This is a genomic window from Acinetobacter beijerinckii CIP 110307, from assembly GCF_000369005.1.
Classification (GTDB): Bacteria; Pseudomonadota; Gammaproteobacteria; order Pseudomonadales; family Moraxellaceae; genus Acinetobacter; species Acinetobacter beijerinckii.
Genome location: NZ_KB849764.1, coordinates 57,672 through 115,342 on the forward strand (window position 1 = coordinate 57,672; position 57,671 = coordinate 115,342).

The following is a 57,671-nucleotide window of genomic DNA, read 5'->3' on the forward strand; positions in this document are numbered from 1 at the left end:
TCCCATCATAGGAGGTTAAAATCATTAATGGTTAATATAACTTAACTTTGAAAGCTTGAAATACAAAAACTTATATTGCAGAACAAATTTATTTTGCAAAAAAGCAAGCGCTTCCATGTTTTTGCTCAAATTGTTTGACCCATGTCTCATGTTCATTTAGCTCATGCTCTGAAGGGCGAATCACGGGTAAATCCACTTGGACACGTTGACGAGTCATTTTATTTTGATTTTGCTCCGATTGGGAGTGTGAATCCATATCAAAAGAGACTTGCCCACCTGTCATTGCAAGATAAACATCTGCCAAAATTTCAGCATCAAGTAAGGCACCATGAAAAGTACGATCTCTTGCTGGAATTTCATAGCGACGCACTAAAGCATCAAGTGAGTTTTTTTGACCTGGATGTTTATTTTTAGCAAGTGCTAAAGTATCGGTCACTTCACATACATCTGAAAGAGCAGTTAATCCGACACGTTTGAACTCCATATTTAAGAAGTTCATATCAAATGTTGCATTATGCGCAATAATTTCAGCGCCTTTTAAATAGTCAAAAAGTACATCGGCAATTTCTGCATATTTCGGTTTGTCTTTGAGAAAGTCATCACTGATACCGTGGACATTCTCAGAATCACCTACAGGTTTTTCAGGATTAATATAAATATGAATAGAACTACCAGTAAGCTTTCGATTGATCATTTCAATCGCACCGACTTCAATAATACGATCACCATCTTGGAAGTAAAAACCAGTGGTTTCAGTATCTAGAATAAGCTGACGAGGACCTTGAAGTTTGACTTTTGCTTCAGTGATGACAATGTGTGGATGTTGAGTCATTTGATTGCTTTCCAATGTCTCAATTGGTGACTCAATGAGCTGTAGATCTGCTTCAAGTTCTATTTCTTCTTCAATCATTTCATCTACATCATCATGAATATCTAAGCCAAAAGGATCGTTCAAGAGCCAATCAGCTTCAGGCTTTTTTGTGTCAGCGTTAGCCTGTGTCGAAGATTTTAATTGTTGAGCAGTCTGTTCGACACCGAGGTTGGCTAATTGATCAGCCATTTCATTTCCAGCGTGACCAGCATGACCTTTGATCCAGTTCCATTCAATTTTACGATTTGCACAGACTGCATCTAATTTTTGCCATAGATCAGGGTTTTTGACATCTTTCCAGTTTTTCTTTTTCCAACCATGAATCCATTCTGTAATCCCTTGTTTTACATAATTGGAATCAGTCCAAACAATCAGATGTGCATCAATAGGACAGAATGAAACACCTTCAATCGCTGCTTGAAGCTCCATTCGATTGTTGGTTGTATCTGGTTCACCGCCACAAAGCTTATGTTCACCTTGTTCGGTAATGATATATGCTCCCCAACCACCTAAACCTGGATTGCCTTTACATGCGCCATCGACATAAAGTGTGATTGTTTGAGACATAATTGAACCTAAAAATGAAGAATCTGAGTAGTAAAAAAAGATGAGATTTTGAGTGTATGACTTTAAAAGTTTATCACCCTCATCTGATAAGTTGTATTCTAAATCTAAATTTGACTGCTAAACCGTTACAAAACTCATATTTTTTAATTTCTTGTAACATTTCCATGCAAATCACGTTAAATTATTGCCTTGTCTAAGTGACATGCTTTACTACAATGGCAAATCGAAGAAATAAACTAGCGCGAGTTGACTGGAAGATTTTATGTATAAATCGAGCACATTGATGTGGCAAACATCTGCAACATCATTATTCAAAATTACTGTACTTACTTCTGCTCTAGCTGCGTTGGGAATTACAACAGGCTGTTCGTCAACTCCGCAATCAAGCAAAGCTTCTACTTCAAAGCAAGTGGGTTCTGGATATTTAGATGCTGGAAGTTTAGATTCACTTGAAGATTTACTTTCCGCTACCGATATGCGAGCTGTGGAAGGTGATCGTTTATTAGTACTCAAACATGGTGATGTGTGGAAGCGTATGACCGTGGGTTTCAAGATGGATTTGAACCATTGGGACTCTCGTATTGAAGCGCAACGTGGTTGGTTTATTTCTCGGCAACCTTATCTAGATCGATTAAGTGCGCGCGCCAGCCGTTATTTATACCACACTGTAAAAGAAGCAGAACGTCGTGGGATGCCAACCGAATTGGCATTATTACCTGTAATTGAAAGCTCGTATGACCCTGCTGCAACAAGTAGTGCAGCCGCTGCGGGTTTATGGCAATTCATCCCAAGTACAGGACGTATTTATGGATTACAGCAAACGGGCTTGTATGATGGCCGTCGTGATGTGGTTGAGTCTACTCGTGCTGCTTATGAATTCTTAGGTAGTTTATATAACCAATTCGGTTCTTGGGAGTTGGCTTTAGCAGCTTATAACGCTGGCCCCGGTCGTATCCAACAAGCAATTAACCGTAACCGAGCTGCTGGTTTACCAACAGATTATTGGTCACTCAAGTTGCCTCAAGAAACGATGAATTACGTGCCACGATTTTTAGCTGTTGCACAGATTATTAAAAATCCAAGTCATTATGGGGTTGCATTACCGCCAATTGCGAACCGTCCGCATTTCCGTGAAGTTGCTTTGTCAGCACCTTTAGATTTAAATCAGATTGCTTCAATTACTGGTTTGAGTCGTGCTGAACTGTATGCATTGAACCCAGCTCATCGTGGTGAGAGTGTCGATCCTTCAAGCCCGATGCGTATTTTGATCCCAGCAGATTTGAGTCCTTCGATTGATGCAAAACTACGTGGCGGTAAGGCAAGTTCAGGTGGTTTCTGGGCAAGTAATAATACTCCACCAGCGATGAATAATACGTTGAATACCTCAACAACAATTCGTACCAATACAGGTCAATCCATCACGCCATCAGTAAAAACACCACCGCCTTTAACGGCGAATAATACGACTCGTCCATCGGCAACAACTTCGGTTACAGGTGTAAAATTAAATACTCCTCGAGGTTCTGATGCACTTGCTTCATTTGCTGCCGCTGCTGATGTACCAAGCGCACCACGTATTCCAGTTGCCATTACGCCAGCAGCAAATATTAAACCTGTAAAAATAGAGCCGCCTATTTCACTGAAAGAACGTGAGCAAATTGTTGCTGCTGTCAAACAAGATGGTGAAAAGAAAACAGTTGCTCAAGTTTTAGAACCTCAAGCAACACAGGCTGAAAAAGATCAAGTGGTTGCTGAGATCAAAGCGATTGCACCTAAAGGTACTGAAATTGTTGATCCATTCGATGGCAAAATTAAATTAACAGCAATTCAAACCAGTCAGTCTGTAGCCGATGAAAAAGGGCAAGAAGTTACGCGAGGGTTCGCTTATCCAAAAAATTTAGTTGAAGATACAGCTACGGCGAATAGTGAAGATGCTAAACGAAACCAAGGCAAACCATATATTAAAACGGATACAGATGTGGTTGTCGTTGCGCCTAAAGGTAAGCGTAGTACCTATGTTGTACAACCAGGAGATACATTAGCTGTTATTGCGCAAAAAAATAATGTGAGCTGGCGAGATATTGCTCAATGGAATCAAATTGATCCAAACGGAACTTTATTCGTTGGTACAAGTTTGTACCTCTATGATGCTAAACCTCAAGCTGAAGCGCCTAAAGCGGCAGAAAAGAAACCTGAAAGTTATGTGGTGCAATCAGGCGATAGTCTTACGAATTTGGCAGGTCGTTTTGATTTAAGTATTAAACAATTAGCAGATTTTAATAATTTGTCTGTAACTGACGGTCTATTTGTTGGGCAAAAACTTACACTGATTGAGCCAAAAAATACAACCCGTGCGACACGCACAACAGATGCTAAAACGACGACATCTCAGAAAGTAGCGACCAAATCTTATAGCGTTAAACGTGGCGAATATCTGAAATTAATTGCAGATCGTTATGCTTTATCGAATCAGGAACTTGCTGATTTAACGACAGGTTTAACTGCCAGTAGTAGTTTGTTTGTTGGGCAAAAAATTAATGTTCCTTTAAACGAAATTTCTGAGACTGAAAGTGTTGCTGAAACTAAAACATCAGTGAAATATGACAATGTATCAGCCTCGATAGGGGTTAAGACTGAGAATTATACAGTTCAGCGTGGGGATACCTTATCAAGTATTGCGACCAAATCTAAGCTAACTCTGAATGAGTTAGCTGAGTTGAACAATATTAAATCGAATAGCGGTGTTCGTTTAGGTCAAACCTTAAAAATTCCGGCAGGTTCTACAGTTCCAGAGCAGTATGTGGTTCAGTCTGGTGATAGCTTGAATGCAATTGCGAATAAATATGATTTAAGCGTGAATTATATTGCTGATTTGAATGGTCTACAGCGTACTGCTGGAGTACGTGTCGGTCAGCGCTTGAAACTCACGGGTGATGTAGAGAGTAAAACCAATCAAAGTACGAATACCAAATCAAAAGATAAAGATGAAACCGCGCCTGATGTATATACTGTTAAATCTGGAGATACTTTAAGTAATATTGCTAGTCGTTATTATTTACAATTGGATTATGTCACTGCTTTAAATGGTTTATCTCGTAATAGTAGTGTTCGAGTGGGGCAAAAGCTGAAACTGACGGGTGATGTTCCCAAAGCTGATACTGAAAAAGTTGAAACTCGTAAGAGTAGCTCTAAATCATCAAATCGAAATACAGAGCAATATACAGTTAAAGCTGGTGAGTCTTTAAATAGTATTGCAAATCGCTTCTCAATTTCTGGGCGTGAGTTAGCGGAATTAAATGATCTAAAAGCAAATGCAAGTTTACAACGCGGTCAAACGATTGCAGTACCGAAAGTGGTCACTGAATATAAAGTTAAGCGTGGTGATACTTTAATTGGTTTGGCAAGTAAATATGGTTTGGAAACAAGCGCGCTTGCCGAAATGAATGATTTGACCCCAAGTACGCAATTACGAATTGGTGATGTGATTAAAGTTCCAAACTTGTAATTGCCGATGAGCTTCGTAATTTCATTAAAAAGGCTTAGTCTATTTTATGGATTAAGCCTTTTTGCACATTCTGCATATGCTGTGATGCAAACTACACCTTATTTAGCGATGCATGTACAACCGAAGTATGCCAAGTTAAATGCAATGCCATATGCGAATCCAAATGCCCCAAAGGGTGGAATACTCAGTCAATCCAGTTTAGGTACTTTTGATAATTTAAACAGTATGAATGGAAAAGGGAGTTCGACTGAGGGTGTAAATTATCTATTTGATAGCCTAATGGATCGCTCCTTGAATGAACCAAGAGTGATGTATCCTTTGTTAGCTGAAAAGGTAAGTTATGATCCTAAACAACTGAAAGATGTAACCTTTCATTTAAATCCTAAAGCACGTTTTAATAATGGTCATCCTGTAACTGCCGAAGATGTAAAATTTACTTTTGATACTTATCAAACCAAAGCTAATTTAGGTTTTCAGATGTATTTGTCTGATTTAGCGAAAACTGAGGTGTTATCTAAACATCAGATCAAATTTATTTTTAAATCTAAAAATAATGTTGAAATGCCGTTGATTGTGGCAAGCCTTCCGATTTATTCAAAACTAGATTGGAAGAATAAAGATTTTACCCGCGTCACGCTTCAACCGATTGTTGGTTCTGGACCTTATATTGTTGATCGAGTCGATGCAGGGCGCAGTATTACTTATAAACGTAACCCAAATTATTGGGCAAAAGATTTGCCAGTCAATAAGGGGCGCTATAATTTTGATCAACTCAAATACATATATTATCGAAATTTAGATGTCAGTTTTGAAGGCTTTAAATCTCGACAATTTAATTTGTATGAAGAGAAAAATATTCGTAATTGGGTCACGGCATACAATTTCCCTGCAATACGAGCTGGGCAGATCAAAAAATACAAAGCTCATTTAGGAACACCACTCGACATTCAAAGTTTGGTATTCAATATTCGCCGTTCGCCATTAAATGATATTCATCTACGCAAAGCACTAACATATGCCTATGATTTTGAATGGCAAAATAAGGCTTTATTCTTTAATCAGAATCGGCGACTTCAAAGTTATTTTGACAATACTGATTTAGCTGCAAAAGGTCGTCCAAGCGCCTCAGAACTTAAAGTTTTACAACCCTTTTTAGCACAACTCAGTCCGATTATGCGTCAAGGTGTTTTGGCAGATTGGCTTTATCCTATTTCTGATGCAACAGGTTTTAATCGACAAAATTTATTGATTGCACAGAAAATTTTAAAAGATTCAGGTTATATCATTCGTCATAATCAATTGTACGACCGTCAAGGTAGAGCCGTGCAGCTTGAATTATTAATGCAGCAAGAGAATCCTCAAAGGGAATTGATGCCATTTGTACGTAATCTAAATCGATTGGGGATACGCGTTAATATTCGACAAGTTGATGTGCCACAATATATGGAACGAATTCGCCATCAAGATTTTGATATGATGGTACTGAAATTGCCGCAGACTTTAACACCTGGTCAAGAGCAAGCTCAGTTTTGGGGAAGTACTGCCGCAAATGAATCGGGAAATTATAATTATTCTGGTATTCAGAACCCTGCAATTGACCAGATGATTGCGAAAATTGTGGCAGCAAAAACACGGGAAGAAGTGATTTTGTATACGCGTGTACTCGATCGTTTGTTGCGTGCGGGCTATTATCAAATTCTGACTTATGGAAAACCTGAACGATGGTTTGCATATTGGGACATTTATCAGCAACCTGAAATTAAACCGAAACTTTCGGTCGGTTGGGAATATTGGTGGGTCGATTCGACGAAAGCTAAGAAACTCGATCAATCTATGACAAAGCACTCATCAAAATAATCAAGGATCTTTTTCATGGTTCACTATATTCTGAAAAGAATGTTACTGATGATCCCTACATTATTTTTCATTCTATTGATTAATTTTATTATTGTGCAAATTGCGCCCGGTGGACCTGTCGAGCAGGCAATTCAACAAATTCAAAATGCGCAAGGTTTAGGTGTGGGGAATAATGCGCAATCAAGTTTGAGTCGCTTGGCTCAATATCAGGGTGCACGGGGATTAAGCCCTGAGATGATTGAAAAAATTAAAGCTCAATATGGTTTTGATCGCCCTGCATATGAGCGTTTTTGGATGATGCTTAAAGGCTATTTAACCCTTGATTTTGGCACCAGTTTTTTTAAAGATAAACCTGTAACACAACTCGTATATGAAAAATTACCCGTAACGCTGTCTTTGGGAATATGGAGTACATTTCTCATTTATTTGATTGCGATCCCATTGGGAATTAAAAAAGCCAAAAACAATGGTTTGCTGTTTGATCAATCTACTTCGTTATTACTAGCGGTGAGTTATTCGATTCCATCTTTTATTTTCGCTATTTTACTGATTGTTTTTTTTGCAGGTGGAACGTATTTGCAATGGTTTCCCTTACAGGGTTTGGTATCTGAAAATTTTGAGCAATTGAGTTTATTGGGAAAAATAAAAGACTATCTGTGGCATATGTCTTTGCCAATCTTAAGTATGGTGTTGGGAAGTTTTGCTGCGCTTACTTATCTGACTAAATATTCTTTTGTTGAAGAGTTAAATAAAGCTTATGTATTGACAGCGCGATCAAAAGGGCTGAGTGAAAATCAGGTTTTGTATAGACATGTATTTCGTAACGCAATCTTAACGGTCGTAGCGGTTTTACCGGAAGCATTGGTTGCCATTTTCTTTGTGGGTAATCTTTTTATTGAAATTATTTTTAATCTGGATGGCATCGGTTTACTAGGCTTTGAAGCGATCACGCAACGTGACTATCCCGTGATTTTTGGAACATTATTTTTATTCACTTTGTTCGGATTGATCTTACGCCTGATTGGTGATTTGCTCTATCACATGATTGATCCACGTATTGATTTTGAATCAAGAGGTGGAAAATGATGTCACCTTTGATGCGTGCACGATTTTATCGTTTTAAGCAAAATAAACTAGGATTTCGTTGCTTTATTCTATTTTTGCTTATTTTTACCTTATCAATGTTGGCTGAGTTGATTGCCAATGATAAGCCTCTATTGGTTCGTTATCAGCAATCTTTTTATTTTCCGATAATTCAGGATTATCCAGAGACTACTTTTGGCGGTACTTTTGAAACGGCCACAGATTATCAAGATCCTGTTGTGAAACAATTGATTCAAAAACACGGATGGATGATTTCGCCAATCGTTCCTTTTTCCTATGAATCACCCAATTTATCGCTCAGTGTACCTGTTCCATCACCACCGAGCGCACAAAATTGGTTGGGGACAGATGATCAAGGTCGAGATGTATTTGCTCGTATTCTTTATGGTCTACGTATTTCTTTATTGTTTGGTTTTATTTTAACTTTCTTCTCGGCGGTGATCGGTATCATTGTTGGAGCGATACAGGGCTACTATGGCGGTTGGATAGACCTTATCGGGCAGCGTATTTTAGAAGTATGGGGTGGTTTGCCCATGCTGTTTATAATGATGATATTGGTCAGTATGTTTAGTCCAAGCATGTATTGGTTATTGCTGATTATGTTGTTATTTGGCTGGACTGAATTAGTTGGGGTGGTGCGAGCAGAGTTTTTACGTGCTCGAAATTTTGACTATGTACGCGCTGCAAAGGCTTTGGGTGTACGTGATTATAAAATCATGTTCAAACATATTTTACCAAATGCGATGAGTTCTAGCCTTTCACAAATCCCCTTTATGCTGACCGCAAATATTATTGCATTAACTGCTTTGGATTTTTTAGGTTATGGGTTGCCACCTGATGCTGCATCTTTAGGTGAATTATTATTACAAGGTAAAAATAACCTTGATGCGCCGTGGTTGGTATTGTCAGGTTTCTTTAGTTTGACGATTGTTTTGTCTTTATTGATTTATATTGGGGAGGCTGCACGTGAAGCATTTGACCCAAGAAGATAATCAACCTCTACTGAGTGTGCAGCAATTTAATATTCGTCAGCAAACAGGACAATATTTAGTTGAGAATTTGAACTTTGATTTATACCCACAGCAAACCCTTGCGATTGTCGGCGAAAGTGGTTCAGGTAAGACCATAACCGTTTTAGGATTACTTGGCTTACTTCCAGAAACGCTCGTGATCAATGGTGTTGTTGGATTTAAAAATCATAATTTAGTCCAATTGAGTCAGAAGCAGTTACAACATATTCGTGGCAAAAAAATTGCCATGATTTTTCAGGAGCCGATGACAGCTTTAAACCCATTACATTCGGTTGAGCGATTGGTTGGTGAGAGTCTTGTCTTACAAGGATATTCAAAACTAGAACTTAAAGAAAAAATCATAACCTTATTACATGATGTGGGTTTGTCAGAGGCTACTCAAATTCTTAAGCGTTATTCTCATGAGCTTTCAGGAGGGCAAAGACAACGGGTGATGATCGCAATGGCATTGGCTTTGGAACCCGATATTTTGATTGCAGATGAGCCAACTACAGCGCTTGATGTGTTGTTGCAAACCCAAATATTGCAACTATTAAAAAAATTACAGCGTCAACGAAATATGGCAATGATTTTCATCAGTCATGATCTTAATTTAGTTAAACATTATGCAAATCACGTCTTAGTGCTGAACCAAGGAAAAGTAGAAGAGCAGGGAACAATTTCAGAAATTTTTATCGCCCCAAAAACTGTTTATACACGCAATTTGCTCAATCATGATTTTGGTAAAGCTTTAGTGATAGAAACGAAGCAAACATTATTGGAACTCACAAATCTCACAGTGAAATATCCCATCAAACAGGGTTTATTTAATCGAATCAAAACTTATAAAGTTGCAGCTGAGTCGATCAATTTTGAGTTATTTGAAGGAGAAGCGATCGGAATTGTTGGAGAAAGTGGTTCTGGAAAATCTTCATTGGCTTTAGCAATTGCGCGATTGATTGCTAGTGAAGGTGTGATTGAATTGCAGTCACAAGATTTGAATCAACTTAATCAGAAACAACTTCGACAATTACGCTGTGATTTTCAAATTATTTTCCAAGATCCATTTAGTAGTTTAAATCCTAGAATGTCGGTTGCACAGCTCATTGCAGAGGGTCTAGAGCTTAAGTCTATTTCAAAACATCAAGCTCATGCAGAAATTGAAGAAGTATTAATAAAAGTTGAATTATCTATAGAGGATAAGCATAAATATCCACATCAGCTTTCTGGTGGACAACGACAAAGAGTGGCATTGGCAAGAGCCTTAGTTTTGAAACCGAAGTTACTGATTTTGGATGAACCTACTTCTGCTTTGGATCGAACCACCCAAAGGGCAATGATTGAATTATTACGTCGTATACAGCAGCAAGATGGTATGAGTTATATTTTTATTAGTCATGACTTACAAGTCATTAAGGCCCTATGCCAGAAAGTTTTAGTGATGCATCAAGCGAAAGCCTTGGAATATCAGGCGACTGAACTGTTATTTAATCAACCACAAGCGGAGTACACTCGTCAGCTTATTGCTGCAAGTGAATATTAGCATTGTAATTAAAATGACATATGATATTGTCAATTTATCGGATGATCTCTTGACTTCAACAATAAACAGATTAAATTAGAGTAAATGCTCTAATTTTGGCAGAGGATGACCATGAGTCAGATTGCAGACAGTATCAAAATTCGTAATACCACATTTAAAAATCGCATTATCAAAGGTGCAATGAGTGAGGCACTTGCCAACCACGATGGGCAGCCAAATGAATTGCATATTGGTTTATATGAAGCATGGGCAAAAGGCGGTTTAGGTTGTGCGATTACAGGCAACGTTATGGTCAATATTGCTGCTAAAAATGAACCAGGTGTTGTTGCGATTGAAACTGAACGTGATTTGAAAAAATTACAGCAATGGGCTGAAGTAGGTAAAAAACATGGCATGGTGCAATTGATTCAATTGTCTCATCCAGGTCGTCAGTGTCCTAAAGGCTTAAATAAAGAAACCGTTGCACCATCAGCAGTTCCTTTTAGCCCTATGCTTGCAGCAATGTTTGGTACACCACGTGAACTTAAACATGAAGAAATCCTAGATATTATTCAGCGTTTTGCTACGGCAGCAGCAGTATGTGAAAAAGCTGGATTTGAAGGTGTACAACTTCACGGTGCGCATGGTTATTTGATTAGTCAATTTTTGTCGCCATTAACCAATAAGCGTACCGATGAATGGGGTGGATCGATTGAGAACCGCATGCGTTTCTTAGTCGATATTTATAAAGCTGTTCGTGCGGCAACCTCTGAAAATTTCATTATTTCGGTGAAATTAAACTCCGCAGATTTCCAACGTGGTGGAATCACTGAAGAAGATGTGATTACCGTCTTTAAAGCAATTGATGAAGCAGGTATCGATATTATCGAGATCTCAGGTGGAACATATGAAGCACCAGCGATGGCCGGTGCAAAAGCAGAGTCTCGTAAAGCAAGTACTATTGCACGTGAAGCATATTTCTTAGAATTTGCTGAAAAAATTCGTCAGCACGTTGCTTGTAAATTAATGGTAACAGGCGGCTTCCGTACGGTTGCAGGTATGAATGCTGCACTTGAAAGTGGTGCATGTGATTTCATCGGTATTGCACGTCCATTGGCAGTTGAAACGGATTTAACAGATCGTTTAATTGCTGGGAATGATGTTCGTTATGCAGTGAATCAAATTAAAACAGGAATTCCATTTGTCGATAAAATGGCAATTATGGAAATTATTTGGTATGCAGCTCAATTTAAAGCCATTGGACAAGGTAAAAAACCAAATCCTAAATTATCGCCTTTGATCGTATTTTTGAACTACGCAAAAGGGAATATTAAGGCAGTCGTAAAAGGGCGTGTGAATTCACGCAAATCGGCTTAATTTTTATATCTCTGTTTAAAAGGGCTCTTTATAGAGCCCTTTAATTTTTCAGTTAAGCACGCTTTTTTATTTCAATAATTGCTGGCAATGGGTTTTCTGTACCCATCATATAAGGATAGTCAGCAAGAGAAAGCATTTCTAAATCTTCCTCACTATTTCCATAAGCATAGATATATTGATAATCATCTAGATTATATTGCTGTTGAATACGTATTTTTTTTTGTTCACAACTACAATCTTCGGAAATGTAATTTCCAGTGAGTAAGCCTGATTTAATTTCGGTCTGAGTACAAATCAATTCAATATTGAGAAAATTACAAATTGGTTTTAAATAGAGATCAACTGATGCGGATACCAAAACGACTTGATCACCTTTTTGTTGATGTAGTTGTAATTGTTTGAATAATTTGGGATCTAAATTCTTCACTATTTTCTGTGCATATTCTTCAGCTAATTTGTCTACAAAATCAGCTGAAATATTTTTAAACATGCTCTGAAAAAGTCGAGGTCTCATCGAATGTGCAGGATAAAGACTTAAATAATAGGCTTGTATCCATGGAAGAATTTGCAAGCCTTTGCGCACAATATGGCGTTTAGATAGAGTATAAAAAATGAAACCTGTAAAACTATCTTTTGGATAAAGTGTTCCATCAAAGTCAAATAAAGCAAGATTTATAGTTTTATTCTTTTCGCTTTTTGCATGCATGTTTCATATCTTCCATTTACTCGGCTTGCAAACCAATTGGTATTGTAGTCACGACTTAATTTAGGTCCTGAAATGACGACCTGAGGCATAACTGCATAAATTGGCTCTTTGTTAGTTTTGCTTTGGTAAAGTTTTTGTACTGCAATATAGGTCTGAGTATTTTCAAAACTTTGCTCTTTTTCTTTTTTTAGATCAGAGCGAATTTGGCGAGGTGTAACCAAAATATTATTATTTGCGAAGACCGTAATGAGTACTTTCTCTGTCTGGCTTTGAGTCGGTTTAATGTCTCCATTTTTACTATAAAGTAATAAATCCCCATCCAAACTAATCTCAGTTTCAGTTAAAGCATTCAACATCGTTTGAAAAGCTGCATTACGACTCGAGTACATGCCAGAGTTATAATCCGCAAAACGATAGATTGCTTTATCGTAATCAGCAGGATATTCCATTAGGCGATGAATACCATAGTATAAACCACCATACTGGGTATAAAGATCATTACGCAATTCAGCAATATTTCCACTTTGACGTTTATGCTCTTTTGCATAATTAATATGAACTTGCATTGATCCCAATGTGGTAATTGGGTTCATTTTTTCGCCAATATCTTGTCCAACTAATTTTGCTGCACCTGTTAAAGCACTTACATGATAATGCTTTGACATATAGTCAAAAATTTCTCGATATAATAAATCTAATTCTCGCTCAGTTTTGACTCTGCGCATTTGACTCATATAGTTGTCTTCTGGTGAAGGCTGATTTTTGAGTACATCCTCAAAATAACCAGCAACTGTACCGCCAATGGTTTCACCCAACTTCGCTTCAAATTTTTCTTTTAGGCGGGTATTAATCTCTTCAACTGCTTTTGCCCCAAGACCTGGTACGGTTGGATCTGCGACAAAGTTCGATTCCTGATCGACAACAGCCACAATACTGCACACATTTTGTTTGGTTTTCGGAATGTTTAATTCTTGCATAATATCAAAAATATCTTGTGCCCAAGATTGACGGTCATTTACCCGAGTAGGAATGACCTTTTTAATTTGCTCAGATTCCATTTCGGCTTCTTTATTATTTGACCACCAAGCGTTGTCTCCACAAGCAGTCAAAGCTAGACATGTAGCCAAGATACTGATTGATTTTAAAAAATTAGGATTTGTAGAAGCTTTATTCATAGTGAGGACAACACCACATAAAAAGATGAGTCAAATGGGCGAATGAAGTATACTATGTTGCTCAGAATTTGTAAGAAAATATATGTATATTGGTTCCTACCAACTTTCAAATAATTTGATTGTTGCACCGATGGCAGGCGTCACAGATAGACCGTTTAGAACACTCTGTAAATATTTCGGTGCAGGGCATGCGGTCAGTGAAATGATGACTGCTGATAAAACTTTGCGCATGAGTAAAAAGAGTTTATATCGGGCTAACTTTGATGGTGAGCTTGCACCTATTTCTGCGCAAATCGCAGGTTCTGATCCTGAGCAACTCGCTGAAGCTGCACGTTATCAAGTGGCAAATGGTGCACAAATTGTTGATATTAATATGGGCTGCCCAGCCAAAAAAGTATGCAATAAACTTGCGGGTTCAGCATTATTACAAGATGAAGATTTAGTTGCACGGATTTTAGATGCCGTGGTAGCTGCGGTTGATGTGCCAGTGACTTTGAAAACTCGATTGGGTTTTTTAAATGGACATGAAAATATTTTACGTGTGGCAAAGCGTGCGGAAGAATCGGGAATCGCTGCCTTGGCGTTGCATGGTCGTACTCGTGAAGATATGTACTTGAATACAGCACGCTATGATCTGATTAAACAGGTTAAAGAATTGATTGATATTCCTTTGATTGCGAATGGCGATATTGATAGTCCAGAGAAAGCCAAATATGTATTAGATTATACAGGGGCAGATGCCATCATGATTGGTCGTGCTGCTCAAGGTCGTCCATGGATTTTTCGAGAAATAGCACATTACTTAAAAACAGGTGAACATTTGCCTGCTCCTGATATTCAAGAAGTAAAAGACGTACTCTTAGGACACTTGGCAGAATTGTATCAATTTTATGGTGAATATTCGGGGTGTCGAATTGCACGTAAACATATCGCTTGGTATACCAAAGGTTTACGTTCAAGCAATGAGTTTCGTCAAAATATGTATAAGGTCGAAAGCACTGTCGATCAGGCAAGGGTTGTAGAGGCTTATTTTGAGCAGTTGCTTGATTTAGGACAGCGTATGAGCGATGTGCAAGTAGAACAAATCAATTTATTAGAAATTAAATAATTTTAAGCTTTAAATACCTGCAATGAATTTGATCATTACAGGTATTTTATTTATTCCAAATGTGCGGTGATTTTCTGCAAAATTTGTAAAATAACATCAAACTCACTTTGTAGCGGCGTACTTTTTCGAGTCACTAGAGCCAAGGTGCGGCTAGGTGCATCAGCAATAGGCTTCACAGCAATTTCTTCATTAAAGTGAATCATACTGTTTTTTAAAGCAATTTCTGGTAATAGGGTAAAACCTAAGTCAGAAGATACCATTTCAACCAATGTTGGCAATGAGCTTGCTTTTAAACGATGATCATTTTTACGTTCACCCACTGGGCAAGCACTCAATGTATGATCACGTAAACAATGACCTTCTTCTAAAAGCATTAAACGAGATAAATCTAGATCGTCTAATGAGTTAGCTTCAGCAGCATTTTTGTCTTTTTTATTGTAAACAACAAATAGATTTTCTTTCGCAATTTCAGAGACTTTTAAACCACGTGTGTCAAAAGGAAGTGCAAGAACAATCATGTCTAAATTGCCATGCTCAAGCTTTTCTACAATCTTTTCACTTTGTGCTTCGTGTAGATGAAGTTGAATTTTAGGCAATTGTTGATGCACTTCATCAAGCAACTGAGTCAAAATAAAGGGTGCAATGGTTGGAATAATGCCAAGATGCAAATCACCCGTTAATGGTTCACTCATTTCTCGACTTAAACGCATTAAGTCTTGTGCATCGGCAAGTAATACTCGTGCTCGTGCAACAACTTGTTCACCCAAAGGCGTTAATCGGACGTTTTGACGATCACGTTCAACTAAGACGCCACCTAATAGACGCTCCAGTTCCATAATCCCACCCGATAACGTTGATTGGGTGACAAATGAACGGCGTGCTGCTTCGGTAAAATGTAAAGTTTCTGACAGCGTAACTAAATATGATAGCTGTCTTAATGAAGGTAATGCAGCCATAGTGTCCTAGTGTGATGATCTAAAGTGATTAGCAAACAAACCGCTAAGTTGTGGGATGAAATGTGCAGGAATATCATGCCCCATTCCATGAATTAATTCAAACTTAGCACCAGAGATCGCCTTTGCAACAGCTTTCCCATGACTTGGTGGTAGCAAACGGTCTTTGGAACCGTGAACAACCAAAGTCGGTTGAGTAATGTTCTTGTTTAAAGGTAATAAAGAACCTGTACATAATATTGCTAAAAACTGTTGAAGTACACCCGCTGGATAGAAACTACGACGATATAATTTGCGAATCGTCTGTATTGCCTCAACTTGATTGACATATCCAGGTGAGCCGATGATATGAAATACTTTCAAACTATGATTTACAATCGCATCTTCATCATGTGCATCTGGTTTTCCGATTAAACTAAATAATTGCTTAGGGAACGGAGGTGGTAAAAATGGTTGATTATTGCTGGTGAACAATAAACCAATTTTTTCAACTTTTTCTGGATATTTAGCAGCGACGATTTGCGAAATCATACCACCCATAGAAGCACCTAAAATATAGGTTTTTCCCAATCCAAGTTGATCTATTAACATCGCCACATCATCAGCCATATCATAAAGTGTATATGGTGCACCTTCATTTCCAAGCCCAAACATAAAACGTCCCATCAGTTTCATGGTGTTCAGTCTTTGTCTTTTATTACGGATCTTTGAAGATAAGCCAATATCTCTATTGTCAAAACGAATAACGCGATAACCTTGATCAATCAATGATTTACAAAAGAAATCAGGCCAAAACAGCATCTGAGCACCCAAACCCATAATCAATAGAATCGTGGGGTGTTCAGGATTACCACCCATTTCAACATGCAATTCTATGCCGTTTCCCAAGGTAACTTTGGTTTCTTGCATAAATGCAGCATAGGGTGACACGTTAAATTGGAGAGCACTGTTCATGGTTTTCATTCCAAGTTGAATTCTTTTTATATTTTAAGAGTTTGTTATATATCATATCTATAACAAACTCATGTATTTCAAACTTAAATTTGAGCTGGAATCAAATCTGGTACCAGTTTAGTTAAGCTCAGACGTTGCTTACCAGCCGATGCACCTAAAAGCACAAAACCTCTTAGTGTACCTTCGCTGTCAGTCGCTTTAGCGAGCATACCATCATCAAATTCTTCAGTTTCCCAGTTTACTTCAACTTCTAATGGCGCAGGTAACACCGTTAAAGGCGCTGCTGGTGTTTTCACGGCAACAGGCATTGCAGGATAGTGTACTGCTGTTGTTTGACCACTCAAGGTTTTTGCTAAAGCACGTGCTTGTTGCATGATAGGCATTACAAACGGTAATAATGTTCCATTCACTTCTGCACAGTCACCAACAGCATAGATATCGGCTTGGTTAGTTTCCAATAATGTATTGGTGATGATTCCGCGACTTGTTTGAATATTTGCAGCTTTAGCTAAAGATGTATTTGGCTGTAAACCAATCGCCGAAAGCACGATATCTGCGACTAAAGTCTGACCTGTTGCCAAAGTCACTTCGTAATCTTCGCCATCATTAATTTTCGTTACTTTCTCAACAGTGGTCGATAGAGCGAATTTAATACCTGCTTGTTCTAAGTTGGTTTTAAACGCATCAGCGACATGATGTGGTAATAAACGACCCAATGGCTGAGGTGCAAGGTCAATTACAGTCACATCATAACTGCTGTGTAATAAGTCATTTGCAAATTCACAACCGATTAAACCTGCACCTAAAATCACCACACGTTTATCTTTACGTTTGGCTAAATTTTCACGAAATAAACGATAATCAACTAAAGAGTTCACGACATGAATATCTTCACTGCCATCACCTGAAATTGCTAGACGAATTGGATTTGCCCCAACTGCAAGTACCAGTTTTGAATACGGCTGAGAAAATGTCTCACCATTTTTTTCTAATCTAATTTCATGCTTTTCGGCATCAATTTCTTTAACCCAAGTCTCAGCTTCAATACGCATATTGAGTTGAGTGCCCATTTTTGCAGCATCACCCAATGCAATTTGTTCAGGTGCTTTATTTCCTGCAAAAGCATTAGATAGGGTCGGTTTTGCATAGTTTACTGCATCATCCCCACAAATCATCACGAGTTCATGTTCTGGACTGAGTTTCCGAAATTCTCGTGCAACGGTATATCCTGCCATGCCCGATCCGATGATGACGATAGGATGCATTGTAATCTCCACTATATTTTCATTTAAAACAAACAATAGGAAAAAAAAGACCATGATCACTATCATGGTCTTTAGTATCTATTTAGATTTCAACCATTTCAAAATCTGCTTTTGAAACGCCGCAATCTGGGCAAGTCCAATCATCAGGAATATCTTCCCATTTAGTACCTGCTGCAATGCCGTCTTGTGGCCAACCATCTGCTTCGTCGTAAATCCACCCACAAACGATACATTGATATTTTTTCATGTGACTCTCCAAACTGATAGGTGTGATGTCGTGCCTTTCAGTAAACTATTCCATAATGTCGCTACGATCGCTGCAATAGAACAAACTTGTGTTGATCAGGAGTTGATTTTTACGCAGAACGACTTTTAAGTAAAGTAAATGCAAGAGTTTAATCATTTATAAAAAAACTAATATGGCAATTCAATCTGAAACTATTGTAATTTGAGCAATTACTCTAATTTTTTATTGTGTTTTTAGTCGATTGTTACGATAAAAATAACCAATGTATGAGTTTGGTTTGAATAAAAAATAAACATTTGAAATTATAATATGATGGATTATGAAAATAAAAATGGAGAATAATTTATGGAAACCTTGTCGTTTGATATAAAAATTTATGCATCCCCGCAACGCGTATGGGACATTTTATGGACTAAAGAAACCTATCAAGATTGGACTAAATTTTTCTCATGCAGTTCGACTATGCAAAGTGATTGGACTGTTGGCGGTCAGACACGTTTCTTTGATGGAGAAGGAAACGGTATGATTTCAACCATTGAAAATATTGATCAGCCTAAAGAAATTGTCTTTAAACATTTAGGCATGATCCAGAATGGTAAAGAGGACTTTGATAGTGAGGAAGTTAAGTCATGGGCTGGCTCATTGGAAAAATATTTATTATTTGATTTGGATGGGATAACCCAATTGCATGTCGAAGTTGATATTCAGCCTGAATATACTGAAATGATGAATAAAGGATTTGATCAGGGGCTAGCACTCGTCAAACATTTAGCTGAGAAAGATAGTTAAGTAAATTCAAAAATTTTAAGAAAATGCAGATATTAAAGTTATCCAATAGATACAAATATTTGCTTTTTTCTTATTAATGTCATTCAAATGCTGCGAAAATAGCTTTTGATCTGTTATTCTATGCGACTTCAAATTTACTTAGATCGAGGCAGAGATGACGCAACAAAACGCTCAATCGAATTCAGAACAAATACTTTCCGAAAACGATTTAATCGCACAGCGTCATGCCAAATTGAAGCAAATTCAAGAGAATGCAAAACAAACAGGTAAGAGCCCTTGGCCAAATACCTTTAAACGTGAGCATTATACTGGCGATTTGCAAGAACAATTTAAAGATCAAGATAAAGCGCAAATTGAAGGCGCTGAAAAAGTTTATGTCAAAGTTGCTGGTCGTGTGATGTTAAACCGTGGGTCATTCATTGTGATCCAAGACATGACAGGTCGTATTCAACTTTATGTAGATCGTAAAGGTTTACCAGCTGATATTTTAGAAACGATCAAAAGTTTAGACCTTGGCGATATTATCGCTGCTGAAGGCTATATTGGTCGTTCGGGCAAAGGTGACTTATATGTTCATCTTGAAGGTTTTGAATTACTGACTAAATCATTACGCCCACTCCCAGACAAATTTCATGGTTTAACCGATACTGAAGCGAAATATCGTAAACGTTATTTAGATTTGATCGTAAATGAAGACACACGTAAAACCTTTGAAATTCGTGCCAAAGTGGTTGCAGGTATTCGTGCCTTTTTGACCAATGAGCGTTTCATGGAAGTTGAAACGCCAATGATGCATGTGATTCCGGGTGGTGCTTCAGCAAAACCATTTGTAACGCATCATAATGCTTTAGATATGGAGCTTTACTTACGTATCGCGCCAGAACTCTATTTAAAACGCCTTGTGGTGGGTGGTTTTGAACGTGTGTTTGAGATTAACCGTAACTTCCGAAATGAAGGGGTTTCAACACGTCATAACCCTGAATTTACCATGATTGAATTCTATCAAGCTTATGCAGATTACAAAGACTTGATGGAACTGACTGAAAATATGCTTGAGAAATTGGCAGTAGATATCTTAGGTTCTACTGATGTGCCTTATGGTGAAGAAGTATATAGCTTCAAAGGTCCATATAAGAAAATCTCAATGTTTGATGCCATTCTTGAACACAATCCTGATTTTACTGCTGAAAATGTCAATGATCGTGAGTTCTTGGCAAACTTCACACAAGACGTATTGAAAGAAAAAGTGAAGCCTGGTTTTGGTTTAGGTAAGTTACAGACTATCGTTTTTGAAGAAACGGTAGAAACGAAACTACGTCAGCCTACTTTTATTACTGAGTATCCTGCTGAAACTTCACCGCTTGCACGTCGTAATGATGAAAATCCACATATTACAGACCGTTTTGAGTTCTTTATTGGTGGACGTGAATTGGCAAACGGTTTCTCTGAGTTAAATGATCCAATTGATCAAGCAGAACGTTTCCAAGCACAAGTTGAAGAAAAAGATGCCGGTGATGATGAAGCAATGCATTATGACGCAGACTTTATCGAAGCTTTAGAATATGGTTTGCCACCTACAGCGGGTCAAGGGATCGGTATTGATCGTTTGGTGATGCTATTTGCTAATGCACCAAGTATCCGTGATGTACTGTTATTCCCACATATGCGTCGTAAAGATTAATAGTTTTAAATAATTCAAAAAAGCCACTCAAGTCGAGTGGCTTTTGTTTATTCAGTTAAGAATTGTAATTGTTTGGTTTGAAGATTGAAAAATCAGCTCAAAAAAACGATCATGTGTCCATAAATAAATTTGAGAACAGTCTGGACATGTTTTTAAAAAAATCGCTTTATATCGCGTTATTTGCGACTCTTTCTTCTACAGTATTTGCACAAGGCATTGTGTTAAATGATGAAAATTTAAGAACAGACCTGAATTGGTTAAACCAACAAGGTGTCATTCAAATCAGCACATCTACTTGGCCGATGAGTGGGGATGAAATTAAACGTGCCTTATCGCAAGCAAAGGTGAGTAATAATACGCAACAGAAAGTGATTGATTCGGTTGTACATGCACTACACGCTGATAATGCAACCGTCAAAGTGGGTTTACATGCGGGCACTGATGTGAAAACAGTTCCTCAAGCATTTGGCGATAGTCAAAAATCACAATATCAACTTGCTGCTGAATTGAATGTTGGTGGTGAAAACTGGGATGCTAAACTGCGTGTCAATGGTGAAAAAGATCCACTAATTGATAATGGACATGATGCCAATGTTGAAGGTTCGTATATCGCAGGCAAACTTTGGAATCAATGGATAATTGCAGGTCAAATCCCAACTTATTGGGGGCCTGGACATGATGGTAGTTTGATTCGTGGCGATGCAAGTCGTCCTGTTTATGGTGTTACAGCGCAACGTGCTGTACAAAATGCTTTTGAAACAAAGTGGTTATCGTGGATTGGTCCTTGGCAGTATCAAGCATTTGCTGGTCAATTAGATGACTATAAGGCTGTACCTGATGCAAAATTGATTGGTCTGCGATTAACTGCTCAACCTTTACCCTATTTAGAACTGGGTGCTTCTCGAGCTATTCAATGGGGCGGTGAAGGACGTTCTGAAAGCTTAGATTCTTTGTGGAATGCAATTAAAGGGAATGACAATTTTGACACGTCGGATCAAGATATATCAAATCAGATTGCAGGATTTGATGCTCGATTATCATTACTGCCTTTATTAAATGTACCAATAAGCTTATATACTCAATTTGTTGGTGAAGATGAAGCTGGTGGGCTACCTGCTAAATATATGTACCTTGGTGGTGCTGATTTTTCATCAAGCTATAAAAATATGCCATACCAACTTTATGCTGAATGGGCGGATACTCGTACCAATGGTGAAGTAAAACGTATTTCTTATAGCCACCACGTTTATCGAGATGGGTATTACCAACATGGTTTTCCGTTAGGTCATGCGATGGGCGGTGATGGCCAAATGTATTCAGTCGGTGGTGATATTCGTTTTGATGTCATGAATCGTATAAATGGACGTGTTATATATGCAAAAGTCAATCAATCTGACTTAGCAATCAATGCTGCATTTTCGAAACAAGATACTGTAAAAGGTCTGGACTTAACTTGGACACATTATTTAAAACCAACAATTCCATTAAAAGTGAATGGCTGGGTCAGTGATTCGGATGTAAATGGAAATGATGGCGGTGTTTCAGTTGGCGTGGAAATTCCATTGGAAAAAAATATGTTCCGCTTTTAAGCAATATTAATTAAAAAAGAAGCCGTTATGGCTTCTTTTTTATGTCAATTCATCTGAAATAAAATTTTGGTCATCATCTTTTTTATATCTATACATATCACAATTTTGCATATTCATATGAAAAAACAAGCTAAAGAACTCGATCTAAATTATTATAATAGATAAACTTTACTAGATTGCTCATTTGTTCACTAGTAAGAATATCGATATCACGAAAAATTGGAGTTGTTATGATACTCGTTCCTCCACACGGTCTTCCAAGTGGTGGTTTAATACCACTTATAGATTTTATGGGTAGCATGGAAAAGGAGGGATATGTACATGACTGAAAATAGATTAACGCACCTCAAGCAACTTGAGGCTGAAAGTATTCATATTATTCGTGAAGTTGCAGCTGAATTTGAAAATCCTGTCATGCTTTATTCAATTGGCAAAGATTCAGCAGTCATGCTACATCTTGCAATGAAAGCATTTTATCCTGCAAAACTTCCATTTCCACTTCTGCATGTAGATACGGGATGGAAGTTTAAAGACATGATCACTTTCCGTGACAACATGGCAAAAACACATGGTTTTGATTTGATCGTACATCAGAACAAAGAAGGTCGTGATGCAGGGATTAACCCATTTGATCATGGTAGTTCAAAATATACCGACATCATGAAAACTCAGGGTTTAAAACAAGCATTAGATAAATACCAGTTTGATGCTGCATTTGGTGGCGCACGTCGTGATGAAGAAAAATCACGTGCGAAAGAGCGTGTTTATTCATTCCGTGATACGAAGCATCGCTGGGATCCAAAGAACCAACGTCCAGAACTTTGGAATCTTTACAATGGTAAAGTGAACAAAGGTGAAAGTATCCGTGTTTTCCCTTTATCTAACTGGACTGAGTTAGATATTTGGCAGTATATCTATTTAGAAAATATTCAACTGGTTCCTCTATACTTCTCGGCGGTACGCCCAGTTGTAGAGCGTAGCGGTACGTTAATCATGGTCGATGATGAGCGTATGCGTTTAAAAGAAGGTGAAGTTCCTCAAATGAAATCGGTACGTTTCCGTACACTTGGCTGTTACCCATTAACAGGTGCAGTTGAGTCAGAGGCGGATACATTACCTGAAATTATCCAAGAAATGCTTTTGGCTACCAGCTCAGAGCGTCAGGGTCGTATGATTGATCATGATGAAGCTGGCTCAATGGAAAAGAAAAAGCAGGAAGGTTATTTCTAATTTCCTTAAGCAAGTCCCTCTTTTTTAACAGAGGGATTTAGGGAGATTACAAAATTCGATTTCAAATTTTGTGGAGTTTTGAGCAATGTCTCATCAATCAGATCTTATTAGCCAAGATATTTTGGCATATTTAAAACAGCACGAAAATAAAGACCTTTTGCGCTTCTTGACTTGCGGTAACGTCGATGATGGTAAATCAACGCTAATTGGTCGTTTGCTTTATGATTCAAAGTTGATCTATGAAGATCAATTACAAGCAGTAACGCGTGATAGTAAAAAAGTAGGTACAACAGGCGATGCACCTGATCTTGCTTTACTTGTTGACGGTTTACAAGCTGAACGTGAACAGGGTATTACGATTGATGTAGCCTATCGCTATTTCTCTACAGAGAAGCGTAAGTTCATTATTGCCGATACCCCAGGACATGAACAATATACGCGTAATATGGCAACAGGTGCATCAACGGCTGATCTAGCGATTATCTTGATTGATGCGCGTTATGGTGTGCAAACACAAACTCGTCGTCATACTTTTATTGCAAGTTTGCTCGGTATTAAAAATATCGTTGTTGCGATCAATAAAATGGACTTGGTTGAGTTTTCTGAAGCTCGATTCAATGAAATCCAAGTTGAATATGATGCATTCTTGAATCAACTGGGTGATCGCCGTCCAGAGAATATTTTATTCGTTCCGATTTCAGCATTGAATGGCGACAACGTTGTTAATGCATCTGCAAGTACGCCATGGTACAAGGGTCAAACCTTGATGAGCATTCTTGAATCAGTGGAAATTAAGCGTGATTCAAATAAAAAAGAATTCCGTTTTCCAGTTCAGTATGTGAACCGCCCAAATCTTGATTTTCGTGGTTTTGCGGGTACGATCGCGCTTGGTGAAATTAATGTTGGCGATGAAATCGTTGCTTTGCCTTCAGGAAAAAAATCGACCGTTAAAGAGATTGTTACTTTCGATGGAAATCTTGAGCAAGCAGTTGCAGGTCAAGCGGTTACTTTGACCTTAAATGATGAAATTGATATTTCACGTGGTAATGTTTTGGTTCGTGCAGGTGAGCAACCGCTTATTTCACGCAGTGTTCGCGCATCTGTGGTATGGATGAATGAACATCCTTTAGTGAAAGGTAAACTATACAACGTTAAAATCGGTACACAGACCGTTCCTGCAAAAGTGAGTGCGATCAATTACCGTGTCAATGTAAATACACTTGAACATACTCAAGTTGAAGAACTTGAGTTGAATGCAATTGCAGATCTTGTAATTGAGTTTGATGCTCCAGTCGTGTTTGATCAATATCAAGATAGCCGTTATACAGGTTCATTCATTTTTATTGACCGTCTAAGCAATGTTACGGTTGGTGCAGGTATGGTTGAAGCTGCTGTAGAGTGGACTGCACATAGTAATCCAGTCACTGCGGAAGATCGTGCTGCTCGCTTAGGTCAGAAACCAGCTGTGATTGGTGTTTCTGCACAGTTAATCAGAAATGCACAAGCTTTAGAAAGCTTATTGATCCAACAGGGTGTAGTTGCGATTGCGAAAGCAAATTTAACTGCTGAGCAAATTGGATTGTTACGTGAAACAGGTGTTGTAGTTATTACGACAACTGTGGAAGGAACCGATACTGAAATCACTGCTGAAACGATTGAAGAAGCAGCTGAAAAAGTTGTGGAATTGGTTCGTCTTTAATTGACTGAATTGATTTCGAAAAACCCGCGTAAGCGGGTTTTTTATGTGCAGAATATGAATTAATTAGAATGCATAAGTTGATAATTTGAGAATATATTGATGGATTTCCTTTGGATAATCTTGAATTATCTTTAAAAAGACTTCCCGATCACCTTGATATAAAGCACGGGCTGCCTCTTCATAATTTGGCATATTACCTGACATGGCAGACATAAAGCGGTCAGTGGCTTGTCTAGCGAGCATGATATTGCTTTCAGAAGCTGGGTCATTCAGCTCTTTATCAATCAATTTACGAATTACAGCAGATGCACTCGAATTCTGTTGATCTAACCAATCCCAATGTTTTTTCTGTAAGGTAACTTCACGAGAGATAACACCAAGTTTTGGTCGTCCAACCTTTTTAGCTGGCTCAAGTTCACTGTAACGCTGCTGAATTTCTTGATCAGAACCAATAATATCGAGATCAATCTGTTGACCAGTCTGATCATTAAAAATCAAAATATTCTGAGTGGTTTCTGAATTCTTTTTAATCTTTAACGCAACTTCCGCAATGCATCCATTGGTGAAAAATGTATGACCTAAAAAGGCAGTATAAGTTGTTATTTCGGTATTCATTTTCTTTGGGTTATTTTATACGGGTAAAATAATATTATCAGGGTAAAAATAATTATGCAAATAAATAAGGCTTAAAAAAATTTGATTACATTGGAGAGCAAGTTCTGGAATCTGACATAAAAAATGAAGCAGATAGAATGCCAATTTTTAATTTTGTTCTGCTTTGATATCGCTTTTATGAGACAATGTTTTTTTATTTTTGTGTATTAGGACTCCTATGATTGAGCAATCTCCTGAATCTTTAAGCGATATCGAAATTTTAGACATCTTACAGTCTATGAAAAAAGATAAGCTGGATACGGAAGCAAATGAGATTATCCGTAATGGGGGAAAGGCAGGGCGTCAAGAAGCACATAAACAAGCATTGGTTGCGCTGAATACAAGTTTTGAAGAAAAATTTGTAGAAGCTGTAACACTAGCATTAGGTTTAAATGCAGGACAGGCTAAAAAAATCCGTTATAAAAAAGACCGTATTCGTATTTTAAAAGTACGTGGGATTGATTATCTTGCTATTGATGGTGCCGAAACAGCACAAGTTTTATCTCAAGTTGCCCAAGCCATCAGTCGTGAAGATGCAATTGTAACTGAAGGATTGCACAATATTTTTCCATTTTGGAAAGAAGGGTGGCCTATGGTTCAGTTCGATAATGCATATAAAATTCTATCTGAAGATATCGCGATACATTACCAAGCAACGTTAGATGATTTAATTTCACTTTACGGTGGAAATTAAATTTTTAAAATTGATTTAATTTAATCAATACAGATGAATTTAAAATAACAAGGATGTTAATTTGATGAATCCAAATCCAGTCATTCCGAACGAAGCCTTACAGGCATTAAGATCAGGTCAATTGATTGATGCAATAAAAATAACCCGCGAAAAGACAGGTTTAGGTTTGAAAGAATCAAAGGATTTAGTGGATCAGTATTTAAAAGAGCATCCGCAGGAGCAAGCGCATATTCAAGAGCAATTAGCTCAGCGAAGTCGTGGGGGTATTAAAATTATTGTATTGATGATGTTTATCTTGGCTATATTGATTTGGTATTTTATTTAATTACACAGCAACATTAAAACTTCATCAATAACCGATTTGGCAGTGCAATTCGGTTATTGATAAAAATTTATCTTTAATAGGTTAAATTTTTCTATTCAAAGGGTGATGTATTGTTAGTTCACCACGCCAAAGTTTAATAAAATCATATTCATCAATATCATATAGTTCCATTAAAGCAATAATGACACTTACGAAAATCATTGCACCTTCTGAGTTTTTCTCAAAATTAAAGATTTTTCCGTTCAATTTACCTAAAATATCGTTGATTTCATGTTCCCGACCACGTCCATAACGATCACGAGGATAAAGCTCCTCATTCAAAACGATTAAAGCAATTGCTTTTTCAGGAGCAGATAAATCAGTTTTATCTAAAGCCTCCTCAAAAGATTCATAGCCATGATCGAAGTAAAAAATCACGTCATCGGAGATAAAAGCATGTACAGTTTTAGCAGTTAAATCTGGAAATTGAGAAACTGCATCTTCTTCAATGTATGGACGAAATGATTCGGGAAAAATCACATTTGAATGGATACCTTTAAACAGAGGTGCAATTTCTGAAACTTTATAACCTGCGATACCACAACCCAAGGCGGTCAAAAAATATTTCATTTTAGGATGATTTTTTGCATAGATTTTAAAGTCATCTACGTAATGTTCAATTTGTGACAGTGGCATTTGTTGGATATGTTCATTTAGTGTAGGAATAGCAAAACTTTGTCCTGCCCAGCCACGACCAACACCTTTCACTGCTGCAAAATGAAGTGCCGCAACCCGCGCGGCGCCGCTGTCGTGTATCCCTGCTAAATTACTACCAAAAACAAAGATCGTGTCTTCTGGCAGTTCCGTTACGATTGTTTCATCATGATATTGGTAAGCCATATTTTTATCATTCAAGTGCAGGTTAATCCCATGTTGCAATTGATTGAATGAGGGGTCAATAGTCGTTTATGTTTTTCTTTTAGATTTTTACTATGGGTGTACAAGAAAGTTGATCATCATGAGATTTTTCAATTATAAAATTGAAAGACACACATTAAATAGCTATATCAAAAGAAATCTGATTACGACCATTGGTCTTTGCTTGATAGAGTAAATCATCGGCGCGTTGTAAAGCTTGTTCTAAGTCTTGATAATTCTTTATTTGGGTCAGACCATAGCTTGCTGTCATTTTAATATTATGTTTAGTAAAAGTTGTTTGTTCAAATAATAGTTTAAATCGCTGTGTGCGGACTAAGGCATGCGAAGCATCTTTGGCAGGGATAAGGCAAATAAATTCTTCTCCGCCAAAACGAGCAATCAGATCATTTGGGTGTTTGTGTTGAAGCATAATTTGGCTTATGCCTTGTAGAATCTGATCACCTACATAATGTCCCCATGTGTCATTCACCGATTTAAAGTGATCAATATCCAAGCAAACTAAAAAATAAGATTGATTTGAAAATGTTAAATTATGACTTTTTTCAAAAAAACCTCGTCGATTTAATAAGTGCGTCAATGGATCATGTAGGCGCTCATTATTTAAGTGTTGAATAAGATTTTTAATCACGCAGCCACTAATCACTATGGCGAATAAAATATTCAAAATGATATTAACGGACATTCCTAACAACCACCAAGTTGAAGTGGTGAGCGTAAAATGATTCTGATCAATCTTATCTAAAAAACCAAAGTTTATTCCTGCTCGAACAAATGAATATCCAACATTCGCTAAGTAAAAAATTAAAACCCAACGATCAAATGATTGACTTGTCGGTAGTTGTCTAACTAACGCAGGGATGATGATCAAACCGATTAAACCTAATGAAATATTCAGAATAATCAGGCGTAACCATATTTGAGGTTCGATATAAGAGAAATAAACTAATGCAAATAAGGTGGATGATGTGATGAATAGCGCTAAGAGATGATTAAATGATTGATTGAGTTTAAGGCTAATTGCATAAGCGCCAAACCAACTGCCTAATAAGTATAATACTCCCGTGAAGGGTGCTGCTAAGGTTAGCTGTGCATTTGACATCAGACATTGTGCAAATAACGCAACCGAGGGAATAGCATAGGCAAGCCCAATCCATAATAGGAATACTTCGGACTTAAAAATCAAACGACATAAAGTAAATGCCAAACCTATGAAAATCAGGCAGCTAGGAACAATTAATATAAAATATTGTGCATTTAATGAATTCACAGCTATTTTTCTAAATTCTTGATATTTTTGAAAGTCGTAGAGTAATGCGCTTTGACATGTAAATTCAATAATATTGGTCTAAAATATGAGAAAAAGACAAAATATAGTGAATATTTAACCGAAATATTTCATGTGAACTAAGCACTAAATGTTTTAATACTAGGTTTAAAAGCTAATATTTAGCTAGTGAACAGAAAACCAATTGCAAATTAAGTCTGTTGACTCCATTAATAAGATACATTTTTAGAAGGGTAGTCTTGTGAGCGAAAACCAACCTTTTGAGTTAGTCACCCACTATGAACCAGCAGGGGATCAACCACAGGCAATTGAAAAACTTGTCAGTGGCATCGAGCATGGTTTTCGTAATCAATTATTGTTGGGTGTAACGGGTTCAGGTAAGACCTACACGATGGCAAATGTAATTGTTCAAACTCAGCGTCCAACCATTGTCATGGCGCACAACAAAACTCTTGCTGCACAGCTTTATGGCGAGTTCAAAGCGTTTTTTCCGAACAATGCAGTTGAGTATTTCGTCAGTTATTATGATTATTATCAGCCAGAGGCTTACGTACCGTCTTCAGATACTTTTATTGAAAAAGATTCGGCGATTAATGATCACATCGATCAGATGCGTCTATCAGCTACACGCGCATTATTAGAACGTCGTGATGCGATCATTGTTGCATCCGTTTCAGCGATTTATGGTTTGGGTGATCCCAACGCATATATGCAAATGTTATTGCATATTGTGCAAGGTGATCGCGTTAGCCGTGATGACATTATTCGTCGTTTGGTTGAAATGCAATATACCCGTAATGAATTGGAGTTCTTACGCGGTACATATCGTATTCGTGGTGAAATCATTGATATTTTTCCAGCGGAATCCGATCAAGATGCGATTCGGATTGAACTATTTGATGATGAAGTGGATTCAATTCGTTGGTTTGATCCTTTGACTGGAAAGTTGGTACGTAAAGTACCTCGTGTAACGATTTATCCGAAAAGTCATTACGTGACGCCTAAAGATCATTTAACTCGTGCAATTGATACCATTAAAGATGAGTTGAAAGAGCAACTTACATTCTTCAAAGAACATGACAAATTATTGGAAGCTCAACGTATCGAGCAGCGTACGCGTTATGATTTGGAGATGATGCAACAGCTCGGTTATACCAATGGTATTGAAAACTATTCGCGCCATCTATCGGGTCGTACAGCAGGTGAAGCTCCCCCGACTTTGTTTGATTATATTCCCGAAGATGCATTATTAATTATTGATGAATCGCATGTGACTGTACCGCAAATTGGGGCGATGTATAAAGGCGACCGTTCGCGCAAAGAAAATTTGGTGAATTATGGTTTCCGTTTACCAAGTGCTTTAGATAATCGTCCGATGAAATTTGAGGAGTGGGAGCGTATTGTTCCAACTACCGTTTTTGTCAGTGCGACACCAGCAAATTATGAACTGGAAAAATCAGAACAGATTGTTGAACAAGTAGTTCGACCTACGGGTTTGATCGATCCTGAAATTGAAGTACGTCCAGTATTAACACAAGTAGACGATGTATTATCCGAAATAAATATCCGTAAACAACTGAATGAGCGTGTACTGGTCACGACTTTAACGAAACGTATGGCGGAAGATCTGACCTCATATTTAAAAGAATATGGTGTTAAAGTCGCTTACCTACATTCAGATATTGATACTGTAGAACGCGTGAAGATCATCCATGAGCTACGTACAGGCGTACATGATGTTTTGGTCGGTATTAACTTGTTACGAGAAGGTTTAGACATGCCAGAAGTTTCTTTAGTGGCAATTTTAGATGCTGATAAAGAAGGTTTCTTGCGTTCAGAACGTTCGTTGATTCAAACCATTGGTCGTGCTGCGCGTAATGTCAAAGGTCGAGCTATTTTATATGCCGATCGTATTACCGATTCGATGCGTAAAGCGATGGATGAAACAGAGCGTCGTCGTAATAAACAAATTGAATTTAACCTTGAACATGGAATTACGCCGCGTAGCGCGGTTCGTCAAGTGATCAAAGAAATTGATTCAGGTGAAGTATTGTCTGATGATGAAATCGATGAAAAGGTGCTAGATCAAGCAAAAGCGATGAGTGCAGATGAGCAACACCTTTTGTCTGATCCAAAGCTATTTGCTAAACATATTACTAAGCTTGAAAAAGAAATGTTGAAAGCTTCAAAAGAGCTACAGTTTGAACAGGCTGCAAGATTACGTGATGAGATTGTGCGTATGAAAGCCTATATGTTGCAATCTTGAATCAAATGAGAAATCTTTAAGGGCGATACATATCGCAACAGTTTTTGTTTATAAATTGGGCTATTTTATTAAGCTAACTATATGACTATTTATAACAAATTTCTGCTTTGAGGATTTCTCATGCCATTTATTAAAAACTTCCCAAAAGCAAGTTGGCGTTTAGCAAAGATAGCAGTCGGTGGTGTGGTTCTGACTGGTTTAGCTGCGGGAACAATTGCTTATGCGCAATCCAAGCCATTAGCTACTGTTGAAAAAGTGGAGTTAGATAAATATTTAGGTGTGTGGTATGAAGCTGCTCGGAAACCAATGTATTTTGAGCGAAAGTGCGCCTATAACATCTCAGCAACCTACACACTTAATGAAAACGGAAATATTGTTGTAGACAATAAATGCTACGATTCCGAAGGCAATTTACAGCAAAGTATGGGGGAGGCATTTGTTGTAAATGCACCATTTAATACGAAATTGAATGTCAGCTTCTTACCCGAAAGTATTCGTTGGATTCCAGTAGGTCGTGGTGATTACTGGATACTGAAGTTAGATGAAGACTATCAAACTGTCTTAGTCGGCGAGCCTCGTCGAAAATATTTATGGATACTTTCAAGAGTTCCCAACCCTAAGAAAGAAGTGATTATCGAATATTTAAATTACGCGAAGTCGCTTGGATATGATATTAGTGACGTAATTTATCCTGAACATCGTTAAACTATATATACTTGTTGAAAACCATGCTTGCATGGTTTTTTTATTTTTATATAGTGGATAATTCAAGTATTTGTGAAGTGTCTCATCAAATCTCGAGGTTCAAAATGTTTAAAGGTATTGCTTATTCAGTTTTGGCCTCTGTAACCTTTGGGGTACTTTATTTTTATACTCAATTGCTTGGCGAGTTAGATAGTGAGCAAACTTTTGGTTGGAGGATTATCGCCACATTGCCGTTTTTAACGCTCTTTATGTGGATTAGTGGTGATTTGGTTCATATCAAGACTATATTGAAAAGAATCATCGAGAAACCAAGTTTGTTATTTCTTCTATTTACGACCTCTGTACTCACATCTGCACAGTTATGGTTGTTCTTGTGGGGGCCGATGCATGGTCGTGGTTTGCAAGTCTCGTTGGGTTATTTCCTTTTACCTTTAATTCTAGTTCTTGCGGGAAGTTTTTTATATGGAGAAAAGCTTTCTAAGTTTCAGTATGTCGCCGTATTTTTAGCTGTATTTGGCGTAGGGCATGAGATTTGGCGTTTGGGGAGCATTGCTTGGGAAACTGCTTTTGTAGCCATTGGTTATGCAGCCTATTTTATTTTGAGGAAAAAAATACAAACAGATAATTTGGGTGGTTTTTGTTGGGATTTAATACTGATTCTTCCCATCGCTATTTTCTTATTACAAAGTGGTGATACGTCTTATTTAAAATTTTTAGATCATCCGAGTTTAGTTTGGGTGGTTATTGGACTTGGGTTGTTAAGTGCAATTGGTCTTGGAAGTTATATTTTAGCAAGTCGCTATTTACCTCTGATTATTTTTGGCTTGCTCGGATATTTAGAGCCTGTATTGTTGGCTTTGGCTTCGTTATTACTAGGCGAGAAAATCGGTGCTGAAGAATGGTTAACCTATATTCCTATTTGGTTAGCAGTATTGGTTTTAGTCATTGAGGGCACACTCCATCTATTACAGCAAAAAAGACGTAAACAGCATTTAGAACTTAATGTGGAGAAGTATGTGAAGCGATTAGGTGACGATTAAATTTTGAGTAAAGGTGATTTTTTCCTATCCTACATGAATTAAATGCCCTTGAATTTGGCGTAGAGGTAATAGCTTAGATTGATCAGTAAAAACATAAGAATGCGACCATAATCTTTAGGAAAGCACCCAACCTCACTGTTGCAAGTAAAAAGGGATCACCAAGCTAACAAAGAGGGAAATAGACGATATTTGTTAATACCAATCCTATGATTCCAACGAAACCTATAGAAACTTCACAAGCCAATGGAATGCTGATTAGTAAAAGCCACACTTTAAAATTCATGATTATGCTTCTGGTGTTGTTCAGTTCAATGAGAGCTATTCTGAGTATTTAAAAAATTACACATGATGAAAAAAGAAATTTACCCAAAATCACAAAAATAATTATAGGTATTTTATGAATTTATAGTCAATTAGGACAAAATCTTAGCCCGTTTGACAGCTTTTGATTCAATCTTGATGATAATTCCATTACAATTATGGCGTTTTAAAAATTCACGCCCAGTATAGATATTAAATTTGAGGACGTAACTGTGAGCAAAGACACTATCGTTGCCCTACACGCAGAACATCAAGGCCGTTGGAAAAACCGTGAAGAAATCGCGGAACGTATGATCGCTTTGATTGGTCAATTATACCGTGAGAAAAATATTGTTGTTTCTGTTTACGGTCGTTCTTTAATAAACCGTTCAGTAATCCAGATTTTAAAATCACATCGCCGTACACGCATGCTTGACGTGGAACTTTCAGTTGTTCATACCTTCCCAATTTTGGAAGCATTGATGAAAGTTGAAAACATCGGTTCTGCTGAAGTTGATATTGGTAAGCTTGCTGTTGAATATAAAAATCAAGGTGGTGATGTAGACGCTTTTGTTGCAAAAGCAGTGGAATCAATCGAAGGTAAAGCGAAAACTGAGCAACCAAAAGATGTTGTTCTTTACGGTTTTGGTCGTATCGGTCGTATCTTAGCGCGTTTAATCATTAGCCAATCTGGTTTAGGTCGTGGTTTAAGCCTTAAAGCAATTGTCGTTCGTAAATCATCTGATGGTGATTTAGCGAAACGTGCTTCATTATTACGTCGTGACTCTATTCACGGTACTTTTGATGGTACGATTTCTGTTGATGAAGAAAACGAAGCAATCATTGCAAATGGTCAATTCATCAAAGTAATCTATGCTTCAAGCCCAAGCGAAGTAGATTACACCGCTTACGGTATTGAAAATGCGCTTTTGATCGACAATACAGGTAAATGGCGTGATGCTGAAGGTTTAAGCCAACACTTGAAATGTGCAGGCGTTGCACGTGTGGTATTGACTGCACCAAGTAAAGGTGAGATGAAAAACGTTGTATTTGGTGTGAACAACACTGATATCTTAGATGAAGACAAAATCATCTCTGCTGCAAGCTGTACAACCAATGCAATTACACCTGTATTAAAAGTTTTAGACGACAAATACAAAGTATTAAATGGTCATGTTGAAACTGTTCACTCGTTCACTAATGACCAAAACCTTATTGATAATTACCACAAAGCAGATCGTCGTGGTCGTGCGGCAACATTGAACATGGTAATTACAGAAACTGGTGCTGCTAAAGCGGTTGCTAAAGCATTACCAGGCCTTAAAGGTAAATTGACAGGTAACTCTGTACGTGTTCCTACACCAAACGTTTCGCTTGCAATCTTGAACTTAAACTTAGAGAAAGAAGTTGATCGTGAAGAAGTGAATGAATACATTCGCCAAATCTCAATCAATTCTAGCTTGCAAGGTCAGATTGGTTACACCAATTCCACTGAAGTTGTATCAAGTGACTTTATTGGTTCACGTACTGCGGGTGTGTTTGATGCGCAAGCGACAATCACTTCTGGTACACGTTTAACAGCTTATGTTTGGTACGATAATGAAGTAGGCTATAGCTGCCAAGTATTACGTATCGCTGAACAAATGTGTGGCGTAAGCTATACAAAAATTCCTGCTGAAACAAATGCATAAGTTTTAAGATGCGTTTTTTTTCTAAAGAATGAACGCTTCAAATTAAAAACGCCTAATTGTATTAGGCGTTTTTTTTTCATATCGAATAAATAGATTGTAATGCTAAATATCGTTGATCAGATGATATTTCATTTTTTATCAAATACTTATTAGAAAAATATAATATTCAATAAAATTAAAAGATTAAATATTAAATTATCTTTTAAGATTCTGAGGGTGGAGGTGAGTCATTTTCAAGATTTGGCATAATTTGAGTGACGAGTAGCTGGTCAATTTTATAATGATCAATATCTACCACTTCAAACTTAAATCCTGCGTATTCAACTGCATCGGCAGGGCGAGGGATTTTGCGTAGACGATACATGATGAAACCCGCGATTGTTTCATAATTTTCATTTTCTGGAAATTCTTCAATTTCTAAGACATGTTTTACGTCTTCAATTGGTGTACTTCCATCAATGAGCCAAGAATGATTATCACGTTTAATGATTTGTAGGTCTTCTTCCATTGGCGTGACCCAATCACCCATCACCGTAATCATAATATCGCTTAAGGTAATCACTCCAACAACTAAAGCATATTCGTTAATAACGACTGCAAACTTTTCTTTGGTAGAGCGAAAACGATCAAGTACTTCGGATAAAGTTAAGGTGTCAGGAATGATTAAGACGGTACGGATTGTAGATTCATTGAGTTGAAGCAGGGATTGATTATTTAAAATTCGAACCAAGATATCTTTGGTATCGACATAACCAATCACTTGATCAATATGTTCATTACATACTAAAAATTTTGAATAAGGATATTCAGCGAGTTTTTGGCGAATACTACTTTCATTTTCTTTAAGTGTAAAATAAACCACATTTTCACGCGTGGTCATGCTTGATGGAACTGTTCTTTCTTCAAGTTCAAAAACGTTTTCAATGAAGTGGTGTTCTTGTTTTTGCAAAACACCCGCTTGAGCACCTGCATCCATTACCGCTGAAATATCATCAAAGGTGATGTTGTCATCACGAATTGTATTTACTTTAAATAAGCGAAATAACAAGTTTGCAATAGCATTAATTCCCCAAGCCAAAGGTTTACAAACCTTTATAAAAACTTGGATGGGATCAATAACACTAATTGCAATTTTTTCCGGAGCGATCATTGCCAAGCGTTTTGGCATCAAATCAGCAAATAAAATGAATAGTGACGTGACCATAGTAAAGGACAGTGCAAAACCAATGGTTTCTAACCAAGGACCAGCATAAAAACCTTTGATCATTTCTACAAAAAATGGACGAAAAGCGGCTTCACCTAAAATACCGCCAAGAATCGCAACAGCATTTAAGCCAATTTGTGAAGCTGCAAAGAAGTCAGCAGATTGTTCTTGAAGATCTAAAACTTTTTGGGCACGTATTTCACCAGACTCGGCTAAGATTTTTAATTTAACTTTCCGAGCGCCTGCCAGTGCAATTTCTGTAAGTGATAAAAAGCCTGCCGCTGAAATAAGCAGCATAATAATAATAATATTTTGAAAGAGACTCACACATCACCTGTGGTACATCATTTATTATGAATATGTTGTAACACAAAAAAAAGAATGAGGTAATTGGGTATTACCTCAGAATAACAATTTTGCTTATGAAACAAGCATATCCGAAAGGGTTTTGGTAGATTTACAAACTAACATTTTGGAATTGAGGAAATTGTGAATTGTTTGTAAGGAACTCACGATTTTCCTCTTCAATCATTTGTCGAGCAACGAATAAAATAAGCTGACGTAACCAGCGATGAGCAGGATGATGATGAAGCAAAGGACACCAAGCCATTTTTAATTCAAATTCAGGAATATAAAAAGGAGGATCCTTGATTAATAATCGAGGATTTTGTGCTTGTAGTCGAGCCATACGTGTAGGTAATGTTGCAATTAAATCAACATTTTGTGCTAATAGTGCTGGCATTTGATAATGACGTGTAAAAACAGAAATTTTACGACGTTGACCAATTCGTTCTAAAGCTTGATCGATCCAGCCTAAACCAGCTTGTTTGTCTGGATTTACACCAAAACCAACGCCCATTCCTGTTTTTGATACCCATATATGTTGTGCATCTAAATAACTTTTAAGGTTTAGGTGCGTAACAGCAGGGTGCTTATCATTCAAGATGCAACTAAAGCTATCGCGCCATACCAGAACTTGATGAAAACTTTGAGGAATTTCATTAAAACGGTTAATAGCTAAATCAACTTTACCTTGTTCCATATCACGATAGGACACATCACTTGGTGTTAAAAAGTCGAGAACAACATTTGGTGCTTCAGAGCGAAGTGCTTTTACAAGACGAGGTACAAGTGTTGCTTCAGCATAATCTGAAGTCATGATGCGAAAAACACGTGTACTAGTATAAGGTCTAAATTCAGTTCGTGGTTCAAGAATCATGGAAAGATCTGATAATGCATCACGAATACGAGGTTGTAATTCTAATGCACGTTCAGTCGGTGTCATCCCTTCAGAAGAGCGAATCAAAAGCGGATCGTTAAATAAATTACGCAAACGGCGTAAAATATTACTCATCGCAGGTTGGGTTACCCCTAATTGTTCAGCTGCTCTTGTGACATTTTTTTCACGAAGAAGTACATCAAGATAAATTAATAAATTGAGATCGACCCGCTCCAGATTCATAAAAAAAATACCGAAAATAAAATTCTTGAATTGTCTTGAATTATGCCATATCTAGAGCCATTTGTGTAACTTAATACGACATAAAAATAGGGTGGTAAGTTGAAAAAATGTACCAAGCCAATCATTGAATTTATGGAGAATTTGTCCATAAAAATGCAAGATCTAATCTTTGAAGAATAATAAAAAATGATCAGATAAGCATTGGTCAATTTGATCAAATTCAAACTCTATTTTGATGGTGTTTAAAGCTTTGAACTGATCAGTTGATAATTTAAAAAATTAATTTGATTATTTTTTAAATAATTGAATTTGATTAAATTTATTTAAAAAACAAATATTTGCGTTGTATTTTTTGCGGCAGAAATGTGATTAACTCCTATATTTCATAAGAAAATACTGAAGATTAACCTAGAATATTGGATAAATTTGTTGGCAAAGACTAAGCTGTGAAACATGTTGATGAAGTGCTTGAAATCTAGACTACATAAAATCACGATTTTTAGCGATCATTCGATGCCTATCCTCAAAAGGAATATATCATGTCTACATATCAAACAGCGATTGATGCAATCCGCGAATTAAAAGCAAAATTCGGCAACACTTGGCGCGATATTAGCCCAGAAGATGCTGCGCGTATGCAAATGCAAAACCAATTCAAAACTGGTTTAGACATTGCTAAATATACAGCTGCGATTATGCGTCGTGATATGGCTGCTTATGATGCTGATTCTAGCAAATATACTCAATCATTAGGTTGCTGGCACGGTTTTATCGCGCAACAAAAAATGATTGCGAACAAAAAATACTTTGGTACAACTGAGCGCCGTTATATCTACCTTTCTGGTTGGATGGTTGCTGCACTTCGTTCAGAATTTGGTCCACTTCCTGACCAATCTATGCATGAAAAAACTTCTGTTCCTGCATTGATCGAAGAAATCTATACATTCTTACGTCAAGCTGATGCGAAAGAACTTAACGATTTGTTCCGTGCGCTTAAAAAAGCAAACGAAGCTGGTGATACTGCTAAAGCAGCTGAAATCACAGCTCAAATCGATGGTTTCCAAACTCACGTTGTGCCAATTATTGCTGACATCGACGCTGGTTTCGGTAACGAAGAAGCGACTTACTTACTTGCTAAGAAAATGATCGAAGCTGGTGCTTGTGCGCTTCAAATTGAAAACCAAGTATCTGATGCGAAACAATGTGGTCACCAAGCGGGTAAAGTAACTGTTCCACACGAAGACTTTATCTCTAAAATCCATGCTTTACGTTATGCATTCTTAGAAATGGGTCTTGATGACGGTATCATCGTTGCGCGTACTGACTCTGAAGGCGCTGACTTGACTCAAAAAATCCCAGTGGTTAAAGAGCCAGGTGACATTGCTTCTCAATATATCGGTTTCTTAGATACGGTTGAAATTGACATTGCTGATGCTCAAGAAGACGAAATCTTGATCAAACGTAATGGTAAATTACACCGTCCTAAGCGTTTAGCTTCTGGTTTGTATCAGTTCCGTGCTGACACTCAAATTGACCGTGTTGTACTTGACTGTGTATCTAGCCTTCAAAATGGTGCGGATCTTCTTTGGATCGAAACTGCGACTCCAAACGTTGAAGAAATCGCTCACATGGTTAACCGTGTACGTGAAACAGTTCCAAATGCTAAGCTTGTTTATAACAACAGCCCATCATTCAACTGGACTTTAAACTTCCGTCAACAAGCTTACGACCGTTGGGTTGCTGAAGGTAAAGACGTTTCTGCATACGACCGTGCTAAGTTAATGAGCGCTGAGTACGATGCGACTGAATTAGCTGCTGATGCTGATGAGAAAGTACGTACATTCCAAGCTGATGCTTCTCGTGAAGCTGGTGTGTTCCATCACTTGATCACACTTCCAACTTACCACACTGCTGCTCTTTCTACTCATGAGCTTGCACAAGGTTACTTTGGTTCTGAAGGTATGTTGGCTTATGTTGCTGGCGTACAACGTAAAGAAATCCGTGGTGGTATCGCTTGTGTTAAACACCAAGCAATGGCTGGTTCGGACATCGGTGATGATCACAAAGAAATCTTCTCTGGTGATAACGCTCTTAAAGCGCATGATGATGCTAAAAACACAATGAACCAATTCTCAGCTCACTAAGCTACGAATTGATTTCAAAAAACCCTGCTAAAGCAGGGTTTTTTTATATCCATAATAAAAATGCTCGCTATTGAGAGCATTTAAAATTCAAAAGATTATTCTGCTTCTTTTTTAAGTTGATATTTATCAGCTAATTCACCAGTAATTTCTTTACCTTCCAAATCTAGTGCTTTTAAATAACCTTCAGCTACAAAATATTTTCGGCTATCACCAGCTTTGTCTAATTCGATAATAGATGGGTTTTTACTGTCAAATTGGAAGCTACCTTTGCTTTCAAATGGTTTGCCATCGCCTTTACCAAGATAAGTTTCTTTGATTTCATAAGTTTTATCTGAATTAAGCTCTAATTCAGTTTCAATACCTTCACAGTCAGCACATGGTAATACACCTTGATAGGTGCCATTCCAGTCTAAGGCATTTTCAGCAGTGTGAGCATTATCTGCAATTGCTGCTTCTGACGCAGCTTCACTTGTTGCTACGGCAGGTGTTTGTTCTTCAGTTTTTTTATTCTCAGTTTTGCTACACGCTACAAGAAAAATAGAAGCAATTGAAAGAGCAATTAATGATTTTTTCATTTTCAATGAACCTTGTTGTAAAAAAGATCGATACCTAAGTTATGAAAAATAATCAATAAAGTGTAGTCATCGACTGTGGGAGTTGTTTAACTTTTAGTAAAGCTTTGCTTGTTTAAGTTTATTTAGGTTAGATTTATATTAATAGTGACAAAGATTTGAGCTAAAATAATAAGTAATTGATATAAAACTCTATTTAAAAACAGGTGTTTTTGGCGTGATGGCTTAACTTTAGACTTTAATATTTAAGAGGTTATTTATTTTGAAATATAATCATTTGATGTATTTAGGCTAAGAAAAAAGCCCTCATCTTTCGATGAGGGCTTTTTGAATCTGGAGCGGGAAAGGAGACTCGAACTCCCGACCCCAACCTTGGCAAGGTTATGCTCTACCAACTGAGCTATTCCCGCAATACGAACGCATTATAAAGAGTTTAATAAAACTGTCAACTCTCTATGCTACTAAGTGTTTAATTAATCAGCACGACGCCAAATTGTACCTTGGCGAGTATCCTCTAAAACCACACCTTGGTCTAACAAAGACTGGCGAATACCATCAGCTTTTGCAAAATCTTTCGCTTTTTTTGCATCAACACGTTGTTGAATAAAATCTTCAATTTCTGTATCAGAAAGGGTAAGTGCCTCTTGACCGATGTCAGACTTTAAAAATTCTTCAACATCATGCTGTACAAGACCAAGAATATTGGTCAAATAACATAATGTTGAATAAAGAACAGTCGCTTGATCTGCCTGCTCTTCTTTTACTGCTCGATTTAACTCTTTATTCAGTTCAAATAGAACAGCCATTGCTTCAGCAGTATTGAAATCGTCACACATTGCATGATTGAAGCGTTCAACAAAGTTTTGATCTAAATTTTCAACCATTTTTTGACCGTAGACTTGCTGATAGGCTTTAAATGAATGGTAGAAACGGCTCAATGCGGTCTTAGCTTCTTTTAATGCAACATCAGAAAAGTTCACTGGGCTACGATAATGTGATGACACAATAAAATAACGTATCACCTCAGGGTGAAACTTCTCCATAACATCACGAATGGTAAAGAAGTTGCCTAAAGATTTAGACATTTTTTCACCATCAACATTGATGAAACCAACGTGCATCCAATAGTTGACATATTGTTCGCCTGTTGAAGCTTCGCTTTGCGCAATTTCATTTTCATGATGAGGGAACATCAGATCCGAACCGCCACCATGAATATCAAAATGATTACCTAAGCAGCATGTCGACATTGCAGAGCATTCAATATGCCAACCTGGACGACCATTGCCCCAAGGCGAAGCCCAAGCTGGTTCATTTTCCTTGGCATGTTTCCAAAGTACAAAGTCAAAAGGATGTTTCTTTTCAACTTCAACGTCGACACGCTCTGAAGCACCTGCTTGCATATCATCTAATTTTCGACCTGATAAGCGACCATATTTGTCGAATTTAGTGACTTCAAAATATACATCGCCATTAGTCGCAGGGTATGCTGCACCTTTATCGACTAAATTGCTGATCATGCTTTGCATTTGATCTATATATTCAGTCGCTTTAGGCGCTTCGTCTGGCGCTGCGCATCCTAAGTTGGCTGCATCTTCATTCATTGCTTCAATGAATCGAGCAGTAAGTTGTTGAATGGTTTCGCCATTTTCATTAGCACGTGCGATGATTTTGTCATCAATGTCGGTAATGTTACGGATATAACGTACCTTCCAACCTTGGCTACGCAAGAAGCGGATAATGTAGTCAAATGCAACCATAACTCGAGCGTGCCCGATATGACAGTAATCATAAACAGTCATACCACAGACATACATATCGATTTGTCCTTCTTTGCGTGGGACAAATTCAACTTTTTTACGTTGCTCAGAGTTATATAAAACAAAAGGTTGCATAAGGGTTTTCAAACACTCTACAAAATTAGCGTTACATCATAACGTATGCATCTTTTTTCATAAAGTTGATTGGAGAAAAAAAGATGATTAGCTTGATGTGGATTGGAATGACTGAATTCTGTTTTAGGACCTAATAAATTTCAATAGAGGATCATTTGTTGAATCAAGCTGAAAACAAGGCAGTGTATAGAAGCAAATTTATTTGAAAATGAATTTAATACGAGTCAAGATGTTTAGAAATTTCAGTGGCTAAGAACGATATGTTTTCTACAGAGAACCCTTTCAAAAAAGTAGGTGTTGCACTTCTGGTCATCGGTGTTCTTGATATTATTCTGATGATTTATTGCATTATCAATCAAATTGGTTACTCATCCAGTTTTAATATATTCGCTGTGATTGTAAGTATTCTTCTTCTAAAAGGCAGTGTTAAGACAGCACGTATAGCACGATGGTTGAGTATATTCTTCTTTACCATGTTTATTGGGGGTATTATAGGTGCAAGCCTATTGATGCCTTTTGACCTGTTAAAACTACAAATAAAATTGAATACGTGGTCTGCGATAGTTTTTTTCCTGTTCATGACGTTCTTTCTTTACTTTATGATCTGGATTTATCGTCAGCTTTCTTCTCCCCATGCATTGAGACGATTAGCTCAAGCAGGCTATGCAACGGGTAGACCTTTGTCAGCTTATCTGTCTGCAACCTTCCTATTTATCTTTATGATCGGAATGTTAATTTTCTTACAAGGTAGTGAGTCAGAGAAGAAAGCTAAGGAATTGGCTCAGCAAAAACTTGGCTCTGGTTTCCAATACTATGTTTCTAGTATTTCTTTCTCTGAAAATTCAGGGCAGGCAAATGTAGTTGCATATTCAGATAAGGAAATTCGGAATGTTCAGGTAAGTTGGTGATCACGCTAAAATAAGCGATTGAAATATATTTTCCTTCGCTTTATGGCGCTATTTATGATTACTGAGTTGACTAATGGTTTTGAGTTATTTCTCTCCATCTTCCTTGAAATCTTATACATTTGGAAACGTGCACAACTTACAGTTGTGCTAGAATCTCCACAATTCTTTCGCTTAAAATCATCCATCATCAAGTGGATAGAGTACTATTTTGAGTCAAACTCATATGTCACAAACCATAGATTTCCAAAAAAGTGCATTAGAAACATTGCGTGTCGAACAACAAGCGCTTGACGTACTCGCTGCACAAATCGATCAGCGATTTGATAAGGCTTGTGAAATTTTATTGCAGTGCTCAGGTCGAGTCGTTGTAACAGGGATGGGAAAGTCAGGGCATATTGGTCGGAAAATGGCTGCGACTTTTGCATCTACAGGTACACCTTCATTTTTCATGCATCCAGGTGAAGCTGGGCATGGTGATCTAGGTATGTTGGTTCGAGGTGATGTGCTGATTGCAATTTCAAACTCTGGTAAGAGTGATGAAATTATGATGCTCATGCCATTGATCAAGCATCTAGGTGTACCTTTAATTACGATTAGTCGTGATGAAAAAGGTCCGATGCCACAAAATGCCGATGTGGCTTTGACGTTGGGCTTGGCGGATGAGGCTTGTCCTTTAGGTTTAGCGCCTACCTCAAGTACGACAGCGACTTTGGTGCTAGGTGATGCTTTAGCTGTGGCTTTGTTAGAAGCACGTGGTTTTACTGCTGACGATTTTGCGCGTTCTCATCCAGCCGGTGCACTTGGTAAAAGATTACTATTACATGTTAAACACGTAATGCATACAGGTGATGAACTTCCAAAAGTGAAGCCCGAAACACCAATGAATAAGGTGTTGTATGAAATCTCAGATAAGCGTTTAGGTTTAACAACAGTCGTTGATGAAAATGATATCTTATTAGGTATTTTTACCGATGGTGACTTACGTCGAATGATTGATCAACAACAAGGTTTTGATGTAAATCTGCTTGTTGAAAAAGTAATGACCAAGAATCCATTAACCATATCTCAAGAAGCCAGAGCGGTTGAAGCATTAGAAAAAATGCATGAGAGAAAAATTAATCAATTTGTCGTTGTTGATGATGCTAATAAAGTGATTGGTGTGATCAGTATGCATGACCTTATTCAGGCGGGAGTAAATTAAGCCATGGCATCTTATGCTTTACAAGAACAAGCACGTCATTTACAAGCTCTCGTGCTTGATGTGGATGGTATCTTAAGCGATGGCTTTGTCACTTTAACTAATGCTGGTGATGAAATTAAATCATTCGATATTCGAGATGGTTTAGGTATGAAGTTAGTTCAGCAAGCTGGTCTTAAAGTCATTATTATCACTGGACGTAAAAGTAATATTGTTGAAAAACGCATGTCAGATTTAGGTGTGGATCTTGTTTTCCAAGGCAGGGAAGATAAAGGAACTGCTTTACGTGAAGCTTGTGCACAATTGAATCTTTTACCTGAAGATTGTTTGTATATGGGCGATGATTGGCCAGATTTATCCGCATTTGCAATTGCTGGAATGAGTATTACGGTTCCAAATGGACATGATGAAGTTCGTCGTCGTGCTGACTTAGTCACTCAGGCAATGGGTGGTCGAGGAGCTGTACGAGAAGTATGCGATATGCTGTTGATGGCAAAAGGTGTTTACCAAGAGCTACTTGCAAAATACTTAGCTGTACCACATTAATATACTTATCACTCAAAGGTTAGGTAACCCTGTTTATGGATACCAAAGTTTTATATGTTGTCGCTGTTTCGGTTGCTGCTTTGAGTGGTGGTTATTACTATTACAGTGGCAAAGCAAAAAAGCTAGATGTCGAATCGTCGAAGAATATGACTTATTCAGCGCAGGGTGTTCATCTTACACAAACAGATGAGCAAGGTAATTTATATATTCGTGCTGAAGTGAAACAGTTACAACAAAATATGCAACTGAAAACATCTCAGCTCGATCAGTTAAATGCTGTTATGTATAAAAATGGAAAAGCGGATGCAACTTTTTATGCAAAACAAGCAAATACGTTTAATGATAATACTAAAGTTATACTAACGGGTAATGTGGTTGCAACGAGTTTATCTGACCAAGGTAAAATGGAATTTCTTACTGATGAACTTACAGGTTATCCAAAAACAAGAGAATTAGAAACTCAACATCAAGTCATCGTTCAATCTCCTAGTGCTGAGTTTGTAAGTCAAGGTTTAAAAGCAAATTTAAATAATGGTCAATATGAATTTTTTAAAGTTCGAGGAAAGTATGCGCCAACTTCTTAATACCAAATTTCGTCCAGCTTTCCTAAAACAAGTTGTTTGCGTTACTGCTTTAGCATTAACTTCAGTCACAAGTTTTGCTCTGCCTTCAGATCGTAATCAACAATTATCATTGGTTGCTGATCGTGCGACATATAACGATAAAACAGGCATTACAACCTATACGGGTAATGTAGTCATTGAACAAGGAACAATGAAATTACAAGCTGATTCTATTGTTGCTACTTTAAGTGCCAAAAAAGAAATTCAGACCATCACTGCTAAAGGTCAGTTAGCAAAATTTCAACAGCAAATTGATTCTAATAAAGGACTGGCAAGAGGAGAGGCTCAGACCATTGTTTATAATGCCGAGACTGGAATTTTGACATTAACAGGCAAAGCTTATCTTTATCAAGATGGCTCAAGCATACGTGGTAATAGCTTAAAATATAGTATGAACAAGGGCGATGTAGAAGCTCAAGGTTCTTCATCTAATCGAGTTCAAATTATTATTCCACCGACCAGTACTAAAAGTTTTCCAGGAGCACGTGATTAATGGATCGATCTGTGCAAACACTATGTATTAAGCATCTAGCTAAAAACTACAGTAAACGCTGGGTGGTAAAAGATGTTTCCTTTACCATGCAAAGTGGTCAAATTGTAGGCTTGCTCGGGCCTAATGGTGCTGGAAAGACAACAAGTTTCTATATGGTGGTCGGTCTTGTCCGTATGGATAAAGGTGAGATTCATCTAGATAATTTGGATCTATCTGATCTTGCAATGCATGAGCGTGCCCGTAAAGGAATTGGTTACTTACCTCAAGAAGCATCGATCTTTAGAAAACTTACAATTGCTGAAAACATTATGGCAATTTTAGAAACGCGTAAAGATTTGAATAAGCAGCAACGTCAGCAAAGACTGACTGAATTATTGAATGACTTCAAGATTAGTCATATTAAAGACTCATTAGGCATGAGTGTTTCTGGTGGTGAACGCCGTAGAGCAGAAATTGCTCGTGCATTAGCTGCTGATCCTAAATTTATGTTACTCGATGAACCTTTTGCTGGAGTAGATCCAATTTCTGTTGGTGACATTAAGGATATTATTCAAACATTAAAAGACCGTGGAATTGGTGTTTTAATTACTGATCATAATGTTCGTGAAACACTTGCGATTTGTGAGAAAGCTTATATTGTGAGTGAGGGTTCTGTGATAGCAGAGGGTACTCCACAAGAGATACTAGATAATGAACAAGTACGTAAGGTTTATTTAGGTGATGATTTTGTGGTTTAAATCTGAGCAATTAATATTTTAAAAGAGCATTTATTGCTCTTTTTTTATAAATTTGAAATTTAAACTGTAGATACATGATTAATATATAGGTTTTAAAAGATTTTTAAAATGCATCTAATTGATTTTAAATGTTAATTTGTTTTAAGAATATCATCTTTTTAATATAATAAGATCATAAAGAGTGTGAGCTATTATACAAAAAACAAACACTTAAATAGGTATTAATTAGTGTTTAGAGCATAGTGCTTTTCCTAAAAAAATGAGTAGAATGAATGTGCTTTTAAATGATAACAATATGACAAGAATATGAGCATCAAGATAGATAGAAAGTTAGATGATGGAGCACGTAAAAGATGTACAGATTTAAAGTGGCTAATATATATAGCGTCGTTATCTGTTTCAATTACTCATGCAACAACACCAAGTGAGCAATATCATACTTTAAAAAACAATATATCCCAGTTGTTTTCTCCAAAGAGTAATGATGACTTTAAAACTGCGAATATGCAGAAACTAAGTAATTTCTCAGTTACTACATCGACGACGGAACTCCCCGTTGTGGGGTCTGGGCGACCAATGGATGTGGTACCAGCCGCATTATGGCAAAGTGAACGTCGGGTTTTGAAAGATGCCGTTCAAATTGCAGTTCAGCGTAATCCTGAGATTTCACAAACTTTAGCAACTTTAGCAGCTCAAAATGCCAATATTGATGTGGCGAAAGCAGGATATTACCCACAGATTACAGGTGGCGTAAATACTGGGGATTTAACTAGAAAAGGTGAGCGTGGTCGTCAAGTTTTAGCTTTAAACGCATCTCAGATGCTTTATGATTTTGGCAAAGTCAAATCTGGTGTAAATACTGAGCAAGCGCGATTAGTTGTAGAACAAGCGAATGTACTCGTTAAAATTGATGATATCTCACTTGATGTAGCTCAAACTATAATCAATATTCAGCGCTATCAAAAACTTATACAAATCGCAAACCAGCAAATTGCTGGGATTCGACGTATTCAAGAGATGGCAAATCTCAGAGCAAATGCGGGGATTAGTAGTCAAGCCGATCCAGTGCAAGCCCAATCTTACTTACAGTCTGCTCAATCTGCTTTGATTGCTCAGCAGTCACTGCTTGGACAATACCAACAACATTTATATACCTTGCTTGGTTTTGATGCTGGGAAAACGCAATGGGCTATACCTGAAGATTTAGTTCAACAATCAGAGCTTTATGCTGCTCCCAAGTTCAATACCATTCCGCAAATGATTGCTGCACAAGCAGGAATTGATGTGGCGCGTTCACAAAAACATCAAACACAATTGAGTCGTTATCCGACTTTATCAGTCAAAGGTGAACTGAGCCAAGCATTAAAAGGTCGTAACCCGAATAATGATAAAGAAGGCGGTTTTGATAGTGCAATTATGCTTGAAGCAACCAGTCAGTTTTATCAAGGTGGGGCAACATCTTCACAAATTCGTGCAGCCAGTTTTGCTGAAGAAGCAGCAAAAGCACAAGTGAATGCGGTTTATTTGAAGGTACTAGATCAAATACGTATGAGCCGAGAGCAAATTGAAAATAAACAAAGACAAATGCAGGTTCTTATGAGTCGACAAGCAACGACAGTAAGAACAAGAGAGCTTTACCAAGAACAATATAAATTAGGCACTCGATCTCTCGTAGACTTATTAAATGCTGAGCAAGCGATTCATGGAGCAAATTCAGAATTAGAAACAGCACGATACGATATTTACAGCAGTATAGCTCAATACATTGCGACGACAGGACGTTCGCGTCAAGCCTACGACTTAAATAATATTTCAATTCAGGGGTTTGAAGTTCAGCCATGATGACAAAAATAAACTATCAACCGTGGTTACAAGCGGTACTTACAGTTGCAAAACATTATCGAATCGAACCTTCTGAAGAAAGGGTTCGTTTACAGCTTGATTGGAATCAGAATCAAAATTTAGATGAAATATTATTATTAATGACCCGACAAGTTGGGCTTAACTTACGCAAAGTTAAATTTAGCAATGATGTGGTTAATCCTTGGCGATTACCTGTGATTGTTGAGCTGAATGATGGTCAAGTCGGAGTGATTGACAAGGCTGATACTGAAGGAAATGTCAGCATTCAATTAAGTGGTGATCAAGGTTTATCGCAGAAATTTGCGGTTGGTGCTTTAAAGCATATTGTCAAAAGCATCTATGTGTTACGCCCAGAAAAATCAGTTCCTGATGCGCGTATTGACGAATATATCAAGCCTTACGAACAAAGCTGGTTTTGGTCGATCGTATTGCAAGACTGGAAACGCTATATAGATATTATGTTTGCTTCACTGATGGCAAATATTTTGGCTTTAGCTACAATTATTTTCTCCATGCAAGTGTATGACCGTGTTGTGCCATCGCAATCAATTCCGACTTTATGGGTGCTTGCAGGTGGTGTATTAATCGCAGCCGTATTTGAATTTATTCTTCGTGTTTCTCGTGTTTATTTATCGGACATTATTGGTAAGCGTGCAGATTTGCGTATTTCTGATCGTGTATTTGGGCATGCTTTACGAATTAAGAATAGTGAACGTTCAAAATCTACGGGGACATTCATCTCACAAATCCGTGAGCTTGAAGGTGTGCGAGATTTAGTTACTTCAACAACGATGGGTGCGATTGCAGATTTACCGTTCTTTTTCTTATTCCTGATTATTTTTGCAATTATTGGTGGTAATTTATTTTGGGTCATGCTTGTTGTCGTACCTTTAATGATTTTACCAGGCATATTAGTTCAGAAAAAACTCGCAGAGTTGGCTCAAGAGGGTATGCGTGAATCTTCTATCCGTAATGCCATTTTGGTTGAAGCGGTACAAGGGATTGAAGACATAAAATTATTACGTGCTGAATCTCGATTTCAAAATCAATGGAATCACATGAATGAAGTGTCGGCAGACATTAGTATGCAACAACGTAAAATTGTTGGTGTATTAACTGCATGGACTCAGAAAATTCAAGGTCTCACCTATGCTGCCGTCATTTTAGTGGGCTGTTTCGCTGTTATGGAAGGTGAAATGACAACGGGTGCGTTGGTTGCTTGTTCGATCCTTTCTTCAAGAATGCTCGCACCAATTTCACAAATCACAGGTATTTTAGGGCGGTTACAGCAAGCAAAAGTTGCGAAGAAGAGTCTTGATGAGCTGATGCAAAAAGCTGTAGATCAACCTGATCAAGCACATTTAGTCCATAAAGAAGTTTTAAATGGTGACTACGAACTTAAAAATGTAATGTTCCAATATACGGAAGATGATCCAAGACCTAGTTTAGCGATTCGACATTTAAAAATTAAAGCAGGTGAAAAAATTGCGATTTTAGGACGCAATGGAGCAGGTAAATCAACACTGCTGCAAATTTTATCGGCGATGCAATTTCCTAGCAATGGTACAGTACATTTAGACGGTTTGGATATAAGTTTAATTGATCCCGCAGATGTTCGCCGTGATATGGGCTTACTGAATCAGAATGCACAATTGTTCTACGGAACGATACGTGAGAATTTAACATTGGGTGCGCCATTAGCGCGTGATGAAGATATTTTAAAGGTATTGAAAGTCACTGGTGCTTTAGGTTTTGTGCAAGAGAAGAAAGAAGGTTTAGACCACTTGGTTTTAGAAGGTGGAGTTGGTTTCTCAGGTGGACAAAGACAAGCATTGTTACTCGCACGTTTATTGATTCGCCAGCCAAATATCTTGTTATTAGATGAACCTACTGCTGCCATTGATGATGTTGCAGAAAAGCAATTAATTGATCATTTAAAAGGATGGTTATCTAATCGTACTTTAGTTGTTGCTACACATCGTCGTGCCGTTTTGGAGCTGGTTGATCGTATTATCGTGATGAACGATGGCAAGGTTGTAATGGATGGACCAAGAGAACAAGTTCTAAATCAATCAACAGTACAACAAAAACAAATTAAACAAGGAGATGATTCATGAGTGAAGAACCACAAACAAATAACCGCTCAATGAATGTTTCTTATAAAGAACCAAATTTACCACGTTCGACCTTAGTGATCTGGATCGTAGGGATTGGTTTAGTCGTATTACTGGTCTGGGCTTGGTTATTTAATTTAGAAGAAGTTTCCACTGGTACAGGTAAAGTGATTCCTTCTTCAAAAGAGCAAGTTATTCAATCGCTCGAAGGTGGTATTTTAACGAGATTAGATGTGCAAGAGGGTGACATTGTTCAAAAAGGCGAAATTCTTGCTCAGTTAGATCCTACACGATTCGCTTCAAATGTAGGTGAATCCAAATCTCTTTTGGTTTCTTCACAGGCGACTGCTGCTCGTTTAAGAGCAGAAGTAAATGGTGCAGCTTTAGCCTTTCCTGAAGATGTTTTAAAAGAACCTAAGTTAGTTAAAGAAGAAACAGCACTATATTATTCTCGTCGTGACAATTTAGAGCAATCTATTGCTGGTTTTCAACAAGCACTTAAACTTGTTCAACAAGAATTAATGATGACTGAGCCTTTGGTAGCCAAGGGTGCTGCGAGTGAAGTTGAAGTCTTGAGATTAAAACGAGAAGCAAATGATCTTCAAAATAAAATGAATGATGTACGAAATCAATATTATGTAAAAGCTCGTGAAGAATTATCTAAAGCAAATACTGATATCCAAACCCAGCAACAAGTGGTGATGGGGCGTAGTGATAGTTTACAACGCTTAGTGTTTAAAGCGCCTGTTAGAGGGATTGTGAAGGAAATTGATGTTACAACCTTAGGTGGTGTGATTCCGCAGAATGGTAAGTTGATGACAATTGTACCTTTGGAAGATAAATTACTCATCGAAGCACGTATTTCACCAAGAGACATTGCATTTATTCGCCCAGAACAAGAAGCATTAGTAAAAATTACTGCTTATGATTATTCTATTTATGGTGGTTTAAAAGGTAAGGTCACTGTCATTTCACCTGATACCATTCGTGATGAGGTAAAACAGGATCAATTCTATTATCGTGTTTATATTCGTACTGATTCTGATAAATTACACAATAAAGCGGGTAAAGAGTTTGGTATTACACCAGGTATGGTTGCCACAGTAGACATTAAAACAGGTCAAAAAACGATTATGGATTACTTGCTTAAACCATTTAATAAAGCAAAAGAAGCTTTGCGGGAACGTTAAATTTTGATGGTTTAAAACCTCGCGTGATGCGAGGTTTTTTATTTAGCATGTAAAAAGCTATAATCTTGTTTTAAATTTTATATTTATGTTTTATGCCATTCACCATTGCTAGTTCGGTTACTTTTGAAGAAGACATTAAAAAAAGTCGTTTCCAAGCGATTGCAGCAGTTGTCGAAAATGAGCAACAAGTAAAAGACTTTTTAGCAGAAAACAAAGATTTATCTACAACACATCAATGTTGGGCATGGAAAATTGGTCACCATGTTCGCTTCAATGATGATGGAGAGCCTTCAGGAACAGCTGGAAGACCTATTCTTGCTACCATAGAAGGCAATGAACTAAGCAATGTGATCGTTTTAGTCAACCGTTGGTACGGCGGTGTAAAGTTGGGAACTGGTGGTTTAGTCCGTGCTTATGGTGGTTGTGCGGGTCAATGTTTGTTATTGGCTGAAAAAATAGAGTTGATTGAAAAAAAAGAGGTTCAATTTTCTTGTTTATTTAACGAGTGGGCAATTCTTCAATATGAATTATTACATCAACATATTGAATATCAAGAAAGTTATACTGAAATAGGTGTTGTTGTTTTAGCACGACTACAGATTCATCAAATTGAGCCTTTAAAATTAAAACTTCAAGATGTGAGTAGAGGACGTGAGAAATTACATGTATGTGATGACTGAAATTTTTTTGTTCTCTATTATGAGGCAATGCCTCTCGGGGCGTGAGCAACTTAAGCCCATAGAGGAGTGTCAGAAATGATCAATGATCCTTTATTGAAATATAGGGAACAACATAAACATCGCCTCAATTATATGCCTTGGTTGTACTGGTCACTTAAAACTAAACATCGAGAATGGGCTGAAGCATGGCAAATAGAATATCAAGCCTATCTCATGGATATGGAAACGATTGAGATCGGTAAAAATTGTTTTATTTCGCCGTTAGCGCATATTTTTGCAGAGCGTGGACGCAATATTATTATTGGAGATAATACCTTTATTGCAGCAGATTGTACTTTACATGGACCATTAGAGATCGGTAACGAAGTTGCAATTAATCATCATTGTATTTTAGATGGGGGGAAGTCAGGAATAAAATTACATGATCAAGTGAGAGTAGCGGCTTATAGCCATTTATATGCTTTTGATCATGGTATGGATTTAGACCGTCCCATTTACCAACAGCCTGTCACTTCTAAAGGGATTGAAATTGGTCGAGATGTTTGGCTTGGAGCACATGTTGGAATTAAAGATGGTGTGAAAATAGGTAATTATGCCGTGGTTGGTATGAATAGTATGGTCACAAAAGATGTAGAAGACTATGCTGTTGTTGCAGGAAATCCAGCAAAATTGATACGCTATCGAACTGAATAAAAAGCATAAAAAAATCTCATGAGATTCTATACATAAATTTAACCCACCATGCTTTTATCTGTGTTAAGTTAAAAATAAGTAGAAGACCTAAGGTATTTACCTAAAGAGAGGCGAATATGAACCGTGTCATTGCATGTATTGATTCTTCACCCTGTATTGATGCTGTTGCTGAAGCAGCAGTTTGGGTTGCAAAACAAACGCAGAGAGAGTTAGTACTATTGCAAATCTTGGACTATTATCCAGCGAGCTATCACTTAGGTGAAATTAGCGGGGTGATTGGCTTTGAGAGCAATGCGATGCTCTTAAAAGAACTTGCTGAGTTGGAACAAAAACAAAGTGAGTTAGCACTCGATTATAGTAATAATCTACTTAAGCACATTTCAGATTTAATTGAAAAGCAATACGGACTCACCAGTACCAAAATTCAGGAAAAAGGTGATTTTCTTGAACAAAGCTTCAATATCCTGAATGAAAATGATGTCGTTATCATTGGTCGTGTAGGTGAAAGGGCAGCAGAAAAAAACAAACCTATTGGTAGTAATGTTGAAAACTTTATTCGTGGAGCGAATTGCACAGTAATCACTGTAGGAGAACATTTCCAACCACCGAAGCGTTTTATTTTTGCTTATGAATACTCTCCAACTTGTCAGAAAATGCTCCAACGAATTGCCCAAAGTGATTTATTGAAAAAACTCCAGTGTCATTTGCTTTATGTAGGTGATCATCCTGAAATGCTCGCAGAGCCAGAAAAGTATTTAACCGATGCTGGTTTAGAAGTTATTTCTATTTATCGATATGGCGATGTTGCACAAAATATTTTGGAATATCAAAAGGAACATGACATACAGTTAATTGTTTTAGGTGCTTTTAGTCATAGTAAAATTCACCAATTCTTCTTAGGAAGTATCACCACAACAATTTTTAGAAATGCCAATGTTCCACTTTTGGTGGCTAAGTAGTTCATTTTATTCTATATAGTTATCCGCAATTCCTGTGGATAACTATATGGAAAAGCATTTGAGATAAATATAATCTATTGAAATTGAAAGATTAAATTTAATAGGTTGTTTTTTAATCTCTATTTTACTATGGCTATTGCAAAGCCATCATGACCTTTTGAGCCTACCGTTTGTAAAGCAGTACACGATAATAATTGAGGATGGTCTTTTAAAGCTGTAAAAGCTTCACGAATGCCTTCAATACTTGGCTTTTTATTGGTTTCATCTAAGATCGCACCAGCACGAATAACATTATCTAGTACGATAATAGTGCCAGAGTGTGCAAGCTTTAGGCTTAATTCAAAATATTCACGATAACTTTGCTTATCAGCATCAATAAATATGAAGTCAAAAGCATCACTTCCATCAGCGATTAACTGATTCATGATGTCTGCACCACGCCCTTTTTTTAGTTCGATGTTCGTTGGCATATTGGCATAATCAATATTTTCTTGAGCAATAATGACATGCGTATCTCGTCCTTCAACTGTTAGCAGATAGCCATCTTTTGGAAGTGCTTTAGCAAGCCAAATGGTGCTATAAGCACCAAAAGTTCCTAACTCAAGTACACGTTTACATTGATTCATTTGAATCAACATTTGTAGGAACATACCCTGATTAGGTGCAACAGCCAAATGATTAGAAAACCCTTGCGTGTCAGTATTATCTAAAGCATGTTGAAGTCTTGGATCTGTGGGAATTAAATGAGAATTGATATAGTCATCAATGTCGGTCCACATCTGTTGCATAATCAAATTTACCTATGAATCTGTTAGCTGCATTTTAAACATTTATGAAGAGAGTGCAATTTGATTGCAAAATTAATCATCATCTATGAAATGAAAAAGAGATCTTAATGATCTCTTTTCTATTTTGCGGACGATCTGTATTAAAAATTACACATAGAACTATTACGAGTTAAATCTGGTCCCCAAGTGCGATAGCCTTGTGTATCAATATGAATTTGTCCAGAGCTATATAAACCGATACCTAAGTTTAGGCTTTGACCATGCTGTCCCCAAAATTGACACAGTTTAAATTTAGTCTGTTCGATGTAAGCATAGTCTTGAGGCTGTGGATATTCCGGACCAATACGAAAATCGATAGCTGAGTTAAACAGGTGTTTTGAAGAACCTGCACCACCAGCACATTGGTTGAGTGGTAAATCACGATAGACTGAGGTGACTTCAAAATCGGTCAAAATTTTTGCTGCAATCAAATATTTAAAAACACGTAAAGTAGAAAGAGAGTTATTCCATAATTCACGGTTAGGAACCATATATTCTGAGCGACCGCATTTTTGCCAATCTCTTGCAGTGCGTAATAACTCAAAACTAGGAATAATATGTGCAACATTATTACGATTTAGAAATTGTTCATATTCTCGAACACGAGCATAGTTTTCGCCTTGGTTTAGCCATTGGCGGTATGATGTAGGTTCAACTTTACTTGGAATAGGTCGAGTGAAAGTGACTTGTTCCTGAGGAATATGAATTCTTTTACCTTGATTTTGATTTACTTTCGTTGAGCTGACACAGCCAACCATCATCGCAGGGATGAGACAAAACGTGAAAAGACCCTGTAATCGATTTCGCATCATAAGAAGGCAGTTCGTAATTTAGAGCTTATAGATGTATTATTTTAATGCAAAATAACGCACAAATAATGGTGCAATTGCAAAGAAATGTGTGCTTCAGGTATAAAAAAAGACCAGTCAGGACTGGTCTTTTTTTAATTATTTTTCTAAATATTGCAATTTATTTGGTTTACCATTCCAGTCTTCACGATCAGCAGGTTGCTCACCAATTTGAGTAATGTTGTTGCCAGCCCATGTTTCTGACAATTCAGCATTAAGCTCAATAAAGACTTCTTGACCTTCAGGAAGCTCGTCTTCCGAGAAAATTGCATTTGCTGGACATTCAGGTTCACATAATGCGCAATCAATACATTCATCTGGATTGATAACAAGGAAGTTTGGACCTTCATAGAAGCAGTCTACTGGGCAAACTTCAACACAATCTTGATATTTACATTTAATACAATTTTCAGTGACAACAAAGGTCATGGCGACAGCTACCTAAAAATACGGTTTTTTGTTTGGAATAGGCTATTGTAGGCAAAAAAGGGGGAAACAAACAATTGCTTTTATTGATATTGTTTATTTATACATGTGAAAAATAAGATAATATATTGATAATAAATGAAAATTTTGGTGGTGGTTTGAATTTTTCTAAAAAAATAAAGCATTTAACTATTTAAATCATCAAGTATTAGGGTAGAAATTGTGTAAATCGACGATTAAATTGCGATGATTAAATCTTTTTTTTAAACTTAATCATCTCAACATTAAGGTGCTGAAGATTAAATGGTATACAGTAAATGAATATCTTCAGGTTCGAGGCGAAAAAGCTGTTGGTCTGGGTTTTCTAAAGGATTTGCACCTTGTTTCAGATAGAAGTCAACAGTGCGTTTACTTGGTGTTGCTGAAATATAGAGCTGTTTTGCTTTGAGCTGTTTCGCTGCTGAAACAGCAGATTGCATTAGTTGCTTGCCTATACCCAAACCTTGATGATCAGCATCGACATAAAAATATTGTAAAAGCTTTGCATCAGGAAAATCTTGGATAATTTGATTGGATACCATTTGCACACCCAATAATTTATCTGAGTGATATGCTCCAATGCACAATCCACCTTGCTGATACAGATGTTTTAAGAGTAGTGGATCATTCAATAAATGATATTCATCCCAATGTTCAACATCAAAATAACAATCAACTAGCGTTAAATTCTGCTGATGTTGCAGATACATTTGTGTAATCAATTCGCGGCGGCTAATTTGTTGCCAAATTAAATCGATTTCTAAATCAGTCAGTGGTTTAAAATTTACCTTAATATAGTTTCTCCAATTCATTTGATTGAATTAAGTGTTTTGAGCAGAATCCAGTTTAATATCATCTGCTCATGTGTGTTAGCTTCAAAATCGTATGCCGAATTACGACTTCAAAGCAGTTTTGAGTAAATAGAGTTGTTCAAGTGCTTGACGCGGTGTTAGATCATCTACTTCGATTTGTTCCAATAACGCTAACGCTGGCGATTGAGTTTCCACTTCAATGATTTTCTCAATCACTTGAGTTTCAATTTCATGTTCTACCGCACTGAATAAATCATTTTGTACGCTACTTTGTAAATGCTGATGTTGCTGTTTTTCTAAAATTTTCAAACGCTTTTGTGCTTCTTTAATCACGTTTGCGGGAATACCCGC

51 protein-coding genes and 1 tRNA gene (1 of these 52 only partly in view) are annotated in these 57,671 nt (G+C 37.3%); 32 read left to right on the top strand and 20 right to left on the bottom strand.

The window, feature by feature from the left end:
* Window positions 1-88: 88 nt before the first annotated feature.
* A complete protein-coding gene (gene dnaQ / locus F933_RS01935; protein WP_005058050.1) occupies window positions 89-1,438 on the bottom strand; it encodes a DNA polymerase III subunit epsilon in 1,350 nt (449 codons plus the stop codon).
* Between the two features lie 262 nt (window positions 1,439-1,700).
* On the opposite strand from dnaQ, the gene F933_RS01940 reads away from it, so the two are divergent.
* From F933_RS01940 to F933_RS01965, 6 genes are all read left to right on the top strand, one after another.
* Window positions 1,701-4,943 (top strand): LysM peptidoglycan-binding domain-containing protein, encoded by a 3,243-nt coding sequence (locus F933_RS01940; RefSeq protein WP_005058052.1) that lies wholly within the window; start codon window positions 1,701-1,703, stop codon window positions 4,941-4,943.
* Between the two features lie 6 nt (window positions 4,944-4,949).
* A complete protein-coding gene (locus tag F933_RS01945) occupies window positions 4,950-6,800 on the top strand; it encodes an extracellular solute-binding protein (protein WP_005058055.1) in 1,851 nt (616 codons plus the stop codon).
* A 15-nt stretch (window positions 6,801-6,815) separates the two neighbouring features.
* Window positions 6,816-7,886 (top strand): microcin C ABC transporter permease YejB, encoded by a 1,071-nt coding sequence (yejB, locus tag F933_RS01950; protein WP_005058057.1) that lies wholly within the window; start codon window positions 6,816-6,818, stop codon window positions 7,884-7,886.
* Window positions 7,886-8,896 carry an ABC transporter permease gene (locus F933_RS01955; protein ID WP_034710325.1) on the top strand — a complete coding sequence of 337 codons (1,011 nt, stop codon included), beginning with the start codon at window positions 7,886-7,888 and terminating at the stop codon, window positions 8,894-8,896. The genes yejB and F933_RS01955 overlap by 1 nt, the downstream gene beginning before the upstream one ends.
* Complete coding sequence (locus tag F933_RS01960; protein ID WP_005058060.1) at window positions 8,871-10,457, top strand: dipeptide ABC transporter ATP-binding protein; 1,587 nt, start codon at window positions 8,871-8,873, stop codon at window positions 10,455-10,457. Before F933_RS01955 ends, F933_RS01960 begins: the two co-directional genes overlap by 26 nt.
* Before the next feature lie 111 nt (window positions 10,458-10,568).
* Complete coding sequence (locus F933_RS01965; RefSeq protein WP_005058062.1) at window positions 10,569-11,813, top strand: NADH:flavin oxidoreductase/NADH oxidase family protein; 1,245 nt, start codon at window positions 10,569-10,571, stop codon at window positions 11,811-11,813.
* 52 nt (window positions 11,814-11,865) lie between these two features.
* On the opposite strand, the gene F933_RS01970 is transcribed toward F933_RS01965, so the two are convergent.
* On the bottom strand, window positions 11,866-12,519 hold the full coding sequence (locus F933_RS01970) for an HAD-IB family hydrolase (protein ID WP_005058064.1): 654 nt from the start codon (window positions 12,517-12,519) through the stop codon (window positions 11,866-11,868).
* The gene (locus F933_RS01975; RefSeq protein ID WP_005058067.1) at window positions 12,486-13,694 is read right to left on the bottom strand and encodes a DUF1615 domain-containing protein; all 1,209 of its coding nucleotides are present in this window, start codon (window positions 13,692-13,694) and stop codon (window positions 12,486-12,488) included. Before F933_RS01975 ends, F933_RS01970 begins: the two co-directional genes overlap by 34 nt.
* An 82-nt stretch (window positions 13,695-13,776) precedes the next feature.
* Here F933_RS01975 and dusB point away from each other — a divergent pair, with 82 nt between their 5' ends.
* On the top strand, window positions 13,777-14,802 hold the full coding sequence (gene dusB / locus F933_RS01980) for a tRNA dihydrouridine synthase DusB (RefSeq protein ID WP_005058069.1): 1,026 nt from the start codon (window positions 13,777-13,779) through the stop codon (window positions 14,800-14,802).
* Between the two features lie 50 nt (window positions 14,803-14,852).
* Here the strand turns inward: dusB and oxyR are convergent, their stop codons facing one another.
* From oxyR to rubA, 4 genes are all read right to left on the bottom strand, one after another.
* A complete protein-coding gene (oxyR, locus tag F933_RS01985) occupies window positions 14,853-15,758 on the bottom strand; it encodes a LysR family transcriptional regulator OxyR (protein WP_005053065.1) in 906 nt (301 codons plus the stop codon).
* A gap of 6 nt (window positions 15,759-15,764) precedes the next feature.
* The gene (gene estB, locus F933_RS01990) at window positions 15,765-16,709 is read right to left on the bottom strand and encodes an esterase EstB (RefSeq protein ID WP_005058073.1); all 945 of its coding nucleotides are present in this window, start codon (window positions 16,707-16,709) and stop codon (window positions 15,765-15,767) included.
* 83 nt (window positions 16,710-16,792) lie between these two features.
* Window positions 16,793-17,974, bottom strand: a complete 1,182-nt coding sequence (gene rubB / locus F933_RS01995) for a rubredoxin reductase RubB (protein ID WP_005058076.1) — start codon at window positions 17,972-17,974, stop codon at window positions 16,793-16,795.
* 82 nt (window positions 17,975-18,056) lie between these two features.
* Entirely contained in the window at window positions 18,057-18,221 is a 165-nt protein-coding gene (gene rubA, locus F933_RS02000) for a rubredoxin RubA (protein ID WP_005053068.1), read from the bottom strand.
* Between the two features lie 345 nt (window positions 18,222-18,566).
* Here rubA and F933_RS02005 point away from each other — a divergent pair, with 345 nt between their 5' ends.
* From F933_RS02005 to cysN, 6 genes are all read left to right on the top strand, one after another.
* Window positions 18,567-19,010 (top strand): SRPBCC family protein, encoded by a 444-nt coding sequence (locus tag F933_RS02005; protein WP_005058079.1) that lies wholly within the window; start codon window positions 18,567-18,569, stop codon window positions 19,008-19,010.
* Window positions 19,011-19,164: 154 nt separating this feature from the next.
* Window positions 19,165-20,691, top strand: a complete 1,527-nt coding sequence (lysS, locus tag F933_RS02010) for a lysine--tRNA ligase (protein WP_005058081.1) — start codon at window positions 19,165-19,167, stop codon at window positions 20,689-20,691.
* A 146-nt stretch (window positions 20,692-20,837) separates the two neighbouring features.
* Window positions 20,838-22,280 (top strand): capsule assembly Wzi family protein, encoded by a 1,443-nt coding sequence (locus F933_RS02015; RefSeq protein ID WP_005058083.1) that lies wholly within the window; start codon window positions 20,838-20,840, stop codon window positions 22,278-22,280.
* A 230-nt stretch (window positions 22,281-22,510) separates the two neighbouring features.
* Complete coding sequence (locus F933_RS17520; protein ID WP_005058084.1) at window positions 22,511-22,609, top strand: hypothetical protein; 99 nt, start codon at window positions 22,511-22,513, stop codon at window positions 22,607-22,609.
* Window positions 22,602-23,510, top strand: coding sequence for a sulfate adenylyltransferase subunit CysD (cysD, locus tag F933_RS02020; RefSeq protein WP_005053074.1), 909 nt, complete (start codon window positions 22,602-22,604; stop codon window positions 23,508-23,510). Before F933_RS17520 ends, cysD begins: the two co-directional genes overlap by 8 nt.
* 85 nt (window positions 23,511-23,595) lie before the next feature.
* Window positions 23,596-25,209, top strand: coding sequence for a sulfate adenylyltransferase subunit CysN (gene cysN / locus F933_RS02025; protein ID WP_005058087.1), 1,614 nt, complete (start codon window positions 23,596-23,598; stop codon window positions 25,207-25,209).
* 63 nt (window positions 25,210-25,272) lie between these two features.
* Here the strand turns inward: cysN and F933_RS02030 are convergent, their stop codons facing one another.
* A complete protein-coding gene (locus F933_RS02030) occupies window positions 25,273-25,824 on the bottom strand; it encodes a DUF2239 family protein (RefSeq protein WP_005058089.1) in 552 nt (183 codons plus the stop codon).
* A 217-nt stretch (window positions 25,825-26,041) separates the two neighbouring features.
* Between F933_RS02030 and F933_RS02035 the strand changes: the two genes are divergently transcribed.
* Together F933_RS02035 and F933_RS02040 are read left to right on the top strand one after the other, a co-directional pair.
* Complete coding sequence (locus F933_RS02035) at window positions 26,042-26,557, top strand: hypothetical protein (RefSeq protein WP_005053077.1); 516 nt, start codon at window positions 26,042-26,044, stop codon at window positions 26,555-26,557.
* A 64-nt stretch (window positions 26,558-26,621) separates the two neighbouring features.
* Window positions 26,622-26,882, top strand: a complete 261-nt coding sequence (locus F933_RS02040; protein WP_005058092.1) for a ribosomal protein L7/L12 — start codon at window positions 26,622-26,624, stop codon at window positions 26,880-26,882.
* A gap of 81 nt (window positions 26,883-26,963) precedes the next feature.
* Here the strand turns inward: F933_RS02040 and F933_RS02045 are convergent, their stop codons facing one another.
* Both F933_RS02045 and F933_RS02050 read right to left on the bottom strand, forming a co-directional pair.
* A complete protein-coding gene (locus tag F933_RS02045) occupies window positions 26,964-27,761 on the bottom strand; it encodes an A1S_2505 family phage non-structural protein (protein ID WP_005058094.1) in 798 nt (265 codons plus the stop codon).
* Between the two features lie 154 nt (window positions 27,762-27,915).
* Entirely contained in the window at window positions 27,916-29,067 is a 1,152-nt protein-coding gene (locus tag F933_RS02050; RefSeq protein ID WP_005058097.1) for a GGDEF domain-containing protein, read from the bottom strand.
* Window positions 29,068-29,326: 259 nt separating this feature from the next.
* Between F933_RS02050 and uvrB the strand changes: the two genes are divergently transcribed.
* The 4 genes from uvrB (at window position 29,327) to F933_RS02070 (ending at window position 35,087) form a co-directional block, all read left to right on the top strand.
* The gene (gene uvrB, locus F933_RS02055; protein ID WP_005058101.1) at window positions 29,327-31,351 is read left to right on the top strand and encodes an excinuclease ABC subunit UvrB; all 2,025 of its coding nucleotides are present in this window, start codon (window positions 29,327-29,329) and stop codon (window positions 31,349-31,351) included.
* Window positions 31,352-31,471: 120 nt separating this feature from the next.
* Window positions 31,472-32,056, top strand: coding sequence for a lipocalin family protein (locus F933_RS02060; protein ID WP_005058103.1), 585 nt, complete (start codon window positions 31,472-31,474; stop codon window positions 32,054-32,056).
* Between the two features lie 104 nt (window positions 32,057-32,160).
* Complete coding sequence (rarD, locus tag F933_RS02065; protein WP_005058105.1) at window positions 32,161-33,096, top strand: EamA family transporter RarD; 936 nt, start codon at window positions 32,161-32,163, stop codon at window positions 33,094-33,096.
* A 533-nt stretch (window positions 33,097-33,629) separates the two neighbouring features.
* Window positions 33,630-35,087 carry a glyceraldehyde-3-phosphate dehydrogenase gene (locus F933_RS02070; RefSeq protein ID WP_005058107.1) on the top strand — a complete coding sequence of 486 codons (1,458 nt, stop codon included), beginning with the start codon at window positions 33,630-33,632 and terminating at the stop codon, window positions 35,085-35,087.
* Between the two features lie 202 nt (window positions 35,088-35,289).
* On the opposite strand, the gene paeA is transcribed toward F933_RS02070, so the two are convergent.
* A complete protein-coding gene (gene paeA, locus F933_RS02075; protein WP_005058110.1) occupies window positions 35,290-36,618 on the bottom strand; it encodes a polyamine export protein PaeA in 1,329 nt (442 codons plus the stop codon).
* A 130-nt stretch (window positions 36,619-36,748) separates the two neighbouring features.
* Window positions 36,749-37,753, bottom strand: coding sequence for a LysR family transcriptional regulator (locus tag F933_RS02080; protein ID WP_005053088.1), 1,005 nt, complete (start codon window positions 37,751-37,753; stop codon window positions 36,749-36,751).
* A 539-nt stretch (window positions 37,754-38,292) separates the two neighbouring features.
* Between F933_RS02080 and F933_RS02085 the strand changes: the two genes are divergently transcribed.
* Window positions 38,293-39,897 carry an isocitrate lyase gene (locus F933_RS02085; protein ID WP_005053090.1) on the top strand — a complete coding sequence of 535 codons (1,605 nt, stop codon included), beginning with the start codon at window positions 38,293-38,295 and terminating at the stop codon, window positions 39,895-39,897.
* A 95-nt stretch (window positions 39,898-39,992) separates the two neighbouring features.
* Here the strand turns inward: F933_RS02085 and F933_RS02090 are convergent, their stop codons facing one another.
* From F933_RS02090 to cysS, 3 genes are all read right to left on the bottom strand, one after another.
* Window positions 39,993-40,472, bottom strand: a complete 480-nt coding sequence (locus tag F933_RS02090; protein WP_005058112.1) for a copper resistance protein NlpE — start codon at window positions 40,470-40,472, stop codon at window positions 39,993-39,995.
* Between the two features lie 331 nt (window positions 40,473-40,803).
* Window positions 40,804-40,879 (bottom strand) — tRNA-Gly (locus F933_RS02095).
* A gap of 63 nt (window positions 40,880-40,942) precedes the next feature.
* On the bottom strand, window positions 40,943-42,364 hold the full coding sequence (gene cysS, locus F933_RS02100) for a cysteine--tRNA ligase (protein WP_005058114.1): 1,422 nt from the start codon (window positions 42,362-42,364) through the stop codon (window positions 40,943-40,945).
* Between the two features lie 245 nt (window positions 42,365-42,609).
* Here cysS and F933_RS02105 point away from each other — a divergent pair, with 245 nt between their 5' ends.
* From F933_RS02105 to F933_RS02160, 12 genes are all read left to right on the top strand, one after another.
* Window positions 42,610-43,272 (top strand): hypothetical protein, encoded by a 663-nt coding sequence (locus F933_RS02105; RefSeq protein ID WP_228127858.1) that lies wholly within the window; start codon window positions 42,610-42,612, stop codon window positions 43,270-43,272.
* A gap of 223 nt (window positions 43,273-43,495) precedes the next feature.
* On the top strand, window positions 43,496-44,473 hold the full coding sequence (locus F933_RS02110; RefSeq protein WP_005058120.1) for a KpsF/GutQ family sugar-phosphate isomerase: 978 nt from the start codon (window positions 43,496-43,498) through the stop codon (window positions 44,471-44,473).
* A 3-nt stretch (window positions 44,474-44,476) separates the two neighbouring features.
* Window positions 44,477-45,016 carry a KdsC family phosphatase gene (locus F933_RS02115; RefSeq protein ID WP_005053095.1) on the top strand — a complete coding sequence of 180 codons (540 nt, stop codon included), beginning with the start codon at window positions 44,477-44,479 and terminating at the stop codon, window positions 45,014-45,016.
* A gap of 35 nt (window positions 45,017-45,051) precedes the next feature.
* Window positions 45,052-45,600, top strand: coding sequence for an LPS export ABC transporter periplasmic protein LptC (lptC, locus tag F933_RS02120; RefSeq protein WP_005053096.1), 549 nt, complete (start codon window positions 45,052-45,054; stop codon window positions 45,598-45,600).
* Window positions 45,584-46,132, top strand: coding sequence for a lipopolysaccharide transport periplasmic protein LptA (gene lptA / locus F933_RS02125; protein ID WP_005058122.1), 549 nt, complete (start codon window positions 45,584-45,586; stop codon window positions 46,130-46,132). The genes lptC and lptA overlap by 17 nt, the downstream gene beginning before the upstream one ends.
* Complete coding sequence (gene lptB / locus F933_RS02130) at window positions 46,132-46,869, top strand: LPS export ABC transporter ATP-binding protein (protein WP_005058124.1); 738 nt, start codon at window positions 46,132-46,134, stop codon at window positions 46,867-46,869. Before lptA ends, lptB begins: the two co-directional genes overlap by 1 nt.
* A gap of 306 nt (window positions 46,870-47,175) precedes the next feature.
* A complete protein-coding gene (locus F933_RS02135; protein WP_005053099.1) occupies window positions 47,176-48,711 on the top strand; it encodes a TolC family protein in 1,536 nt (511 codons plus the stop codon).
* Window positions 48,708-50,849, top strand: coding sequence for a type I secretion system permease/ATPase (locus tag F933_RS02140; protein WP_005053100.1), 2,142 nt, complete (start codon window positions 48,708-48,710; stop codon window positions 50,847-50,849). Before F933_RS02135 ends, F933_RS02140 begins: the two co-directional genes overlap by 4 nt.
* Complete coding sequence (locus F933_RS02145; RefSeq protein ID WP_005058126.1) at window positions 50,846-52,036, top strand: HlyD family type I secretion periplasmic adaptor subunit; 1,191 nt, start codon at window positions 50,846-50,848, stop codon at window positions 52,034-52,036. Before F933_RS02140 ends, F933_RS02145 begins: the two co-directional genes overlap by 4 nt.
* A 92-nt stretch (window positions 52,037-52,128) precedes the next feature.
* Window positions 52,129-52,716, top strand: coding sequence for an IMPACT family protein (locus tag F933_RS02150; RefSeq protein ID WP_005058127.1), 588 nt, complete (start codon window positions 52,129-52,131; stop codon window positions 52,714-52,716).
* Window positions 52,717-52,791: 75 nt separating this feature from the next.
* The gene (locus F933_RS02155) at window positions 52,792-53,409 is read left to right on the top strand and encodes an acyltransferase (protein ID WP_005058129.1); all 618 of its coding nucleotides are present in this window, start codon (window positions 52,792-52,794) and stop codon (window positions 53,407-53,409) included.
* Between the two features lie 116 nt (window positions 53,410-53,525).
* A complete protein-coding gene (locus tag F933_RS02160; RefSeq protein WP_005053106.1) occupies window positions 53,526-54,368 on the top strand; it encodes a universal stress protein in 843 nt (280 codons plus the stop codon).
* 119 nt (window positions 54,369-54,487) lie between these two features.
* Here the strand turns inward: F933_RS02160 and F933_RS02165 are convergent, their stop codons facing one another.
* The 5 genes from F933_RS02165 to mutS form a co-directional block, all read right to left on the bottom strand.
* Window positions 54,488-55,156: an O-methyltransferase gene (locus F933_RS02165; RefSeq protein WP_005058131.1), complete on the bottom strand. Its 669-nt coding sequence runs from the start codon at window positions 55,154-55,156 to the stop codon at window positions 54,488-54,490.
* 140 nt (window positions 55,157-55,296) lie between these two features.
* Entirely contained in the window at window positions 55,297-56,007 is a 711-nt protein-coding gene (locus F933_RS02170; protein ID WP_005053108.1) for a D-Ala-D-Ala carboxypeptidase family metallohydrolase, read from the bottom strand.
* Between the two features lie 135 nt (window positions 56,008-56,142).
* The gene (gene fdxA / locus F933_RS02175) at window positions 56,143-56,472 is read right to left on the bottom strand and encodes a ferredoxin FdxA (protein ID WP_005053109.1); all 330 of its coding nucleotides are present in this window, start codon (window positions 56,470-56,472) and stop codon (window positions 56,143-56,145) included.
* Between the two features lie 296 nt (window positions 56,473-56,768).
* On the bottom strand, window positions 56,769-57,320 hold the full coding sequence (locus F933_RS02180) for a GNAT family N-acetyltransferase (protein WP_005058134.1): 552 nt from the start codon (window positions 57,318-57,320) through the stop codon (window positions 56,769-56,771).
* Window positions 57,321-57,401: 81 nt separating this feature from the next.
* Window positions 57,402-57,671 carry the 3' portion of a DNA mismatch repair protein MutS gene (gene mutS / locus F933_RS02185; RefSeq protein ID WP_005058136.1) on the bottom strand. Its footprint extends 2,370 nt past the window's final position, so 270 of the gene's 2,640 nt are visible here — the last part of the coding sequence; the start codon falls outside the window, past its right edge; its stop codon occupies window positions 57,402-57,404.

What these genes read in the sequence shown, in the direction of transcription:
- dnaQ (WP_005058050.1), bottom strand. Translation starts at nt 1,438, where the DNA reads ATGTCTCAAACAATCACACTTTATGTCGATGGCGCATGTAAAGGCAAT.
- F933_RS01940 (WP_005058052.1), top strand. Translation starts at nt 1,701, where the DNA reads ATGTATAAATCGAGCACATTGATGTGGCAAACATCTGCAACATCATTA.
- F933_RS01945 (WP_005058055.1), top strand. Translation starts at nt 4,950, where the DNA reads ATGAGCTTCGTAATTTCATTAAAAAGGCTTAGTCTATTTTATGGATTA.
- yejB (WP_005058057.1), top strand. Translation starts at nt 6,816, where the DNA reads ATGGTTCACTATATTCTGAAAAGAATGTTACTGATGATCCCTACATTA.
- F933_RS01955 (WP_034710325.1), top strand. Translation starts at nt 7,886, where the DNA reads ATGTCACCTTTGATGCGTGCACGATTTTATCGTTTTAAGCAAAATAAA.
- F933_RS01965 (WP_005058062.1), top strand. Translation starts at nt 10,569, where the DNA reads ATGAGTCAGATTGCAGACAGTATCAAAATTCGTAATACCACATTTAAA.
- F933_RS01970 (WP_005058064.1), bottom strand. Translation starts at nt 12,519, where the DNA reads ATGCATGCAAAAAGCGAAAAGAATAAAACTATAAATCTTGCTTTATTT.
- F933_RS01975 (WP_005058067.1), bottom strand. Translation starts at nt 13,694, where the DNA reads ATGAATAAAGCTTCTACAAATCCTAATTTTTTAAAATCAATCAGTATC.
- dusB (WP_005058069.1), top strand. Translation starts at nt 13,777, where the DNA reads ATGTATATTGGTTCCTACCAACTTTCAAATAATTTGATTGTTGCACCG.
- oxyR (WP_005053065.1), bottom strand. Translation starts at nt 15,758, where the DNA reads ATGGCTGCATTACCTTCATTAAGACAGCTATCATATTTAGTTACGCTG.
- estB (WP_005058073.1), bottom strand. Translation starts at nt 16,709, where the DNA reads ATGAACAGTGCTCTCCAATTTAACGTGTCACCCTATGCTGCATTTATG.
- rubB (WP_005058076.1), bottom strand. Translation starts at nt 17,974, where the DNA reads ATGCATCCTATCGTCATCATCGGATCGGGCATGGCAGGATATACCGTT.
- rubA (WP_005053068.1), bottom strand. Translation starts at nt 18,221, where the DNA reads ATGAAAAAATATCAATGTATCGTTTGTGGGTGGATTTACGACGAAGCA.
- F933_RS02005 (WP_005058079.1), top strand. Translation starts at nt 18,567, where the DNA reads ATGGAAACCTTGTCGTTTGATATAAAAATTTATGCATCCCCGCAACGC.
- lysS (WP_005058081.1), top strand. Translation starts at nt 19,165, where the DNA reads ATGACGCAACAAAACGCTCAATCGAATTCAGAACAAATACTTTCCGAA.
- F933_RS02015 (WP_005058083.1), top strand. Translation starts at nt 20,838, where the DNA reads ATGTTTTTAAAAAAATCGCTTTATATCGCGTTATTTGCGACTCTTTCT.
- F933_RS17520 (WP_005058084.1), top strand. Translation starts at nt 22,511, where the DNA reads ATGATACTCGTTCCTCCACACGGTCTTCCAAGTGGTGGTTTAATACCA.
- cysD (WP_005053074.1), top strand. Translation starts at nt 22,602, where the DNA reads ATGACTGAAAATAGATTAACGCACCTCAAGCAACTTGAGGCTGAAAGT.
- cysN (WP_005058087.1), top strand. Translation starts at nt 23,596, where the DNA reads ATGTCTCATCAATCAGATCTTATTAGCCAAGATATTTTGGCATATTTA.
- F933_RS02030 (WP_005058089.1), bottom strand. Translation starts at nt 25,824, where the DNA reads ATGAATACCGAAATAACAACTTATACTGCCTTTTTAGGTCATACATTT.
- F933_RS02035 (WP_005053077.1), top strand. Translation starts at nt 26,042, where the DNA reads ATGATTGAGCAATCTCCTGAATCTTTAAGCGATATCGAAATTTTAGAC.
- F933_RS02040 (WP_005058092.1), top strand. Translation starts at nt 26,622, where the DNA reads ATGAATCCAAATCCAGTCATTCCGAACGAAGCCTTACAGGCATTAAGA.
- F933_RS02045 (WP_005058094.1), bottom strand. Translation starts at nt 27,761, where the DNA reads ATGGCTTACCAATATCATGATGAAACAATCGTAACGGAACTGCCAGAA.
- F933_RS02060 (WP_005058103.1), top strand. Translation starts at nt 31,472, where the DNA reads ATGCCATTTATTAAAAACTTCCCAAAAGCAAGTTGGCGTTTAGCAAAG.
- rarD (WP_005058105.1), top strand. Translation starts at nt 32,161, where the DNA reads ATGTTTAAAGGTATTGCTTATTCAGTTTTGGCCTCTGTAACCTTTGGG.
- F933_RS02080 (WP_005053088.1), bottom strand. Translation starts at nt 37,753, where the DNA reads ATGAATCTGGAGCGGGTCGATCTCAATTTATTAATTTATCTTGATGTA.
- F933_RS02085 (WP_005053090.1), top strand. Translation starts at nt 38,293, where the DNA reads ATGTCTACATATCAAACAGCGATTGATGCAATCCGCGAATTAAAAGCA.
- F933_RS02090 (WP_005058112.1), bottom strand. Translation starts at nt 40,472, where the DNA reads ATGAAAAAATCATTAATTGCTCTTTCAATTGCTTCTATTTTTCTTGTA.
- cysS (WP_005058114.1), bottom strand. Translation starts at nt 42,364, where the DNA reads ATGCAACCTTTTGTTTTATATAACTCTGAGCAACGTAAAAAAGTTGAA.
- F933_RS02110 (WP_005058120.1), top strand. Translation starts at nt 43,496, where the DNA reads ATGTCACAAACCATAGATTTCCAAAAAAGTGCATTAGAAACATTGCGT.
- F933_RS02115 (WP_005053095.1), top strand. Translation starts at nt 44,477, where the DNA reads ATGGCATCTTATGCTTTACAAGAACAAGCACGTCATTTACAAGCTCTC.
- lptC (WP_005053096.1), top strand. Translation starts at nt 45,052, where the DNA reads ATGGATACCAAAGTTTTATATGTTGTCGCTGTTTCGGTTGCTGCTTTG.
- lptA (WP_005058122.1), top strand. Translation starts at nt 45,584, where the DNA reads ATGCGCCAACTTCTTAATACCAAATTTCGTCCAGCTTTCCTAAAACAA.
- lptB (WP_005058124.1), top strand. Translation starts at nt 46,132, where the DNA reads ATGGATCGATCTGTGCAAACACTATGTATTAAGCATCTAGCTAAAAAC.
- F933_RS02135 (WP_005053099.1), top strand. Translation starts at nt 47,176, where the DNA reads ATGAGCATCAAGATAGATAGAAAGTTAGATGATGGAGCACGTAAAAGA.
- F933_RS02140 (WP_005053100.1), top strand. Translation starts at nt 48,708, where the DNA reads ATGATGACAAAAATAAACTATCAACCGTGGTTACAAGCGGTACTTACA.
- F933_RS02145 (WP_005058126.1), top strand. Translation starts at nt 50,846, where the DNA reads ATGAGTGAAGAACCACAAACAAATAACCGCTCAATGAATGTTTCTTAT.
- F933_RS02150 (WP_005058127.1), top strand. Translation starts at nt 52,129, where the DNA reads ATGCCATTCACCATTGCTAGTTCGGTTACTTTTGAAGAAGACATTAAA.
- F933_RS02155 (WP_005058129.1), top strand. Translation starts at nt 52,792, where the DNA reads ATGATCAATGATCCTTTATTGAAATATAGGGAACAACATAAACATCGC.
- F933_RS02160 (WP_005053106.1), top strand. Translation starts at nt 53,526, where the DNA reads ATGAACCGTGTCATTGCATGTATTGATTCTTCACCCTGTATTGATGCT.
- F933_RS02165 (WP_005058131.1), bottom strand. Translation starts at nt 55,156, where the DNA reads ATGCAACAGATGTGGACCGACATTGATGACTATATCAATTCTCATTTA.
- F933_RS02170 (WP_005053108.1), bottom strand. Translation starts at nt 56,007, where the DNA reads ATGATGCGAAATCGATTACAGGGTCTTTTCACGTTTTGTCTCATCCCT.
- fdxA (WP_005053109.1), bottom strand. Translation starts at nt 56,472, where the DNA reads ATGACCTTTGTTGTCACTGAAAATTGTATTAAATGTAAATATCAAGAT.
- F933_RS02180 (WP_005058134.1), bottom strand. Translation starts at nt 57,320, where the DNA reads ATGAATTGGAGAAACTATATTAAGGTAAATTTTAAACCACTGACTGAT.